The sequence below is a fragment of the Pseudonocardia sp. NPDC049635 genome (assembly GCF_040659795.1).
Taxonomy (GTDB): Bacteria; Actinomycetota; Actinomycetes; order Mycobacteriales; family Pseudonocardiaceae; genus Pseudonocardia.
The window spans coordinates 111386-167475 of record NZ_JBFAON010000003.1; the positions used below are offsets into that span (position 1 = coordinate 111386).

The 56090-nt window shown below is 73.7% G+C and carries 51 protein-coding genes and 1 pseudogene (2 of these 52 running past the window's edge); 18 read left to right on the forward strand and 34 right to left on the reverse strand.

Annotated elements, in window-relative coordinates:
* From AB0J24_RS05320 to AB0J24_RS05330, 3 genes are all read right to left on the reverse strand, one after another.
* Window positions 1-805 carry the start of a vitamin B12-dependent ribonucleotide reductase gene (locus tag AB0J24_RS05320; RefSeq protein WP_358675763.1) on the reverse strand. It extends 2078 nt beyond the left edge of the window, so the window shows 805 of its 2883 coding nt (coding positions 1-805); it begins with the start codon at window positions 803-805; the stop codon falls past the left edge of the window.
* Between the two features lie 160 nt (window positions 806-965).
* Window positions 966-1454 (reverse strand): transcriptional regulator NrdR, encoded by a 489-nt coding sequence (nrdR, locus tag AB0J24_RS05325; protein WP_358675766.1) that lies wholly within the window; start codon window positions 1452-1454, stop codon window positions 966-968.
* Between the two features lie 404 nt (window positions 1455-1858).
* Window positions 1859-2404, reverse strand: coding sequence for a hypothetical protein (locus tag AB0J24_RS05330; protein WP_358675768.1), 546 nt, complete (start codon window positions 2402-2404; stop codon window positions 1859-1861).
* 334 nt (window positions 2405-2738) lie between these two features.
* Between AB0J24_RS05330 and lexA the strand changes: the two genes are divergently transcribed.
* On the forward strand, window positions 2739-3473 hold the full coding sequence (gene lexA, locus AB0J24_RS05335; protein ID WP_358675771.1) for a transcriptional repressor LexA: 735 nt from the start codon (window positions 2739-2741) through the stop codon (window positions 3471-3473).
* A 19-nt stretch (window positions 3474-3492) separates the two neighbouring features.
* On the opposite strand, the gene AB0J24_RS05340 is transcribed toward lexA, so the two are convergent.
* The 5 genes from AB0J24_RS05340 to AB0J24_RS05360 form a co-directional block, all read right to left on the reverse strand.
* Window positions 3493-4611 (reverse strand): hypothetical protein, encoded by a 1119-nt coding sequence (locus AB0J24_RS05340; protein ID WP_358675774.1) that lies wholly within the window; start codon window positions 4609-4611, stop codon window positions 3493-3495.
* 92 nt (window positions 4612-4703) lie between these two features.
* Window positions 4704-6275 (reverse strand): GTPase HflX, encoded by a 1572-nt coding sequence (hflX, locus tag AB0J24_RS05345; RefSeq protein ID WP_358675777.1) that lies wholly within the window; start codon window positions 6273-6275, stop codon window positions 4704-4706.
* A gap of 62 nt (window positions 6276-6337) precedes the next feature.
* Complete coding sequence (dapF, locus tag AB0J24_RS05350; protein ID WP_358675779.1) at window positions 6338-7213, reverse strand: diaminopimelate epimerase; 876 nt, start codon at window positions 7211-7213, stop codon at window positions 6338-6340.
* Window positions 7210-8157 carry a tRNA (adenosine(37)-N6)-dimethylallyltransferase MiaA gene (miaA, locus tag AB0J24_RS05355; RefSeq protein WP_358676435.1) on the reverse strand — a complete coding sequence of 316 codons (948 nt, stop codon included), beginning with the start codon at window positions 8155-8157 and terminating at the stop codon, window positions 7210-7212. Before miaA ends, dapF begins: the two co-directional genes overlap by 4 nt.
* Window positions 8142-8843, reverse strand: coding sequence for a hypothetical protein (locus AB0J24_RS05360; RefSeq protein WP_358675781.1), 702 nt, complete (start codon window positions 8841-8843; stop codon window positions 8142-8144). Before AB0J24_RS05360 ends, miaA begins: the two co-directional genes overlap by 16 nt.
* Before the next feature lie 363 nt (window positions 8844-9206).
* Between AB0J24_RS05360 and AB0J24_RS05365 the strand changes: the two genes are divergently transcribed.
* A complete protein-coding gene (locus tag AB0J24_RS05365; RefSeq protein ID WP_358676438.1) occupies window positions 9207-10460 on the forward strand; it encodes a DUF349 domain-containing protein in 1254 nt (417 codons plus the stop codon).
* A 20-nt stretch (window positions 10461-10480) separates the two neighbouring features.
* Here AB0J24_RS05365 and AB0J24_RS05370 read toward each other — a convergent pair whose 3' ends face one another.
* A complete protein-coding gene (locus AB0J24_RS05370) occupies window positions 10481-10927 on the reverse strand; it encodes a hypothetical protein (RefSeq protein WP_358675783.1) in 447 nt (148 codons plus the stop codon).
* Window positions 10924-12420: a tRNA (N6-isopentenyl adenosine(37)-C2)-methylthiotransferase MiaB gene (miaB, locus tag AB0J24_RS05375; protein ID WP_358675786.1), complete on the reverse strand. Its 1497-nt coding sequence runs from the start codon at window positions 12418-12420 to the stop codon at window positions 10924-10926. The genes AB0J24_RS05370 and miaB overlap by 4 nt, the downstream gene beginning before the upstream one ends.
* Window positions 12421-12483: 63 nt before the next feature.
* Between miaB and AB0J24_RS05380 the strand changes: the two genes are divergently transcribed.
* The gene (locus tag AB0J24_RS05380; RefSeq protein ID WP_358675789.1) at window positions 12484-13452 is read left to right on the forward strand and encodes a TAXI family TRAP transporter solute-binding subunit; all 969 of its coding nucleotides are present in this window, start codon (window positions 12484-12486) and stop codon (window positions 13450-13452) included.
* Window positions 13453-13476: 24 nt separating this feature from the next.
* Here AB0J24_RS05380 and AB0J24_RS05385 read toward each other — a convergent pair whose 3' ends face one another.
* Entirely contained in the window at window positions 13477-14904 is a 1428-nt protein-coding gene (locus AB0J24_RS05385) for a HAMP domain-containing sensor histidine kinase (protein WP_358675792.1), read from the reverse strand.
* A 3-nt stretch (window positions 14905-14907) separates the two neighbouring features.
* The gene (locus AB0J24_RS05390; RefSeq protein WP_358675795.1) at window positions 14908-15591 is read right to left on the reverse strand and encodes a response regulator transcription factor; all 684 of its coding nucleotides are present in this window, start codon (window positions 15589-15591) and stop codon (window positions 14908-14910) included.
* Window positions 15592-15724: 133 nt separating this feature from the next.
* On the opposite strand from AB0J24_RS05390, the gene gluA reads away from it, so the two are divergent.
* The 4 genes from gluA to AB0J24_RS05410 all read left to right on the forward strand — a co-directional run bounded on the left by gluA (window position 15725) and on the right by AB0J24_RS05410 (window position 19085).
* Window positions 15725-16453 (forward strand): glutamate ABC transporter ATP-binding protein GluA, encoded by a 729-nt coding sequence (gene gluA / locus AB0J24_RS05395; protein ID WP_358676440.1) that lies wholly within the window; start codon window positions 15725-15727, stop codon window positions 16451-16453.
* Window positions 16454-16557: 104 nt separating this feature from the next.
* On the forward strand, window positions 16558-17442 hold the full coding sequence (locus AB0J24_RS05400) for a glutamate ABC transporter substrate-binding protein (protein ID WP_358675798.1): 885 nt from the start codon (window positions 16558-16560) through the stop codon (window positions 17440-17442).
* 79 nt (window positions 17443-17521) lie between these two features.
* Entirely contained in the window at window positions 17522-18169 is a 648-nt protein-coding gene (locus tag AB0J24_RS05405; RefSeq protein ID WP_358675801.1) for an amino acid ABC transporter permease, read from the forward strand.
* 55 nt (window positions 18170-18224) lie between these two features.
* On the forward strand, window positions 18225-19085 hold the full coding sequence (locus AB0J24_RS05410) for an amino acid ABC transporter permease (RefSeq protein ID WP_358675804.1): 861 nt from the start codon (window positions 18225-18227) through the stop codon (window positions 19083-19085).
* 38 nt (window positions 19086-19123) lie between these two features.
* Here the strand turns inward: AB0J24_RS05410 and AB0J24_RS05415 are convergent, their stop codons facing one another.
* From AB0J24_RS05415 to AB0J24_RS05430, 4 genes are all read right to left on the reverse strand, one after another.
* A complete protein-coding gene (locus AB0J24_RS05415; RefSeq protein ID WP_358675807.1) occupies window positions 19124-19852 on the reverse strand; it encodes an AAA family ATPase in 729 nt (242 codons plus the stop codon).
* Window positions 19853-19938: 86 nt separating this feature from the next.
* A complete protein-coding gene (locus AB0J24_RS05420; RefSeq protein WP_358675809.1) occupies window positions 19939-21942 on the reverse strand; it encodes a prolyl oligopeptidase family serine peptidase in 2004 nt (667 codons plus the stop codon).
* Between the two features lie 83 nt (window positions 21943-22025).
* Window positions 22026-22352, reverse strand: coding sequence for a hypothetical protein (locus AB0J24_RS05425; RefSeq protein WP_358675812.1), 327 nt, complete (start codon window positions 22350-22352; stop codon window positions 22026-22028).
* 18 nt (window positions 22353-22370) lie between these two features.
* The gene (locus AB0J24_RS05430; RefSeq protein WP_358675815.1) at window positions 22371-23048 is read right to left on the reverse strand and encodes an alpha/beta hydrolase; all 678 of its coding nucleotides are present in this window, start codon (window positions 23046-23048) and stop codon (window positions 22371-22373) included.
* A gap of 90 nt (window positions 23049-23138) precedes the next feature.
* Between AB0J24_RS05430 and AB0J24_RS05435 the strand changes: the two genes are divergently transcribed.
* Window positions 23139-23390: a hypothetical protein gene (locus tag AB0J24_RS05435; protein WP_358675817.1), complete on the forward strand. Its 252-nt coding sequence runs from the start codon at window positions 23139-23141 to the stop codon at window positions 23388-23390.
* Window positions 23391-23460: 70 nt separating this feature from the next.
* On the opposite strand, the gene AB0J24_RS05440 is transcribed toward AB0J24_RS05435, so the two are convergent.
* Genes AB0J24_RS05440 through AB0J24_RS05450 form a run of 3 tightly spaced genes read right to left on the reverse strand, consistent with a single transcriptional unit; the run spans window position 23461 to window position 26971 of the window.
* The gene (locus tag AB0J24_RS05440) at window positions 23461-24237 is read right to left on the reverse strand and encodes a succinate dehydrogenase/fumarate reductase iron-sulfur subunit (protein WP_358675820.1); all 777 of its coding nucleotides are present in this window, start codon (window positions 24235-24237) and stop codon (window positions 23461-23463) included.
* Window positions 24234-26150, reverse strand: coding sequence for a fumarate reductase/succinate dehydrogenase flavoprotein subunit (locus AB0J24_RS05445; RefSeq protein WP_358676441.1), 1917 nt, complete (start codon window positions 26148-26150; stop codon window positions 24234-24236). Before AB0J24_RS05445 ends, AB0J24_RS05440 begins: the two co-directional genes overlap by 4 nt.
* 8 nt (window positions 26151-26158) lie before the next feature.
* On the reverse strand, window positions 26159-26971 hold the full coding sequence (locus AB0J24_RS05450) for a hypothetical protein (RefSeq protein ID WP_358675822.1): 813 nt from the start codon (window positions 26969-26971) through the stop codon (window positions 26159-26161).
* A gap of 287 nt (window positions 26972-27258) precedes the next feature.
* Here AB0J24_RS05450 and gdhA point away from each other — a divergent pair, with 287 nt between their 5' ends.
* On the forward strand, window positions 27259-28596 hold the full coding sequence (gene gdhA, locus AB0J24_RS05455; RefSeq protein WP_358675824.1) for an NADP-specific glutamate dehydrogenase: 1338 nt from the start codon (window positions 27259-27261) through the stop codon (window positions 28594-28596).
* A 108-nt stretch (window positions 28597-28704) separates the two neighbouring features.
* Here the strand turns inward: gdhA and AB0J24_RS05460 are convergent, their stop codons facing one another.
* The 3 genes from AB0J24_RS05460 to AB0J24_RS05470 are packed head-to-tail and all read right to left on the reverse strand — an operon-like array spanning window position 28705 to window position 32187.
* Complete coding sequence (locus AB0J24_RS05460; protein WP_358675826.1) at window positions 28705-29454, reverse strand: succinate dehydrogenase/fumarate reductase iron-sulfur subunit; 750 nt, start codon at window positions 29452-29454, stop codon at window positions 28705-28707.
* A gap of 11 nt (window positions 29455-29465) precedes the next feature.
* Window positions 29466-31472: a fumarate reductase/succinate dehydrogenase flavoprotein subunit gene (locus AB0J24_RS05465; protein WP_358675829.1), complete on the reverse strand. Its 2007-nt coding sequence runs from the start codon at window positions 31470-31472 to the stop codon at window positions 29466-29468.
* Between the two features lie 4 nt (window positions 31473-31476).
* On the reverse strand, window positions 31477-32187 hold the full coding sequence (locus AB0J24_RS05470; RefSeq protein WP_358676443.1) for a succinate dehydrogenase cytochrome b subunit: 711 nt from the start codon (window positions 32185-32187) through the stop codon (window positions 31477-31479).
* An 87-nt stretch (window positions 32188-32274) separates the two neighbouring features.
* Between AB0J24_RS05470 and AB0J24_RS05475 the strand changes: the two genes are divergently transcribed.
* Window positions 32275-33234: a LysR substrate-binding domain-containing protein gene (locus tag AB0J24_RS05475; protein WP_358675832.1), complete on the forward strand. Its 960-nt coding sequence runs from the start codon at window positions 32275-32277 to the stop codon at window positions 33232-33234.
* A 46-nt stretch (window positions 33235-33280) separates the two neighbouring features.
* Here AB0J24_RS05475 and AB0J24_RS05480 read toward each other — a convergent pair whose 3' ends face one another.
* From AB0J24_RS05480 to AB0J24_RS05490, 3 genes are read right to left on the reverse strand one after another with little or no spacing between them, the layout of a single operon-like run.
* Window positions 33281-34591: a glycosyltransferase gene (locus AB0J24_RS05480; RefSeq protein WP_358675835.1), complete on the reverse strand. Its 1311-nt coding sequence runs from the start codon at window positions 34589-34591 to the stop codon at window positions 33281-33283.
* On the reverse strand, window positions 34588-35550 hold the full coding sequence (locus AB0J24_RS05485; RefSeq protein WP_358675837.1) for a hypothetical protein: 963 nt from the start codon (window positions 35548-35550) through the stop codon (window positions 34588-34590). The genes AB0J24_RS05480 and AB0J24_RS05485 overlap by 4 nt, the downstream gene beginning before the upstream one ends.
* Entirely contained in the window at window positions 35547-36557 is a 1011-nt protein-coding gene (locus AB0J24_RS05490; protein ID WP_358675840.1) for a glycosyltransferase family 1 protein, read from the reverse strand. The genes AB0J24_RS05485 and AB0J24_RS05490 overlap by 4 nt, the downstream gene beginning before the upstream one ends.
* A 173-nt stretch (window positions 36558-36730) precedes the next feature.
* Here AB0J24_RS05490 and AB0J24_RS05495 point away from each other — a divergent pair, with 173 nt between their 5' ends.
* Genes AB0J24_RS05495 through AB0J24_RS05505 form a run of 3 tightly spaced genes read left to right on the forward strand, consistent with a single transcriptional unit; the run spans window position 36731 to window position 39782 of the window.
* Window positions 36731-37894 carry a glycosyltransferase gene (locus AB0J24_RS05495; RefSeq protein ID WP_358675843.1) on the forward strand — a complete coding sequence of 388 codons (1164 nt, stop codon included), beginning with the start codon at window positions 36731-36733 and terminating at the stop codon, window positions 37892-37894.
* The gene (locus AB0J24_RS05500) at window positions 37891-38952 is read left to right on the forward strand and encodes a glycosyltransferase (protein WP_358675846.1); all 1062 of its coding nucleotides are present in this window, start codon (window positions 37891-37893) and stop codon (window positions 38950-38952) included. Before AB0J24_RS05495 ends, AB0J24_RS05500 begins: the two co-directional genes overlap by 4 nt.
* On the forward strand, window positions 38949-39782 hold the full coding sequence (locus AB0J24_RS05505; RefSeq protein ID WP_358675849.1) for a glycosyltransferase family 2 protein: 834 nt from the start codon (window positions 38949-38951) through the stop codon (window positions 39780-39782). The genes AB0J24_RS05500 and AB0J24_RS05505 overlap by 4 nt, the downstream gene beginning before the upstream one ends.
* A gap of 167 nt (window positions 39783-39949) precedes the next feature.
* On the opposite strand, the gene AB0J24_RS05510 is transcribed toward AB0J24_RS05505, so the two are convergent.
* From AB0J24_RS05510 to AB0J24_RS05525, 4 genes are all read right to left on the reverse strand, one after another.
* A complete protein-coding gene (locus tag AB0J24_RS05510) occupies window positions 39950-41122 on the reverse strand; it encodes a DUF1990 family protein (RefSeq protein WP_358675852.1) in 1173 nt (390 codons plus the stop codon).
* A 156-nt stretch (window positions 41123-41278) separates the two neighbouring features.
* Window positions 41279-41986 (reverse strand): regulatory protein RecX, encoded by a 708-nt coding sequence (locus AB0J24_RS05515; protein ID WP_358675855.1) that lies wholly within the window; start codon window positions 41984-41986, stop codon window positions 41279-41281.
* A gap of 509 nt (window positions 41987-42495) precedes the next feature.
* A complete protein-coding gene (gene recA / locus AB0J24_RS05520) occupies window positions 42496-43548 on the reverse strand; it encodes a recombinase RecA (protein ID WP_358675858.1) in 1053 nt (350 codons plus the stop codon).
* Between the two features lie 266 nt (window positions 43549-43814).
* Window positions 43815-44009: a DUF3046 domain-containing protein gene (locus AB0J24_RS05525; RefSeq protein WP_358675860.1), complete on the reverse strand. Its 195-nt coding sequence runs from the start codon at window positions 44007-44009 to the stop codon at window positions 43815-43817.
* Window positions 44010-44082: 73 nt separating this feature from the next.
* Here AB0J24_RS05525 and AB0J24_RS05530 point away from each other — a divergent pair, with 73 nt between their 5' ends.
* On the forward strand, window positions 44083-44244 hold the full coding sequence (locus tag AB0J24_RS05530; RefSeq protein ID WP_358675862.1) for a hypothetical protein: 162 nt from the start codon (window positions 44083-44085) through the stop codon (window positions 44242-44244).
* A 42-nt stretch (window positions 44245-44286) separates the two neighbouring features.
* On the opposite strand, the gene AB0J24_RS05535 is transcribed toward AB0J24_RS05530, so the two are convergent.
* A complete protein-coding gene (locus tag AB0J24_RS05535; protein ID WP_358675865.1) occupies window positions 44287-45528 on the reverse strand; it encodes an MFS transporter in 1242 nt (413 codons plus the stop codon).
* Between the two features lie 86 nt (window positions 45529-45614).
* Between AB0J24_RS05535 and AB0J24_RS05540 the strand changes: the two genes are divergently transcribed.
* The 4 genes from AB0J24_RS05540 to AB0J24_RS05555 all read left to right on the forward strand — a co-directional run bounded on the left by AB0J24_RS05540 (window position 45615) and on the right by AB0J24_RS05555 (window position 52667).
* Window positions 45615-46121 carry a hypothetical protein gene (locus AB0J24_RS05540; RefSeq protein WP_358675867.1) on the forward strand — a complete coding sequence of 169 codons (507 nt, stop codon included), beginning with the start codon at window positions 45615-45617 and terminating at the stop codon, window positions 46119-46121.
* Between the two features lie 61 nt (window positions 46122-46182).
* Entirely contained in the window at window positions 46183-51246 is a 5064-nt protein-coding gene (locus AB0J24_RS05545) for an ATP-dependent helicase (protein ID WP_358675869.1), read from the forward strand.
* Between the two features lie 211 nt (window positions 51247-51457).
* Window positions 51458-51853 carry a MauE/DoxX family redox-associated membrane protein gene (locus AB0J24_RS05550; RefSeq protein WP_358675872.1) on the forward strand — a complete coding sequence of 132 codons (396 nt, stop codon included), beginning with the start codon at window positions 51458-51460 and terminating at the stop codon, window positions 51851-51853.
* Window positions 51854-51863: 10 nt separating this feature from the next.
* Complete coding sequence (locus AB0J24_RS05555) at window positions 51864-52667, forward strand: DNA-formamidopyrimidine glycosylase family protein (RefSeq protein WP_358675875.1); 804 nt, start codon at window positions 51864-51866, stop codon at window positions 52665-52667.
* 253 nt (window positions 52668-52920) lie between these two features.
* On the opposite strand, the pseudogene AB0J24_RS05560 reads toward AB0J24_RS05555, so the two are convergent.
* The 4 genes and pseudogenes from AB0J24_RS05560 to AB0J24_RS05575 all read right to left on the reverse strand — a co-directional run.
* Window positions 52921-53634: pseudogene (locus AB0J24_RS05560) on the reverse strand (PspA/IM30 family protein); the annotation flags it as partial.
* Between the two features lie 183 nt (window positions 53635-53817).
* A complete protein-coding gene (locus AB0J24_RS05565) occupies window positions 53818-54186 on the reverse strand; it encodes a helix-turn-helix transcriptional regulator (RefSeq protein WP_358675878.1) in 369 nt (122 codons plus the stop codon).
* 172 nt (window positions 54187-54358) lie between these two features.
* A complete protein-coding gene (gene pgsA / locus AB0J24_RS05570; RefSeq protein WP_358675881.1) occupies window positions 54359-54967 on the reverse strand; it encodes a CDP-diacylglycerol--glycerol-3-phosphate 3-phosphatidyltransferase in 609 nt (202 codons plus the stop codon).
* Window positions 54964-56090: the 3' portion of a radical SAM protein gene (locus AB0J24_RS05575; protein WP_358675883.1), read on the reverse strand. Its footprint extends 397 nt past the window's final position; the window shows 1127 of its 1524 coding nt (coding positions 398-1524); the start codon falls outside the window, past its right edge; it ends in the stop codon at window positions 54964-54966. The genes pgsA and AB0J24_RS05575 overlap by 4 nt, the downstream gene beginning before the upstream one ends.

Genomic DNA, 56090 nt, shown 5'->3' on the forward strand with positions numbered 1-56090 from the left:
CGAACTCCTCGATGTCGGGGTGGTCGACGTCGAGGACGACCATCTTCGCGGCCCGCCGGGTCGCACCGCCCGACTTGATGGTGCCCGCGGAGGCGTCCGCGCCGCGCATGAAGGAGACCGGGCCGGAGGCGGTGCCACCGGAGGACAGCAGCTCCCTCGACGAGCGGATCCGCGACAGGTTCAGGCCGGCACCGGAGCCGCCCTTGAAGATCAGGCCCTCCTCCCGGTACCAGTTCAGGATCGACTCCATGGTGTCGTCGACCGAGAGGATGAAGCAGGCGCTGACCTGCTGCGGGCTCGCGGTGCCCACGTTGAACCAGACCGGCGAGTTGAAGCTGAACACCTGGTGCAGCAGCATCCAGGTCAGTTCGTGGTCGAAGATCTCGGCGTCCGCCTCGGTGGCGAAGTAACCGTGTTCGACGCCGGCCCGCCGGTAGGTCCCGACGACCCGGTCGATGAGCTGGCGCAAGCTGGACTCGCGGGTCTCGCTGCCCACGGCACCGCGGAAGTACTTGCTGGTGACGATGTTCGTGGCGTTCACCGACCAGGACCGCGGGAACTCGACCCCGCGCTGCTCGAAGTTCACCGTGCCGTCCCGCCAGTTCGTCATCACGACGTCCCGGCGCTCCCACTCGACCTGCTCGTAGGGGTGCACACCCTCGGTCGTGAAGACCCGCTGCACGGTCAGGCCGCTGCGCTGCCGGGCACCGGCCTTCCCGCGGCCGCGCGCCTTCCCGGGCGCCGCGCCGCCCTCGGCCGCGCTGCTCCCGGTGCCTGTCGCCGGGCCCCCGACGGTCTCGGTCATGAACTGCCTCCGCATCCGACGTTCTTCTCCCGCGCGCTGGGGTGCGCGGGCACCCGAGGCGGTGCTGGGACACCACCCCCGTACCCGGTCCGGCCGGACCGACCCGGTCGCCGCCCACGGATGCGCCCTGCGCACCCGCACCGGCGGCGCTGGACCGGCGTCAGCCGCCCCGGTTGCCGGCCCCGCCGTCGGCTGCTTCCCCGGCAGCCGTCGACCGGAGGTCGGCGATCTCCTTCTCGAAGTCCTCGATCGAGGAGAAGGATCGGTAGACGCTCGCGAACCGCAGGTACGCGACCTCGTCGAGCTCGCGCAACGGCCCGAGGATCGCCAGCCCCACCTCGTGACTGGGGATCTCGGCCGCGCCGCGGGCCCGCACCGTCTCCTCGACCCGGTGGGCGAGCTGCTGCAGGTCGTCCTCGTCGACCGGCCGGCCCTGACACGCCCGCCGAACCCCGCCGACGACCTTCTGCCGGCTGAAGGGTTCGCTCACCCCACTGCGCTTGACGACGGCGAGCACGGTCTCCTCGACCGTGGTGAACCGACGACCGCAGTCGGTGCAGGACCGGCGGCGGCGGGTACAGGTCCCGTCGTCGGCGGTCCGGGAGTCGATCACCCGTGAATCCGGGTGGCGGCAGAACGGGCAACGCACGTCGGCACTCCCCTTCTCCCGTGACCCCGCGGGAACCCCCCGCTCCGGCACCGCGACCTACCGCGGCACTCGCTCCCCCAACCAGTGGGAGAACGACACCAATGTAACCCCTACATATTGGGGTGCGCCATCCCCGGGTCCGGTACGGCGCCAGGCTTCGCCCGATCGGGAACGAGGGTCGCACACGGCCGCGGCGACGCCAGGAGAGCACGCGGATCACGAACGTGCGCATCCGCCCTGATCAGCGCGCGTGACACGACCCCCGGGCCCGTCCGGCCCCGTGTCGCGGCCGCGACGGACGGCGGCACGGTTCGGGGACACGCCGTCGGGACGCGCCGGGCGGCAAGCTCCCTGTCACGAGCGACGGCCCGACCGGGTGCCGTGGCGGCCCCGCCGGACGACCGTCACCGGCCGGCCGGGACCGCCGCCGGGCCCGGCGGGGGAGCGAGCTCGGAGTTCCATCCGGACGCCGCATCCCCGAGCAGACCCAGGACCACGACCACCGTCGCCGAGCACAGCATGATCGCAGCCCCGGCCAGCAGGCGCTCCCCCCGGGAGCGGGCCCACAGCGCCGGACGCACCCGCCGGACGGGTGCCACGCACCGGCGCCCCGGCGGGCGCACCACCCGTGACGCCGGAGCCCACGTCCGAGCCGGGGACGTCACCGGCACCGCGGGCACCTCGGCGACCACCGTCACCGGGCCGCAGCTCGGGGCGCTCGCGGTGGCGCCGGCGACGGGCAGGGCCCACCGGGCCGCAGCCCGGGCCGCGGCGGATCCGCGGGCCGGACGCCGGACACCGGTGCACGGCACGGCGCGGGCGGGCCCCGGCTGCTCACCCGCCCCGGCCGCCCGGGACCACTGCGCCGCCCCGCCGGGCTCGGCCCGGCCCGACCGGATCGCCCACGGCCGTGGCCGTGGCGCCACCTCGCGCACGTCGAGCTCTCGCATGGCTCCTCCTGCTCATCGCGGACCACCCGCCTGCCCCGGCGGGACGGTCGCCCTCGACCCGACCGCACCCGGCCACGCGCCCTCCTCGCCCCGCCGGTCGAACGGGCGTGCGAGCTGTCTAACACCGGACACCGACAGGAATCCCGGCGATCCCGGACCGCTCCGAGTCGAATCGATGTTCGATCGAACACGTGTGCGATGTTCTACCACTGCCGCCCGCCGGAATCCACGACGGAATCCGCGACACGCGGGGACGAACTTCGAACGCATGTTTGGCGGAGCGACCGAGGACGGCTAGTGTCCGTGCCGGTACATCCTCGAGGAGGCGAATGCGATGGCAGCGGACGAGTCCGGAGGCGGTGCGTCCCCCGGACGGGGTTCCGCCGACGTCCGGGAGTTCCCCGAGCCCCGGGCCGACACGCGCGGTCTGACCCCGCGGCAGCGGAAGGTCCTGGCGGTGATCCGGGACTGGGTGGACCGCCACGGCTACCCGCCGAGCGTGCGGGAGATCGGTGACGCGGTGGGTCTGACCTCCACGTCGTCGGTGCACCACCAGCTACGGACCCTGGAGCGCAAGGGGTTCCTGCGCCGGGACCCGAACCGGACCCGCGCGGTGGACGTGCGCAGCCCCGACCAGGCAGCCGCAGGCGACGGGGCCGACGCCGACACCGACACCGGTCGTCCGGAGCGGCCCGCCCCGGCGTTCGTACCCCTGCTCGGTGACATCGCCGCCGGTGGCCCCATCCTGGCCGAGCAGGCCGTGCAGGACGTGTTCCCGCTTCCCCGCGAGATCGTCGGCGAGGGCACGCTGTTCCTGCTGAACGTCAAGGGCGACTCCATGGTGGACGCGGCGATCACCGACGGGGACTGGGTCGTCGTCCGGCAGCAGCCGGTCGCCGAGCAGGGTGAGGTGGTCGCGGCGATGATCGACGGCGAGGCGACGGTGAAGACCTTCCGACGCCGCGACGGGCACATCTGGCTGATGCCGGCCAACGACGCCTACGATCCGATCCCCGGCGACGAGGCGACGATCCTGGGCCGGGTCGTCGCGGTGCTGCGCCGACTCTGATCCGTCGGCCCGGGCGCGGTCACCGCCTGCGGCGACCGCGCCGTGTCCGGCCGTGCAGTGCCCGGCCGTGCAGTGCCCGGCCGTGCAGTGCCCGGCCGTGCAGTGCCATTGCCCCGATACCGGCGACCAGCACCCCGGCCACGGCCGCGGTACCGGCCGCAGCGGGCAGCCACGGCGGGACGGCGCGGACGTCCGGCGCCTCCGTCGGCTGAGCCACGACCGGAGCCCCCGGCGCCGTCGCGGCGGCGACCGCACCGCGGACCTCCCGGATGCCCGCCGCGGCCGATCCTCGGGCCTCGGTGGCGGAGTGCAACGTCCCACGACCGTCCAGCGCGACCGCCTCCCCCTGCGGTTCACCGGGCAACGGCACCTGCATCGGGGCCCCGCGCAGCGCCTCGACCAGATCGTCCCCGGTGACCGCGCCGTCGGGCAGCGGGAACAGCCAGGCGTCGGTGTATGTCCGCAGGACCGCGGCCCGCCCACCGTGCGCCGCGCGCGGCCCGACCGTGCCTCCGGTGATCGTCCGGGTACCGACCGCGCCCAACGGGCCGCCGCTCGTCGCCGAGTACGGCAGGACGACGTCGGCGACCCGCTCCAGCTCCACCGCGCGTTGCCCGGTGAGCCGGCCCACCGGGCGGTACACCCCGGCCGCCCCGGTGGTCTTGTCCACGATCAGCGGGGTCCCGTCGTCGGCGACGAGCACCGCCTCGGCGTCCCGCGGACCGTCCGGGTAGACGAGGTCGTAGCTGCGGGGCGGTCCACCGAAGGGCAGCACGACCAGGCGTACCGACTCGCGACGAGCCGTGTTGTCACCGATGTCGGCGACCCAGAGATCGCCGTCCGGCGCCGAACCGAGGTCCTCGACGTCGACGACCTGCACCGGCGCGCTCCGCTCCCCCGTCACGGCACAACCGGTCGGGTCCAGTGTGAACACCTGCGCGCGGCCGCCGCCGTCGACGATCGCGTGGTACCGCTGCGGCGCCCCGCCCGGGGCGCCGTCGGCGACCAGCCCGGAGATCTCGGCCAGCCGCGGGTCGGCGATCGTGCAGACCGGTGTCGGCTCCGGCAGCGCCACCGGTCCGGGCGCACCGCGTGGCTGCGCCGCGGCGGGTGCGCCGGCGACCGCGAGGGCGAGCACCGCGGCCAGCAGCGGCGCCGCGGCCCGAGCGGGCGCCGTCCGGCCGCGACCGCCGCCCTGCCCGCTGCGGGATCCGGTCGGGAACGGCCGGGTCAGCGCCCCGCCGCCGTCGCCGGCAGGTCCGGGTCGGCGACCAGGCCGGGACCGGCCGCCGCGTCGGCACCGTCACCGGCACGGACAGCCGCACGGGTGTCGGGACCGGCACCGTCACCGGCACGGAAAGCCGCACGGGTGTCGGCACCGGCACCGGTCGGGCCCCCGGCCACGGCGAACGGCAGCACCGCGGTGCCCAGCTCCGGCCCGATCCGGGCACGGATCCGGGTGCCCTCGGGGATGTGCTCCTCGGTCAGCACCTCGCCCTCGTCGTGCAGGCGGGCGACCAGCGCTCCCTCGGTGTAGGGCAGCAGCACCTCGACGTCGTACTCCGGGCGGGGCAGCAGGCCTGCGATCCGTTCCCGGAGCAGGTCCACGCCCTCACCGCGGTGCGCGGAGACGAACACCGCGTCGGGCTGCGCGTGCCGCAACCGGGCCAGCGCCAGGTCTCCCGCGGCGTCGGTCTTGTTCACCACGAGCAGCTCGGTCGGCATGCTGCCGCCCTGCTCCTCGCCGATCTCCACCAGGACCTTCCGCACCGCGGCGATCTGGTCACCGGGCAGCGGATCGGAACCGTCGACCACGTGCACCAGCAGGTCGGCCTGCGCGGCCTCCTCCAGCGTCGACCGGAACGCCTCGATCAGCTGGTGCGGGAGGTGCCGGACGAAACCGACGGTGTCGGTCAAGGTGTAGACCCGCCCGTCCGGTGTCTCGGTCCGGCGGGTGGTCGGGTCCAGGGTCGCGAACAGTGCGTCCTCGACCAGCACTCCGGCGTCGGTGAGCCGGTTGAGCAGGCTGGACTTGCCGGCGTTGGTGTAACCGACGATCGCGACCGACGGGACCTCGTTGCGCCTGCGGTTGCCACGCTGGGTCCGGCGGACCTGGCGCATCGCGCTGATCTCGCGGCGCAGCTTCGACATGCGCGCGCGGATGCGGCGGCGGTCGAGCTCGATCTTCGTCTCACCGGGGCCGCGGCCGCCGATCCCGACACCGCCCGCGGCGCGACCGCCGACCTGCCGGGACAGTGCCTCACCCCAGCCGCGCAGTCGGGGCAGCAGGTACGACAGCTGGGCCAGCTCGACCTGCGCCTTGCCGTCCCGCGAGCGGGCGTGCTGGGCGAAGATGTCGAGGATGAGCGCGGTCCGGTCGATCACCTTGACCTTGAGCCGCTCCTCGAGCTGGCGGAGCTGGCCGGGCGACAGCTCCCCGTCGCAGATCACCGTGTCGGCCTCCGCTGCGCGCACCGCGAGGCCGAGCTCGTCGACCTTGCCGGAGCCGATGAACGTCGCGGGGTCGGGCGTCGAGCGGCGCTGCACCAGCCCGTCGAGCACCTCCGAGCCCGCCGTCTCGGCGAGCCGGGCCAGCTCGGCGAGCGAGGCTTCCGCCTGCTCGGCGGACCCTTCGGTCCAGACACCGACCAGCACCACCCGTTCGAGGCGCAGGCGACGGTACTCGACCTCGGTGACGTCGGTGAGTTCGGTGGACAGGCCGCTGATCCGGCGGAGCGACGAGCGCTCCTCCAGCTCGAGTTCACCGGTGGACGGGCTGGCGGGCGTGTGAGCTTCAGTCATCTTGCCCTCGAGTGTCCCACGTACCGGGAGTCGCTGTCCGGTCCGTTTCGCCGGGCGGGTCGTCACCCGGCCGGCGAGTCCCACCAGCCGCGGTCCAGCTCACCGCTGGCGAGCAGCACGGCCGGTCCGTGCAGCACGGTGGCACCGGTGCGGGTGTCCGATCCCGCCTCGACGGTGACCCGCAGCTCCCCGCCGGGGGTGTCGACCCGCACGTCACCCGTGGTGTGCCCGGCGGCGCGCAGCGCGGCCACGGCGGCGGCGACCGTCCCGGTCCCGCAGGCCCGGGTCTCCCCCACGCCGCGCTCGTGCACCCGCATCCGGATCCGGCCGCCGTGGGCGGGGCCCGCCAGCGGGGTCAGGAACTCGACGTTGACGCCGTGGGGGAACACGTCCGGGTCGTGCACCGGTGCCCGGGTGAGGTCCAGCGCGTCCGGGTCGGCGGAGACGACGCAGGCCAGGTGCGGGTTACCGACGTCGAGCACCAGCCCGTCGAACCGGGCGGTCCCGCTGGTCGCGACCGACGCCGGCCCGATCGTGACCGGGCCCATCTCCACCGACACCCCGCCGTCGGAGACGGTGGCGGTCCGCACGCCGGCCCGGGTGCCGATCGCGCCGCCGCCGGGCGCCCAGCCGCGCTCGTGCAGGTAGCGCGCGAAGACCCGCACGCCGTTGCCGCACATCTCGGCGATCGAGCCGTCACCGTTGCGGTAGTCCATGAACCACTCGACACCGGGGACCGGCTCCGGGACCGTCTCGTCACCGGCCAACTTCGCCCACCGCACCACCCGCAGCACGCCGTCGGCGCCGAGGCCCCGGTGCCGGTCGCAGATCGCCGCCACCCGCTGCGGGGTGAGGTCGAGCGCGGCATCGGGGTCGGGCAGCACGACGAAGTCGTTCTGCGTGCCGTGCCCCTTGGTGAACGCGATGCCGCCGGTCATGACACCAGCCTACGAGCCAGCACCGACAACGCGTCCGCGGCCGGGTCGGGCCCGGACCCGTCGATCCAGTGGATGCGCCGGTCACGACGGAACCAGGACCGCTGACGGCGCACGAACCTGCGGGTCGCCTGCACGGTCTCCGCCCGGACCCGTTCCCGCTCGTCGGGGCCCAGCTCGGGGCCGGACCGTTCGAACGCCTCGAGGACCTGCCGGTAGCCCAGTGCCCGGGACGCGGTGCGGCCGCGTGCGAGCCCGGCCGGGAGCAGCCCCCGGGTCTCGTCGACGAGGCCGTCGTCGAGCATCCGGTCGACCCGGCGGGCGACCCGCTCGTCGAGCTCGTCGACCCCGCGGTCGACGCCGAGCAGGACGGCGTCGTAGCGCGGTGTGCCGGTGGTGGGCAGCGTCGCCCGGAACGGGCGCCCGGTCAGCGCGATCACCTCCAGCGCCCGGACGATCCGGCGCCCGTTCGACGGCAGCACCTCGGCCGCCGCCGCCGGGTCCACCTCGGCCAGCCGCCGGTGCAGCACGCCGGGTCCGAGCCGGTCCAGCTCGTCCTGCAGCTCGGCGCGCAGGTCGGGATCGGTGCCCGGGAACTCCATCTCGTCGAGCACCGCCTGCACGTACAGCCCGGAGCCGCCGACCAGGACCGGGGTCCGCCCCGCGGCGCGCAACCGCTCGACCACGGCGCGCGCCTCCCGCTGGTAGGCCGCGACCGACGCGGACTCGGTCACGTCGAGCACGTCCAGCTGGTGGTGCGGGACGCCGCGACGCTCGGCGGGCGTCAGCTTCGCGGTGCCGATGTCCATGCCCCGGTAGAGCTGCATGGCGTCGGCGTTGACCACCTCGCCGCCGAGCGCGAGCGCGATCTCCAGCCCGAGATCGGACTTGCCGGTGGCGGTGGGACCGACGACGGCGACCAGGCCCGGTGTCACGCCGGTTCCCAGAACGCCACGTGGTACGCGACGCCGTAGGGCGCGTCGGAGAACCGGTGGCTCGCGGTCCACCCCCGGCCGGCCGCCGCACCTGCCAGCACCTGCCACGGCGCGCGTCCGGCGGCCCACAGCTCGGCGGCGACCACCGGGTCGAGGCCGGCCAGCGCGTCCGGGTCGGCGCGGTCCAGGGCGTCGGCGACGGCGGCGTCGAACGGCTCGGCGCGCTCGTCGAATCCGCCGGGTGCGGTCGCGGTGTGCTTGGCCGACCCGTCGCCGACGATCAGCAGCCCGATGTCCCCGCCGGCCAGTCCGGCGCCCAGGGCCAGGCAGTCGGTCACCGGCGAGTCGGGTGCGACGAGCTCACCGTGCACCGACCGGACACCGGAACCGGCGGCTGCCCAGGCGGCCACCAGCAGCGGCAGCGGCAGCTCGGCGCCCTCGTCCGGGCCCCCCGTACCGGGCAGCTGCACCGGCACGTCGCGTCCGTAGCCGGCGAACGTCCCCCGGGTGCCGGGGGCCACCGAACGCCGCCCGCCCGGGTCGGCACCGACGGCGATCCACTCCGGGGCGGCGGCCGCCAGCGCCGCGACGACCTCGCGGACCGCTGCCCGGACCGCCTCGGCCCCGGCTGCGGCCGCCCCGCTCAGCTCCGGGACGAGCAGCGGCGGCTGAGGGACGAGTGCGATCGCGGCGGGCACGGCGTCCGAGCCTAACGACCCGTCCACCGGGGCCGGCCCCTGGGCGGTGTGATCACCGGGCCGTCACCGGCCGGGGGCTCTGCGGTTCCCCCGGAGGCGGTTCACCTGCTTGAATCGCGTCTCCGACCTCTCTCCGTGGCGAGGAGTTCGGCGCGCGTACGGCCCCGCCCGCACACGGACGGGGCGCCCGCCGGTGATCCGGCAGGCCGAACGAGGAGGACTCAACCGGTGCCCGAGACCAACGCCGCCACACCCGGACGACCGGGACCGCCCCCGGCCGGGCCTGCCCCGAAGCCGGGCCCGCCAGTGGCCGGCCGACCCGGCCCGCCGCCCGGGGCGACCGGGACGCCCGCCGCGGCACCGGTGCCGCCGCCGGCCGCCCTGCCCTCCCCCGTCCCGTCCGCGTCGGCGGATCCGGGCCGGTGGGGCCGCGCCGACGAGGACGGCACCATCCACCTGATCACCCCGGACGGCGAGCGCGTGGTCGGTTCCTACCAGGCCGGGCCGCCGGCCGAGGGCCTGGAGCACTACGCGAAGCGGTTCGACGCCCAGGTCACCGAGACCGAGGTGCTGGCCGCCCGGATCGCCGCCGGCGGGGATCCCAAGGCGTCGCTGACCGCGCTGCGGACGCTGCTCGACGGGCTCGACGACGCCCCGGTGGTCGGTGACGTCGCCGCGCTGCGGTCCCGGCTGGTGGAGCTCGTCGCGCGCGCCGAGCAGGGCGTCGCGGCGGCTCGTGAGGAGCGCGAACGGGCCCGGGCGGACGCGGTGGCCCGCAAGGAGTCGCTGGTCGTCGAGGCGGAGAAGCTCGCCGAGGAGTCCACGCAGTGGAAGCAGGCCGGGGACCGGTTCAAGGCGATCCTCGACGAGTGGCGCACCATCAAGGGAGTCGAGCGCAAGACCGACGAGCAGCTGTGGCGCCGCTACTCCAAGGCGCGCGAGGTGTTCAACCGGCGCCGCGGCTCGCACTTCGCCGACCTGGACCGGCAGCGGGTGAGTGCCAAGAGCCGCAAGGAGGAGCTGGCCGCGCAGGCCGAGGCGCTCGCCGAGTCCGAGGAGTGGGCCTCGACGGCTGCCGCGTACCGGGACCTGATGGCCGAGTGGAAGGCCGCCGGGCGGGCGCACCGTGAGGCCGACGACGCGCTGTGGGCCCGGTTCCGCGGCGCCCAGGACCGGTTCTTCGCCCGGCGCAACGAGTACTTCGCGGCCCGTGACTCCGAGTTCGCCGCGAACGCGGAGGCCAAGAAGGCGCTGCTCGCCGAGGCCGAGAAGATCGACCTGTCGGACCCGGACTCCGCCCGGGCCGCGCTGCGCGCGGTCCAGGAGCGGTGGGAGGAGATCGGCAAGGTCCCGCGCGAGGAGATCCGTTCCCTCGAGGGCAGGCTGCGCGGCATCGAGGAGAAGGTCGCCGAGGCCGCCGACGCGAAGTGGCGCCGGACCGATCCGGAGGCCCAGGCCAGGGTCGAGCAGTTCCGGGTGCGGGTCGAGCAGTTCGAGGCGCAGGCGGAGAAGGCCGAGGTGGCCGGTGACCGCAGGCGCGCCGAGCAGGCCCGCGCGCAGGCCACCCAGTGGCGGGAGTGGCTGGAGGCGGCCGAACGGTCGGTCAACGAACGCTGACCGGCCCGGGCGGGGGCCGCTCACGTGCGCGAGAGCGCCGCCCCGGCCCACACGAAGGTCAGCACCACGATCGCGAGCACACCCAGGACCAGCCCGATCCCGGGCCCCGGCGCCGCACCCGTCTGCAGCGACCAGATCGCCCACAGCCCGGTCACCGAGGTGACACCGCTGCCGAACGCGGCCAGCCAGGCCAGCACCCACAGCCGGGTCAGCAGCGCCGCGGAGGAGACGACGATCGCGAACGTGGTCATCGTGTAGGAGAAGAACGTCGGGAACCCGGCACCGGCGTCGGTGGCCATGACCTGCCAGCCCGATGCTCCCGCCACCCATGGCAACAGCAGCGAGGCGACGGCCGCCACCACGCCCACGGCGATCACCATCGCCCGGCTGCCGGGATCGATCCGGCGCATCGCGGCGCGGCCGATCCCGTCGATCTCGGCACGGGTCTGCGGGGACACGTCGCTCATCGGGAACCTCCGGAGGTGGTGACGGGCACCCCGCAACCGGCGGCCGGCGCAGGTTCCGCGGCCGGCTTCCCGAACACGGGCAGCCCCAACGTGGTGGGCACGCCGGCGGGCCGGGTGCCGGCCTCGGACGCGTCGCCCGCCCGGGTGCGACGGTGGGCCAGCACGCCGCCGTCGGCGACGAGATGGTGCGGCGCCCCGCGGTCGATCACGACGGTGACCACGTCGCCCGGCCGGATCCCGGCCGTCGCACCGGGGGCGAAGTGCACCAGCCGCCCGTCGCGGGCCCGGCCGGTGAGCCGGCTGGTCGCGCCGTCCTTTCGACCTTCGCCGCTGGACACCAGCAGTTCGACCTCGCGACCCTCCTGCGCGCGGTTCTCCGCCCAGGAGATCTCCTCCTGCAGCGCGACGAGCCGCTCGTAGCGCTCCTGGACGACGGCCTTCGGCAGCTGCCCGTCCATGTCGGCGGCCGGGGTGCCGGGCCGCGGCGAGTACTGGAAGGTGAACGCCTGGGCGAACCGGGCCTCCCGCACCACGTCGAGCGTGGCGGCGAAGTCCTGCTCGGTCTCACCGGGGAAGCCCACGATGATGTCGGTGGAGATCGCGGCGTGCGGGATCGACTCGCGCACCTCGGCGAGGATCCGCAGGAACCGCGACGACCGGTAGGAGCGGCGCATCCGGCGGAGCACGTCGTCCGAACCGGACTGCAGCGGCATGTGCAGTTGCGGGCAGACGTTCGGGGTCTGCGCCATCGCCGCGATCACGTCGGAGGTGAAGTCGCGCGGGTGCGGGCTGGTGAACCGGACCCGCTCCAGCCCCTCGACCTCCCCGCAGGCCCGCAGGAGCTTCGAGAACGCCTGCCGGTCCCCCATGTCCGCCCCGTAGGCGTTCACGTTCTGGCCGAGCAGGGTCACCTCGAGGACCCCGTCCGCAGCGAGCGCCTGCACCTCGGCCAGCACGTCGCCGGGGCGCCGGTCGCGCTCCTTGCCACGCAGGGCGGGCACGATGCAGAACGTGCAGGTGTTGTTGCAGCCCACCGAGATGGAGACCCATCCGGCGTAGGCGGACTCGCGCCGCGCCGGCAACGTCGAGGGGAAGACCTCGAGCGCCTCGGCGATCTCGACCTGCGCGGCGTCGTTGTGCCGGGCCCGGTCCAGCAGGGTGGGCAACGCGTGCACGTTGTGCGTGCCGAACACGACGTCCACCCACGGTGCCCGACGGGTGATCGTCTCCCGGTCCTTCTGGGCGAGGCACCCGCCGACCGCGATCTGCATGTCCGGATTCGCCAGCTTGCGCGGTCGCAGGTGCCCGAGGTTGCCGTAGAGCTTGTTGTCCGCGTTCTCCCGGACCGCGCAGGTGTTGAACACGACGACGTCGGCGGCGTCGGGATCCTCGGCCCTGGCGTACCCGGCCCCCTCCAGGAGACCGGCCATCCGCTCGGAGTCGTGCACGTTCATCTGACACCCGTAGGTGCGCACGGTGTAGCTGCGGCTCACCCCTGCGAGGGTATGCCTCACCCCGGCCCACCTGCTGCGCGGGGTTTCGCCGATGATGGACCGGTGCCCCCGGGTCCGGACGTGCTCCCCCGCCGCGCGCTGCTGCGCACGGGGCTGGCCGCGGGCCTCGTGCTGGGTGCCGGCGGAGCCTGCACCGGCGGGCCGCCGTCACCGGAGCTGGTGATCGCCGGCGGGGTGCAGCCGGGTGTCTACATCAACCTGGCCCGGTCGCTCGCCGCGATCTGGCAGGAGCGACTCGGACTCGACCGGCCCCCGCGGGTGCTCGACACGGCGGGCAGCGGGCAGAACATGCAGCTGCTGACCGGTGGTGCCGCGACGGTGGCGATCAGTCAGGTCGACGTGGCGGCCGAGGTCGCCGGCGCGGCGACCGGCCCGGACGAGCCGATGGCGCTGGCCCGGCTCTACGACGACGTCACCCACGTCGTCGTCCGCCGGGACTCCGGCCTGGCCCGGTTGTCCGATCTGCGCGGGCGCCGGGTGTCGATCGGTCCGGACGGCAGCGGTTACCAGCCGATCGCGCTGCGACTGTTGCGGGCGGCCGGGCTCGACCCCTCCGTGCTCGCGGACCCCGTCGAGCTGGGCCTCCCGGACGCCGTCACCGCGCTGCGCGAGGACCGGATCGACGCGTTCTTCTGGTCCGGCGGCGTCCCCACCGACGGCATCCGGGAGCTCGCCGCCCGAACTCCGATCCGGTTGCTGGAACTGGGCGACGCGCTCGACCGCACCCGCGAGGAGTTCCCGGTGTACTCGCTGGCGACCGTTCCGGCGAACACCTACGGCCTGCCCGGCCCGGTGGCCTGCCTGTCGGTCCGCAACGCTCTTCTGGTGCGGGCCGCGATGCCCGACGACCTGGCGGAGTCGCTGATCCGGGCGGCGTTCGACGCCCAGCCACGGGTCGCCGAGGCCAGTCCGGCCGCGGTCACGATCGACTCCCGGTCGGCGATCGGTACCCAGCCGGTCCCGCTGCACCCCGGCGCCGTGCGGTTCTACCGCTCCACCAAGGGCTACTGAGCAGCCCTGCGCCGCCCGGCCGCCCTAGTGGTCCGGTGGCGGCTCCGGCGGATCCAGCCACAACGTCACCCGCAGTCCACCGCCGCGCGCCGGATCGAGCACCAGCACCCCGCCCGCCGCGGCCGCGGTGCGGGCGGCGATCGCCAGGCCCAGGCCGCTGCCCTCCAGGTTGACCTGGCCGGGGGCCCGCCAGAACCGGTCGGTGGCCCGGGCCCGGTCCTCGGCGGACATGCCCGGGCCGCCGTCGACGACGCTCACCCCGACCCGCCCGTCCGACCGCCGGGTCGCCACCCGCACCCGTCCGCCGGACGGGGTGTACTTGAGCGCGTTGTCGAGCACCGCATCCAGGATCGTCTCCAGGCCCGCCGGGTCGATCCGGGCGCGCAGCCCGTGCGGCCCGCTGCGGCGCAGCTCGACGCCGGTGTGGTCGGCCAGCGGCCGCCAGTTCTCCACCCGGTCGTCGACGACGGCGTCGAGCTCGGTGACCGCGTCCGGGTCCCCGGTCTCGGCCGCCCGTTCCGCCCTGGCCAGTGCGAGCAGGCCGTCCAGCACCCGGGACAGGCGCTCGGCCTCCTCCATCGCCGCCAGGTGGTCGTCGGCCGCCCCCGGCGCCACCTGGCCGTCCAGGTTGGACAGCCGCAGACGCAGCGCGGTGAGCGGGTTGCGGAGCTGGTGCGAGGCGTCGGCGACGAACGCACGCTGCCCGGCGATCGCCTCCCGCACGGTGGTCGACATCCGGTCGAACGAGCCGGCCAGCGATCGCAGCTCGGGCGGCCCGGTCCGCCGGGTCGGCTGCTCGGGGGGCCCGCCGGCCAGGACCGCGGTGCCGATCCGGTCCATCGCCTCGTCCAGCCTGCGGACCGGGCGCAGCACCCACGCGGTGAGCGGCAGCGCCACCAGCGTCCCGGCGAGCAGTGCCAGCACGGCGGCGCCCGCGACCACCGACCAGGTACCGACCTGCCCGGCGCGCAGCGCGTCGGTCGGCGACACCGTCATCACGGCGCCGACCACCTCGCCGTCGACGAGCACCGGTTCGGCGAGCACGATCGGCGTGTCGTTCCAGGGCATGAGCAGCGGGTAGGGCGCCGAGCGTCGACCGGCCAGCGCCACCGTCAGCCGCTCGGCCGGCTCCCCGGTCAGCTCCGGCAGGCGCTGCGTCGGCCGGGAGGCCGCGAGGAGCTCACCGGACCGGTCGAACGCGAGCACGGCGACGCCGTACACCTCGTCGTAGCGGGTGATCTCGGCGGCGAACGCCGTCGTGGCCGACCGGCCCTCCGGGGACTCGATCAGCGGTCGCTGCGCGGCGGAGGCGAACGAGATGGTGTCGGTGAGCCGGTCGGTGAAGACCTCCTCCTGGCTGCGCTGCGAGTCGGTGAGCGCCAGCGGCACCCCGAGCCCGACGGCGAGCAGGCCGACCAGCACCAGGACGACCAGCAGCAACCTGCTCCGCACGGATCAGTCCTCGGTGGCCGCGAACCGGTAGCCGACCCCGCGCACGGTCCGGATCAGCTCCGGGCGGCCGAGCTTGGTGCGCAGGGTGGCGACGTGCACGTCGAGGGTCCGGTTCGCCCCGGCCCAGCCGCGCCCCCACACCTCGGAGACGATCTGTGCCCGGGTGCAGACCGCGCCGTCGGCGCGCGCGAGCAGCGCGAGCACCTGGAACTCCTTGCGGGTGAGCACGACCTCCTGCCCGGCCACGGTGACCTCGTGCCGTTCCGGGTCGAGGTGGACGTCCCCGACCGTCACCGGGGCGGCCCCGGCCGGGGACACGCTGCCGTCGGCGCCGACCTTGCGACGGCGCTGCACTGCGTGCACCCGGGCGACGAGCTCACCGATGTCGTAGGGCTTGACCAGGTAGTCGTCGGCACCGGTGTGCAGGCCGGCGATCCGGTCCGACACCTCACCGCGGGCCGTCACCATCAGCACCGGGACCTCGCTGACCGCGCGGATCGCCCGGCACACGTCGAGCCCGTCGGCGTCGGGCAGACCCAGGTCGAGCAGCACGACGTCCACCCCGTCGAGGTGCTCGACGACGCCGCGGCCGTGGTCGAGCCGGGTCGTGGTCATGCCGTGCCGGTGCAGGGCGGGGCGCAGGGCCGCGGCCACCCGGTCGTCGTCCTCGATCAGCAGGATGTGCACCCGCGACACCCCTTCCGTTACGTGGCCGAGACCCTAAAGCTTCCTCAAGCTGGTGGACTCACCTGTCCGTTCCGTCCAGGCTCTCGCCATGTCCGGAGGCAGCATGAGCAGCACGCCCGCGTCCAGCACCCCGATGGTCCGGATGACCGGGGTGCAGAAGCACTTCGGCGACCTCCACGTGCTCCGCGACATCGAGCTGGAGGTCGCGCGGGGTGAGGTCGTGGTCGTGCTCGGCCCCTCCGGGTCCGGCAAGTCCACACTCTGCCGGACGATCAACCGGCTGGAGCCGATCGACACCGGAACGATCGAGATCGACGGCACCGCACTGCCGGCGGAGGGCAAGGCGCTGGCCGGTCTGCGGGCCGACGTCGGCATGGTGTTCCAGTCGTTCAACCTGTTCGCCCACAAGACGATCCTCGACAACGTCACGCTCGGCCCACTGAAGGTCCGGAAGGTGTCGAAGGCCGAGGCGGAAAAGACGGCGCTGGCCCTGCTGGAGCGGGTCGGGATCGCCAACCAACGCGACAAGTACCCGGCCCAGCTCTCCGGTGGCCAGCAGCAGCGCGCGGCGATCGCCCGGGCGCTGGCGATGAAGCCGAAGGTGATGCTCTTCGACGAGCCCACCTCGGCGCTCGACCCGGAGATGGTCAACGAGGTGCTGGACACGATGACCTCGCTGGCCAAGGAGGGGATGACGATGGTCGTCGTCACCCACGAGATGGGCTTCGCCCGCCGGGCCGCGCACCGTGTGGTGTTCATGAGCGACGGCCAGATCGTCGAGGACTCCACCCCGGACGACTTCTTCTCCAATCCACGCAGCGACCGCGCGAAGGACTTCCTGGGCAAGATCCTCAGCCACTGAGGAACCGGCCACCGAGAATCGGCCGACCGAGATCGGCAACTGACGTACGCACCGTCGCGCGAGGCGCGGCACCCGGACCGTTCCCGAACGACTGGAGATCCACCATGAAGAGAACCCGCATGCTGGTGGCGGCCGCCCTGGCCACCGCCCTGGCGCTGGCCGGTTGCGGCCAGGAGGGCGCCCCGGGCGCCCAGGGATCCGGTTTCGAGCCGACCGTCGCCGAGAACGTCACGGTCGAGGGTTCACCGACCTTCGACGCGATGCAGCAGCGCGGTCGCGTCGTCATCGGGGTCCGCGACGACCAGCCCGGCCTCGGTTTCCAGGACGCCACCACCGGCGACTTCTCCGGTTTCGACATCGACATCGCCCGCATGGTCGCGGGTGGCCTCGGCTTCTCGCCGGACCAGATCGACTACCGGGTGGTGCCGTCCGCGGCGCGCGAGGACGTCATCGAGCGCGGCGAGATCGACTACATGGTCGGCACCTACACGATCAACGACAACCGCAAGCAGCGCGTCGGGTTCGCCGGCCCGTACTACGTCGCCGGACAGAGCCTGCTGGTGCGCGCCGACGACACCGAGATCACCGGGCCGGACACGCTCCAGGGCAAGATCGTCTGCTCGGTCACCGGCTCGACCCCGATCCAGCGCGTGCGCGACGAGGGCCTGACCGACCGGATCGTCGAGTTCCAGACCTACTCGCAGTGCGTGGACCAGCTCAACAACAACCAGGTCGACGCCGTCACCACCGACGACGCGATCCTGCTCGGCTTCGCCTCGCAGAACCCGGAGCAGCTGAAGGTCGTCGGCGAGACGTTCTCCGACGAGCCCTACGGCATCGGCCTCCCGCGTGACGACGAGGCGTTCCGCAACAAGGTCAACGACCTGCTCCAGGCCTCGTTCGACGACGGCACCTGGCAGACCATCTACGACGGCACGCTGGGCGCCTCGGGCACCCCGGGCACCCCGCCGGCTCTCGACCGGTACTGACCCGTCCGCCTGGTCCGGCCGCGGCGCATCCTCGCCGCGGCCGGGCCGTGCTCGCCGCTGAGGGAAGGAGCGCACCGCGATGAACGTCCTGCTGGACAACCTGGATCTCTACATCCGTGGGTTCGGGGGCACACTCGCGTTGTTCGTGGTGGCCGCGATCGGGTCGCTGATCCTGGGCACCCTTCTCGCAGCGATGCGGGTCAGCCCGGTGCCCGCGCTGCGCGGGTTCGGCACCGCCTACGTCACGGTCCTGCGGAACACGCCGCTGACGTTGGTGCTGTTCTTCTTCGCCTTCGCCTATCCGCGACTGGAACTGGTGGAGCTGTCGTTCTTCACACTGGCGTCGATCGGGCTGACCCTCTACACCGCCGCGTTCGTCTGCGAGGTCGTGCGGTCGGGCGTGAACACGGTGCCGGTCGGCCAGGCCGAGGCCTCGCGTGCGCTCGGCTTCACCTTCGCCCAGACCCTCGGCCACGTCGTCCTCCCGCAGGCGATGCGCGCCGTCGTCCCGCCGATGACGAACGTCCAGATCGCGTTGCTCAAGAACACCACGATCGCCTCCGGATTCGCGGTGTTCCAGGCGGGCAGCATCTACGCCAACCTGTCCGAGCGGGGCTACAACGTGCTGGTCGGGCTGCTGTGGGTGGCGCTGTTCTTCGTCGTCCTGGTGGTCCCGCTGACGATCCTGCAGCGCCGTCTCGACGAGCGCTGGAGCCCGTCGCGATGACCTCCGTCCGACCGCACCGTCCCGCCTCGCCCGCCCGGTTCCCGGAGGTGCTCCGATGAGCTCGGTCCTCTACGACGTCCCCGGCCCGGCCGCCCGGGCCCGCAACCGCACGATCGGGATCGTCGGTGTCGCGGCGCTGGTCGCACTGCTCGGGTTCGTCCTGTGGCGCTTCTACGACTCCGGAGCGTTCGCGCCCCGGATGTGGGAGTGGATCACCTACATCAACATCCAGTACCTGCTGCTCGAGGCGCTCTGGAACACCATCCGCGCCTTCCTGGTGGCGGCGGTCCTCTCGCTGCTCTTCGGAGCGGTGTTCGCCGCCGGGCGGTTGTCCGACCACACGCTCGTCAGCGTCCCGGCGACGGCGGTCGTGGAGTTCTTCCGGGCCGTCCCACTGCTGATCCTGATCTTCATCCTGTACTTCGGGATGTCGCAGGGACTGGGCATCGACATCTCCGCGTTCTGGGCGGTCGTCATCGGCCTGATGCTCTACAACGGCTCGGTGCTCGCCGAGGTGTTCCGGGCCGGCGTCAACGCGGTGCCCCGCGGCCAGCGGGAGGCCGCCTACGCGCTGGGTCTGCGCAAGACCCAGGTGATGACGAACGTGCTGCTCCCGCAGGCCGTCCGCTCGATGCTGCCGACGATCCTGTCCCAGCTCGTGGTGGTCCTGAAGGACACCGCGCTCGGGTTCATCATCCTGTACCCGGAGCTGCTCTACCAGGCGCGCTTCCTGGGCAGCCAGAACCAGCTGGGCGCACCGATCCTGCAGGTCGCGATCGTGATCGCGGTCATCTACATCGGGCTGTGCCTGATCCTGTCCGGGATCTCCCGGCTGGTCGAGAAGCGGCTCACGAAGGGCCCGGCGGCCCGGACCACCGACACCGGACAGGTCGGGGCGACCGCCGGGGCGCTCTGAGACCGGTGGCCGGTGTGCCGGCCGGACGGACCCGGCCCTCAGCCCAGGTGGCGCAGGAAGGCCTGCGGGTCGTCCAGGAACGCCCGGGTGAGACTGACCGGGGTGGCGTCGTCGTAGGAGACGGCACGGAGGCCGTCATCGGTGAGTTCCAGGATCCTCGCGCCGGGCAGCGCCAGCAGCACCGGTGAGTGGGTGGCGACGACGAACTGGCTGCCCTGCGCGGTCAGGTCGGCGATCCGCTGCAGTACCGCCAGGGCGCCGGTCAGCGACAGCGCGGCCTCCGGTTCGTCGAGCAGGTAGAGCCCGCGCGGCCCGAACCGGTGGGTCAGCAGCGCGAGGAACGACTCGCCGTGGCTGCGCTCGTGCCCGGACCCGCCGTAGGCCGGCAACAGCGGCTGGATCTTGTCGAGCCGTTCCACCTCGGACGCCACGTTGTAGTAGGACTCGGCGCGCAGGAAGAAGCTGGTCCTCTCCCGGCCCGGGCGCCGGGTCACCCGCAGGTACCGCCCGAGATCGGACTCGCTGGCCCGGGTCGCGAAGGCGAAGGACTTCGAGCCGCCCTCCGGGTTGAGGCCCAGCGCCACCGCCAGGCCCTCGACCAGCGTCGACTTGCCGGATCCGTTCTCGCCGACCAGGAACGTGACGCCGGGACGCAGCACCATGCCGTGCTCGCGCAGCCACCGGACCACCGGCAGGCCGAACGGGTACTCCTCGACCGGTGCCTCCGGGTCCAGCCCGACCCGGGCGACGAAGTGCCCTGCCCCCACCGGTCCGCCTCCCCGCCCGCCGAGATGCAGCTCAGCGGGCCGTGAAGATCAGCAATTCCCGCTGAGCTGCATCTCGGCGCGACCGGTCAGAGGTTCTCGATCCGGACGGGTTCGATGTGCTCGTCCGGCGGAAGGGTGAAACCGAAGATCCTGGCGTAGAACGCCAGCTCCGCGTCGAGCGCCCGGCGGATGTTCTCCGCCTTCCGGAAGCCGTGCTGCTCGCCGGCGAACAACAGGTAGGCGACCGGGACCCCGCGGGAGCGCAGCGCCTCGACGATCATCTCGGACTGGTTGGGCGGGACGATCGCATCCTCGTCGCCCTGCAGCACGATCAGCGGCGTGGAGAACTTCTCGACGTGGGTGAGCGGCGACCGCTCGGTGTAGACGTCGCGGGCCTGCGGGTAGGGCCCGACCAGACCGTCGAGGTAGCGGGACTCGAACTTGTGCGTCTCCCGGGCCAGCGCCTCCAGGTCGGCAACGCCGAAATGGTCGGCGCCCGCGGCGAACGGGGTGTCGTCCCGGGCCAGCGCCGCGAGAGTGGTGAAGCCGCCCGCCGAGCCGCCGCGGATCGCGAGCCGGTCCGGGTCGACCCGGCCGGCCTCGGCGAGGGAGCGGGCCGCGGCCAGGCAGTCGGCGACGTCGACGATCCCCCAGGCCCCCTTGAGCTCCTCCCGGTAGGCGCGGCCGTAACCGGTGGAGCCGCCGTAGTCGACGTCGACGACACCGAAACCGCGGCTCGTCCAGTACTGGACGCCGACGTTCAGCACCGGCGCCGCCGAACCGGTCGGGCCGCCGTGGATCACCACCAGCAGCGGCGGCAGCTCCCCCTCCGGCGCGTCGTGCGCGCCGAGCGGCGGGTAGTAGAGCCCGTAGCCGGTGCGCGGCTCACCCGCCCGGTCGACCGAGCGGAACCGGATCGACTCGGGCACCGAGATCGTCTCCGGGTGCAGTCCGAGGTCACGCGGCGCCCGCAGGACCTGCATCCCCACCGCACCGGGCTCACCGGCCGCCGCGGGTGCCGGGACGACCCGGTGCACCCCGGGCTCGGCGGTCGGGCTCCCGGCGACGCACACCACGGCGTGCGGGCCGTCGGCGCGCACCGAGCCGATCACCGAGAACGGCGTCTCCAGCTCGGTGATCGTGCCGCTGGTCTCGCGCACGGCGAGCGCGTCGAAGCCGTTCGACGACCGCGCGAAGACGATGCGGCCGTCGTCGAGGACGGCGTAGCGGGACCCGCCGAGCACCCAGCCGGGGACGCCGATCTCGGCGTCGATCCTGATCACCGACTCGATGTCGGTGCCGGGCAGCCAGCGGTAGAGGTTCCACCACCCGGTGCGGTCGGACAGGAACGTCAGCGAACCGTCGGACTGCCACTGCGGCTCGGTGACCGACTCCCCCGGCCCACCGGCCACGACCGTGTCGGTGCCGGTGGTCAGATCGCGGACGGTGAGCTCGACGTCGTCCCAGGGCATCGACGGGTGGTTCCACGACAGCCATGCCAGGGTCGATCCGTCCGGTGAGATCCGCGGCGCCGCGACGAAGTCCGGGCCGGTGACCAGCACCTCCGGCACCGACATCGAGCGTGCGTCCAGGCGGACGATCTCGTTGACGACGTCGGTCGCCGGGCACCCTTCCGACGGGTGGTGCTCGCGGACCGCGACCATCCAGGAGCCGTCCGGGGCGACGTCGCCGTCGGCGTAGCGGTCCCCGCGCGGCACCGCAGGATCCGGGGTCAACGGCACCGGCTCAGCACCGCGCTCCAGGCGGTACAGCCGCTGGTCGGCCCACTCGACGTAGAAGACCGTTCCGGGGCTGCCCTCGTGCAACCACCACGCGCCACCGCCGTACTCGTGCACGGCGGTGCGGGCGTTGGCCCCGGCGGGCAGCAGGTCCGTGCGGGTGCCGTCGTCGGAGCGACGCACCAGCTGCACCCGGCCGCCCTCGGCCGCCCGGCCCTCCGCCCAGATCACACCGGTCCCCTCGGCTCCCGGCGCGCCGTCCGGCCGGACCTCGCCGAGCCGCACCGCGGCCGTCACCACCAGTTCGGACGTGACCGGTGTCGGCCACGACCCGTACCCCGAGATCGTCACGGCCCCACGCTAGTACCTCGTCGCGGAACGCCCGAGGCGGACGAGCGAGCGGGACCGGACGCGACGCGCCGTCCGTCCGCGGGTCAGCGGCCGGCCGCCGCGTCGCGCAGCAGCCGGGCGGCCGTCGGCAGCGATCCGGGCCGCAACACCGGGAACAGCCCCAGCGCCCCGCGCATCCCGACCCACCACCGGACCTGCCCGTCGACCCGCAGGACGCCGACCGCCGGTGCCCGGCAGTCGGCGACCGCGGCGGGCAGGTTCGGGTAGATCTCGGCGAGGCGCGGTTCGCGGCAGGACCGGGCGCGCACCCGCACGGTCAGGCAACCGGGCAGCTCGCGGGCGATCCGTGAGCACGGGGCGCAGGCCGCGTCGTGCACGAGCACGATCTCCCGGATCCGCGTGCGGGCCATCCGGACATCATCGCGCCCTCAGCCCGCAGTCAGCGCGGCGGCCAGCTCCACCGGGTGCGACAGCATCGGATGGTGCGCCCCGGGCACCATCTCCGGGACGACCCCGCGCAGTCGGCGGGCGACGACGGTCCGCATCAACGACGGTGGGAGGAACCGGTCCTCGCGGCACAGCAGGAAACGCGTGCGGACCTCGGGCCAGCGCACCCGTGGCCACGGCTGCTCGAAGGCCGCCACCGACTGCGGGCGCTCGTGCCGCAGCGCCTCGTTCGCGGTCCGTTCGGCGACGTCGTGGTAGAAGAGCGCGATCACGTCGTCGGGGTCCAGGCCGAATCGCGCGGTGTGCTCGGCGAGCGCGGTGTCGTGGCCGGTCGCCGTCCACCATCCGGCGCCGGACTCACCCGGAACCGGCACCATCGCCGTGACCAGCACCAGCTCACGGACGTCGAGGCGGTCGCACACCAGCGGCGCGGTGAACCCGCCGAACGAGTGTCCGACGACGACCAGGTCGTCCACCGGCCCGTCCGCCTGCACCGCGTCGGCGACGGCGTCGGCGTAGTCGTCCAGGCCCGCCCCGTCGTCGTCGCACGGCAGGTCGACCGGGAGGGCGCGGTGCCCGAGCACGGCGAGCCTGCGGGCCACCGGGCCCCAGTACCAGCTGTCGGTTCCGGCGCCGGGTACCAACGCGTAGGTGGTCATGCCCCTCCGACCGCTCGTCGCCCACGTTCTCATCGGTGCCGTCCACCGGACACCCCGGTACCGTCGGAGCCCCGCCACCGAGGAGGTCCGATGCACGACCCCGCTCAACCGCCCCCGCTGCCGGAGAACCGCGAGCCCGCCGTGACCGACTACACCGACGACGGCGTCCCGACCTTCGAGTTCGTCCGCGACCGGATCGAGGGCCGGGCCGCCACCGCCGCCGCGGCGGAAGAGCTCGCCGGTGGCGACGAGAAGGCCCGCGAGGCGGAGGACGCGTTCGCCGACCGGGAGCGCAGGGCTGCCGACCGGCTGGCCGAGATCCGCCGGTCGATGGGCCGCTGACCGGTCGCGCGCTCCACCTGCCGGGTTGGCGCCCCGGAGGCGCGCCGCGGCGCACCCCCGGGGCTCGTGCTCAGCTACCGGACCGGCGGAAGATCTTGTCCCCCAGCCAGACCAGCGGGTCGTACTTGCGGTCGACCGCGCGCTCCTTCATCGGGATCAACGCGTTGTCGGTGATCTTGATGTGCTCCGGACACACCTCGGTGCAGCACTTGGTGATGTTGCAGTAGCCCAGCCCGTGCTCCTCCTGTGCCTCGGCGGCCCGGTTGCCGTGCGCGTCGAGCGGGTGCATGTCGAGCTCGGCGGTCCGCATCAGGTACCGCGGCCCGGCGAACACCTCCTTGTTCTCCTCGTGGTCGCGGACCACGTGGCAGGTGTTCTGGCACAGGTAGCACTCGATGCACTTGCGGAACTCCTGGCTCCGCTCCACGTCGACCTGCTGCATCCGGTACTCCCCCGGCTCCAGCCCCTCCGGCGGGGCGAACGAGGGGATCTCCCGGGCCTTCGTGTAGTTGAACGACACGTCGGTCACCAGGTCGCGGACCACCGGGAACGCACGCAGCGGGGTGACCGTGACGATCTCGCTCTCGTCGAAGGTGTTCATCCTGGTCATGCAGAGCAGCCGCGGCCGCCCGTTGATCTCCGCGGAGCAGGAGCCGCACTTGCCGGCCTTGCAGTTCCAGCGGACGGCGAGGTCGTTCGCCTCGGTGGCCTGCAGCCGGTGGATGATGTCGAGCACGACCTCGCCCTCGTTGACCTCCACCGGGTAGTCGACGAGCCCGCCGCCGGTGTCGTCACCGCGCCAGACCCGGAAGTGCTGGAGGTGGGTGCTCTTCTCCGTGCTGGTCATGCCTGGTCCTCCCCGGCTCGGTGCCCGCCCAGCTCGTCGCCGGTGTAGTACTTCTTCAGCTCGTCGAGCTCGAACAGGTCGAACAGGTCCGGCCGCATCGGGACCTGCTCCTTGCGGGTGAGCTCGATCGGCGTGTCACTGCCCTCGCCGCCCTCGGTCATCGAGCAGACCAGCAGCACCCGCCGCCAGTCCGAGTCCATCACCGGGAAGTCGTCACGGGTGTGCCCGCCGCGCGACTCCTGTCGTTCCAGGGCCGCCTTCCCGACGCACAGCGACACCAGCAGCATGTTCCGCAGGTCCAGCGCGAGGTGCCAGCCCGGGTTGAACCGCCGGTGCCCCTCCACCGAGACGGTGCGGGTCCGGGTGGCGATGTCCTCCAGCTTCGTGAGGGCGAGCTCCATCTCCTCGCCCTTGCGGATGATGCCGACCAGCTCGTGCATCGTCTTCTGCAGCTCCTGCTGCACCACGAACGGGTTCTCCCCGCCGTCGGTGGAGGTGGAGAAGGGCAGCAGCGCGCGCTCGAGGGCCTCCTCGACGTCGGACTCCCGCACCGCCGGACGGCCGCGGTCGGCGTGCCGGGCGGCGTGCAGCCCGGCCCGGCGGCCGAACACCAGCAGGTCGGACAGCGAGTTCCCGCCGAGCCGGTTGGAGCCGTGCATCCCGCCGGCGACCTCGCCGGCAGCGAACAACCCCGGTACCCGCGACATCGCGGTGTCCGGCTCGACCTCGACCCCGCCCATCACGTAGTGGCAGGTCGGGCCGACCTCCATCGGCTCGGACGTGATGTCGACGTCGGCCAGCTCCTTGAACTGGTGGTGCATCGACGGCAGCCGCTTGAGGATCTCCTCGGGCTTGAGCCGGGTGGAGACGTCGAGGTAGACACCGCCGTGCGGGGTGCCCCGGCCGGCCTTCACCTCGGAGTTGATCGCACGGGCCACCTCGTCGCGGGGCAGCAGCTCGGGCGGTCGCCGGTTGTTGTCCGGATCGGTGTACCAGCGGTCGCCCTCCTCCTCCGAGGTCGCGTACTGGTCCTTGAACACGTCCGGGATGTAGTCGAACATGAACCGGGTGCCCTCGGAGTTGCGCAGCACGCCGCCGTCACCGCGGACCGACTCGGTGACCAGGATCCCCTTCACCGACGGCGGCCAGACCATCCCGGTCGGGTGGAACTGCAGGAACTCCATGTTGATCAGCGTCGCGCCCGCGCGGAGCGCCAGCGCGTGACCGTCACCGGTGTACTCCCAGGAGTTCGAGGTGACCGAGTAGCTCTTCCCGACCCCGCCGGTGGCGAGCACGATCGCCGGGGCGTCGAACCGGACGAACCGGCCGTCGTTGCGGAAGTAGCCGAAGCACCCCGAGATGGAACCGTCGGTGGTGAACAGCTCGGTGATCGTGCACTCGTGGAACACCCGGATCCGGGACTCGTGGTCGCCGGTCTCGGCGAAGTCCTCCTGCTGCAGCGAGACCACCTTCTGCTGCAGGGTGCGGATCAGTTCCAGCCCGGTGCGGTCACCGACGTGCGCCAGCCGCGGGTAGGTGTGCCCGCCGAAGTTGCGCTGGCTGATCTTCCCGTCCGCGGTGCGGTCGAACAGCGCACCGTAGGTCTCCAGCTCCCAGACCCGGTCCGGTGCCTCGGTCGCGTGCAGCTCGGCCATCCGCCAGTTGTTGAGGAACTTGCCGCCGCGCATGGTGTCGCGGAAGTGCACCGCCCAGTTGTCGTTCGGGTTGGCGTTGCCCATCGACGCCGCGCAGCCGCCCTCGGCCATCACGGTGTGCGCCTTGCCGAACAGCGACTTGGAGATGATCGCGGTGCGCTTGCCCTGCAGGCGGGCCTCGATGGCGGCCCGCAGGCCCGCCCCGCCCGCCCCGATGACGACGACGTCGTAGTCGTGCCGCTCGATCTGCTCGTCCATGTGCGTGCTCACCCCACGATCCGCAGGTCGGAGATCCAGCCGGCGGAGACGGCCATGACGTAGAAGTCGGTCACCGCGAGGCTGATCAGGGTCGCCCAGGCGTAGGCCATGTGCCGCGTGTTCAGCTTGGAGACCCAGCCCCACAGCCTGTAGCGGACCGGATGCTTCGAGAAGTGGTTGAGCCGGCCGCCGACGACACTGCGACAGGAGTGGCAGGACAGCGTGTAACCGAACAGCAGGATCACGTTCGCGACCAGAATGATGTTGCCCAGGCCGATCCCGAACCCGCCGTCCGGCTTGACGAACGCGATCACCGCGTCATAGGCGTTGATCAGTGTGATCAGTGCCGCGATGTAGAAGAAGTAGCGGTGCGCGTTCTGCAGCAGCAGCGGGAAGCGGGTCTCACCGGTGTAGCGACGGTGCGGTTCGGCGACCGCGCAGGCCGGCGGGGACAGCCAGAACGCCCGGTAGTAGGCCTTGCGGTAGTAGTAGCAGGTCAGCCGGAACAGCAGCAGGAACGGCAGCGAGACCGCGGCGTAGGGCAGCCACCACACGTCCGGTGTGAACTGCCCGAAGTGCGAGGCCTCCGGGATGCAGCCGACCGAGACGCACGGCGAGTAGAACGGCGTCAGGTAGCCGTACTCCTCCACGTAGTAGTACTGCTGCATGAACGCCCGGACGGTCGCGTAGGCGACCCACGCCACGAAGGCGACGAACGTCGCGAGCGGTGGCAGCCACCAACGGTCGGTGCGCAGCGTGCGCGCGGCGATCGTGGCCCGGCCTGCACCGGTGCTGCCGCTGGTGTCAGTGGTGGATGACACGCGCGGGGACTCCTGTCGTCTCGCGGCACCGCGGCCCGATCGGGTCCCGGACACGGCGCCGTGTCCTCTGTCGTCGTCGCGCAAGGACGCGACCCGCCAGAGACTACGACGCAGATCACATGTGATCTACGTCGACCTGGGTATCGGCCCTGTATCGAGACGTGCCTCACAGTGACACGGCGCAGCTCGACTGTGACCGAGTCCGTGCCGCGTTACAACCTCGTGAATGTTCTGATGGCGACGGGGACCGCGGCGGGCGCGGGCCGGGAGGAGCGCAGGGTACACCGATGCACGCCACACTGGAGTCGATCCACCAGCGGGTCCTGGACCGCAACCCCGGGGAGTCGGAGTTCCACCAGGCCGTCCGGGAGGTGCTCGAGAGCATCGGCCCGGCTGTCGACAAGCACCCGGAGTACGCCCAGGCGCGGATCGTCGAACGGATCTGCGAGCCCGAGCGGCAGGTCATCTTCCGGGTCCCGTGGGAGGACGACGAGGGCGACATCCACATCAACCGCGGTTTCCGGGTCGAGTTCAACAGCGCGCTCGGGCCTTTCAAGGGCGGTCTGCGTTTCCATCCGACCGTGCTGCTCGGGACCGTGAAGTTCCTCGGCTTCGAGCAGGTCTTCAAGAACGCGCTGACCGGGCTGCCCATCGGTGGCGCCAAGGGTGGCTCGGACTTCGACCCGCGGGGCCGTTCGGACCGCGAGGTCATGCGGTTCTGCCAGAGCTTCATGACCGAGCTGCACCGCCACCTCGGCGAACACACCGACGTCCCGGCCGGCGACATGGGGGTCGGCGCCCGGGAGCTGGGCTACCTGTTCGGTCAGTACAAGCGGATCACCAACCGCTACGAGTCCGGCGTGCTCACCGGGAAGTCGCTCTCCTTCGGTGGCGCACAGGTCCGGCGCGAGGCCACCGGCTACGGCTGCACCTATTTCGCGCAGCGCGCGCTGGAGCTGCGCGGGGACTCGATCGAGGGCAAGGACGTCGTCGTCTCCGGCTCCGGGAACGTGGCGGTGTACGCGGTGGAGAAGGTGCACCAGCTCGGCGGCCGGGTGGTCGCGGTCTCCGACTCCAGCGGGATCGTGCACGACCCGAAGGGCATCGACCTGGAGCTGCTCAAGGACGTGAAGGAGGTCCGCCGGGAGCGGCTCAGCGCCTACACCGACACCGTCGGGCATGCGGAGTTCTCTGCGGACCGCTCGATCTGGGAGGTGCCCTGTCAGGTCGCGCTGCCCTCGGCCACCCAGAACGAGCTGGACGCCGACGGCGCCAGGGCACTCGCCCGCTCCGGCTGCCTGATCGTCGCCGAGGGGGCGAACATGCCGACAACCCCGGAGGCGGTCCGGGTGCTGCGCGACGCCGGCGTCGTCTTCGCACCGGGCAAGGCCGCGAACGCCGGCGGGGTCGCCGCGTCCGCGCTGGAGATGCAGCAGAACGCCTCGCGCGACTCGTGGAGCTTCGAGTACTCGGAGAACCGGCTGCGCGAGATCATGATCGACGTGCACGACCGCTGCCACGCCACGGCCGCCGAGTACGGCCGCCCCGGTGACTACGTGGCCGGGGCGAACATCGCCGGTTACGCCCGGGTCGCCGAGGCGATGCTGGCGCTGGGTCTCATCTGACCCGAGCTGAGCCGGCCCGGTACGGGGCGATCCGGAAGCGAACGACCCGGTACACCTCCGCCGGAGGTGTACCGGGTCGCACCGGACGGGCGGACTACCCGGCCGTGCTCACTTCTTGCGGCCGCCCACCGTCGCGGCGAGGTAGTCGCGGTTGAGCTGCGAGATCACGTCGAGCGGGATCTCCTTCGGGCAGGCCACGGCGCAGGCACCGGTGTTGGTGCAACCGCCGAAACCGGCGTCCTCGTGCATCTCGACCATGTTGACGACCCGGTCGTAACGCTCCGGCTGGCCCTGCGGCAGCTCCCCCAGGTGGGTCAGCTTGGCACCCAGGAACAGCGACGCCGACCCGTTCGGGCAGGCCGCGACGCAGGCACCGCACCCGATGCAGTTCGCCGCCGCGAACGCACGGTCGGCGTGCGCCTTCGGCACCGCGTTCGCGTTCGCCTCCGGCGCCGAGCCGGTGTTGACGGAGACGTACCCACCGGCCTGGATGATCTTGTCGAACGCACCGCGGTCGACGACCAGGTCCTTGATCACCGGGAACGAACCGGAACGGAACGGCTCGATGACGATCGTGTCACCGTCGTTGTAGTGGCGCATGTGCAGCTGGCAGGTGGTGGTCGCCCGCTGCGGGCCGTGCGGCTGACCGTCGATGACCATGCTGCACGTACCGCAGATGCCCTCGCGGCAGTCGTGGTCGAACGCGACCGGCTCCTCACCGGAGAGGATCAGCTTCTCGTTCAGGACGTCGAGCATCTCCAGGAAGGACATGTCCGGGTCGGCCTCGACGTCGTAGGTGGCCAGGCGCCCCTTGTCGACCGCGTCGCGCTGGCGCCACACCTTCAGAGTCAGTTTCACGTCTGCTCGCCTTACTTGTAGCTGCGCTGGGTGGGGTGCACGTACTCGAAGACGAGCTCCTCCTTGTGCAGGACCGGTGCCTGCCCGCGGCCGGTGTACTCCCAGGCCGAGGTGAAGGAGAAGTTCTCGTCGTCGCGCTCCGCCTCGCCGTCCTCGGTCTGGCTCTCCGCACGGAAGTGGCCGCCGCAGGACTCGCGACGCACCAGCGCGTCCAGACACATGAGCTCGCCGAGCTCGAGGAAGTCGGCCACCCGGCCGGCCTTCTCCAGGCTCTGGTTCAGCTCGGCGCCGGTGCCGGGCACCTTGACGTTGCTCCAGAACTCGCGGCGCAGCTCGGGGATCCGGTCCAGCGCCTTGCGCAGGCCCTCCTCGGTCCGCTCCATACCGCAGTAGTCCCACATGATCTGGCCCAGCTCGCGGTGGAACGAGTCCACCGTGCGGGTGCCGTTGATCGACAGGAGCTTCTCGACCCGGTCGTTCACCGACTTCACGGCCTCGACGACCTCGGGGGCGTCGTCGGGCACCGGGTCCAGGTTGTGCTTGGCGATGTAGTCGCCGATCGTCACCGGGAGCACGAAGTAGCCGTCGGCCAGGCCCTGCATCAGCGCCGAGGCGCCGAGCCGGTTCGCGCCGTGGTCGGAGAAGTTGGCCTCGCCGCCGACGTAGAGCCCCGGGATGGTGGACTGCAGGTCGTAGTCGACCCAGAGGCCGCCCATCGTGTAGTGCACGGCGGGGTAGATCCGCATCGGGACCTCGTACGGGTTCTCCCCCGTGATCCGCTCGTACATCTCGAACAGGTTGCCGTACTTGGCCTCGACCGCCTTGCGGCCGAGCCGGTTGATCGCGTCGGCGAAGTCCAGGTAGACGCCGAGCCCGCCCGGCCCGACGCCGCGCTTCTCGTCGCAGACCTCCTTGGCCGCGCGGGACGCGATGTCGCGCGGGACCAGGTTGCCGAACGCCGGGTACTTGCGCTCCAGGAAGTAGTCGCGCTCCGACTCCGGGATCTCGTTCGGCCCGCGGTCGTCACCGAGTCGCTTCGGGACCCACACCCGGCCGTCGTTGCGCAGCGACTCCGACATCAGGGTCAGCTTCGACTGGTGGTCACCCGACACCGGGATGCAGGTCGGGTGGATCTGGGTGAAGCAGGGGTTCGCGAACAGCGCACCCTTGCGGTGCGCCCGCCAGGACGCGGTCACGTTGCAGCCCTTGGCGTTCGTCGACAGGTAGAAGACGTTGCCGTAGCCGCCGGAGGCGAGCACCACCGCGTCGGCCGTGTGCACCCCGATCTCACCGGAGATCATGTCCCGGGCGACGATGCCGCGCGCGCGGCCGTCGACGACGATCAGTTCCAGCATCTCGTGCCGGGCGAACATCTCGACGGTGCCGGCGTTGATCTGCCGCTCCAGCGCCTGGTAGGCGCCGAGCAGCAACTGCTGGCCCGTCTGGCCGCGGGCGTAGAACGTCCGGGAGACCTGCACGCCGCCGAACGAGCGGGTGTCGAGCAGGCCGCCGTAGTCGCGGGCGAACGGCACGCCCTGCGCGACGCACTGGTCGATGATCTGGCGGCTGATCTCGGCGAGCCGGTGCACGTTCGACTCGCGGGCGCGGAAGTCCCCGCCCTTGACGGTGTCGTAGAACAACCGGTAGACGCTGTCGCCGTCGTTGCGGTAGTTCTTCGCCGCGTTGATGCCGCCCTGGGCCGCGATCGAGTGCGCGCGCCGCGGGCTGTCCTGGTAGCAGAACGTCTTGACCTGGTAGCCGGCCTCGCCGAGCGTCGCGCTCGCCGCGCCACCGGCCAGCCCGGAGCCGACGACGATGATCTTCTTCGAGCGCTTGTTGGCCGGGTTGACGAGCTTCACACCGAAGCGGCGGCGCTCCCAGCGGGTCTCGATCGGGCCCGACGGCACGGCCTTGTCGACGACCGGCTCACCGATCGTGTAGTCGGCATAGGGGCCCGGGCCGTTCTCGGTGCTCTCCCCGGGGCTGTGGTGGTGGGTGGTGGCGTCAGTGTTGTCCATGGACTCAGACCAATCCGAACGTGACGGCGAGGGGCACCGAGATGAACCCCAGGGTGAGCACGGCGGCGAACACCGTGGCCACCGTCTTGATGGTGCGCTCCCGGCTGTTCGAGGACCACCCGAGGGTCTGGATGCCGGAGAAGATGCCGTGCCGCACGTGCAGGCCCAGCGCGACGACGGCGAGCACGTAGAACAGGGTGACGTACCAGCGCTCCGGGGCGAAGCCCGCGGAGATGTTGTTGTAGGCCTCCAGGTGCACGCCGTTCGGGTTGGCGACACCGATCGTGAGGTCGAGGATGTGGTAGATGACGAACAGCACGATGATCACGCCGCCCCAGCGCATGGTGCGGGCCGCGTAGCTGCCCTTCACCTTGTGCGAGCCGCCCGCGTACTTGATCGGCCGGGCCCGCCGCGCGCGCAGGGTCAGCACGGTGGCCGCCCAGATGTGCGCGATCACCGACACCAGCAGCACGATGCGGACGATCCACAGCAGGCCCCCGTGGGGCAGTGCGGGCTCGAGCACCGTGCGGAGCCAGGCCGCGTACTCGTCGATGGACTCGGGACCGAAGAAGATCTTCAGGTTGCCGATCATGTGCAGGACGACGTAGAGCAGCAGGAGTATCCCGCTCACCGCCATCACGAACTTCAGGAACGCGCTCGGCGTTCTCGGGCGCCGGGGCTCGGCTGCGCCGCCCGCCCGGGACTTGTCGGACATCGTGACCACGACGTCCAGTGGACATAGCAACACCCATGGCCGTCCAATGCATCGAGCGGCCATCTGTCATAGCCGTAAGCTATTACGGTGACACTTCAGCAGCTCATGTACTTCGTCGCCCTGGCGGACGTGCGCAGCTTCACTCGTGCGGCCGACCAGGTCGGTGTTGCGCAGCCCACTCTCAGCAGGTCGCTGCGCGCGTTGGAGCAGGAGCTGGGCGCCCCGCTGATCAACCGGGGGTCGGCGGTGACGCTGACCCCGGCCGGTGAGCTGGTGCTGCCGCTGGCCCGGCGGATGCTGGCCGACTCCGACATGGTGCGCACCACGGTGGCCGAGCTGGTCGGCCTGCGCAGCGGCCGGGTCCGGGTGGGTGCGACGCCGTCGCTGTGCATCGGCGTGCTGTCGGACGTGCTGCGGGTGTTCCACTCCCGGCACCCGGAGATCCGCGTCGAGCTGGCCGAGGACGGCTCGCAGCCGCTGGAGAGCTCGCTGGTCCGCAACGAGCTCGACATCGCACTGGTGATCGTCCCCCCGGACGGGGTGGACCCGGCGCTGCACAGTGCCCCGCTGCTGCGCGAGCGGCTGTCGGTGGCCTCCCCGCGCGCCCGGCGCCCGCTGACCGCCCGCGGGACGATCTCGGTCCCCGAGCTGGCCAGGCACGACCTGGTGATGGTGCGGAAGGGCTACGACCTGCGGGAGGTGACACTGCGGGCGTACGCGGTCGCCGGGGTGACCCCGCGGATCGCGGTGGAGGGCGGTCAGATGGACGCCGTGCTCCGGATGGTCGAGGCGGGGACGGGGGTCGCGGTGGTGCCCGATCTGGTGTTCATCGGGCGGCCGCGGCTGCGCAGGACGGTGCTGACCCCGGCCCTGCACCGGACCGTGGCGCTGGCCCGGCGCGCGGACGTCGCGCCGACCCCCGCCGTGACCGCGTTCGCGGACACCCTGCTGGAGCACATGTCGGACACCTCCGCAGCGCTGCGGTCGGGCACGAACGACGTCCAGGTCCTGCACCGGCACCGCACCGGCCGGGAGCTGCTGGGGTGAGCGCGGGCCGGTCCGGGCTCCGGATCGCTCACCGGGCGGGCCGCGGTCACGGGGCCACAGCGCTCGACGGACGGTGCGGAGGATGCACCGGCAGCGTCGCCACCCCCTCCCGTTCCTGGGCGACGGCGAGCCCGCAGCCGTGCCGCCGGGCGCGCCCGGCGGCCCGGGTCGAGCCCAGCTCGGCCCACGGCTCGGCACCGGGGCCGACGAGCTCCACCCGTCCCAGGTCGGACCCCACCAGCAGCGCGACGGCCCGGGCGAGCGCGTCCGGCGGCAACGGCGCCCGGATCGTCAACCGGGCACGGGCCCGCCGCAGCTGGTCGTCGCTCCACGGTGCGGCGTCGGCGACACCGCGGTAGAGCTCGTCGAGCCGAGGGTCCCGGCCGGGCAACCGCACCCGCACGTCCCGGTGGGTCTGGACGAGCAGCGAGTCCACCAGCTCGACCGGTGTCCGGCCGGCGGCCGGCTCGACGTCGGCGAGCACGTCGGGCACCGCACCCGGCAGCGGCACCGCGCGGGCACCCGGTTCCGGGACGAGCGCGGCGATCCGGAGGCGTTCACCGTCCTTGCCGGCGCGGGCCCCGGGCCGTCCCGCCCAGTCCGGGCCGTCGTGCCAGGCCACCGCTGCGGGCTCGTGCACGAGCAGCGCACCGTTGTTCCACGCCCGGTAGGCGAGATCCCAGTCCTCCCCGCCGTAGCCGACGTACCGCTCGTCGAACCCGCCGAGATCGTCGAACAGGCCGCGGTGCATCCCGAGCACGGCGCTGATCACCAACCGCCAGTCGCCCGGCCGGGCGTCGAGCAGGTTGCGGGTCCGCCGGTACCCCTCGGTCAGCCACGCCGGTTCCGGCAGCCGCGGCGCCACCGCGGGATCCTCGCCCGGGGCGGTGCCGCTCAGGTCCGCGTGCCGGCGGCGCCCCACCGCCAGCACGTCGGGGCCCGCGGCGAGCCGGGTGGCCATCGCGGCGAGGAAGCCGGGCCCCGGGACGGTGTCGGCGTCGAGCATGACCAGCACGTCACCGTCCACCGCGGCGACACCACGGTTTCGAGCGGCGGCGGCCCGGAAACCGCGATCGGGTTGGGTGACCACCCGCACCGGGACCGGACCGGTGAGCGCGGACACCTCCGGGGCGTGGGGCGACCCGTCGTCGGCGACGACGATCGACACCGGACGGAGCGTCTGGCGGTGCAGCGCGGCGACGGTGCGGACCAGGGCCGCTTGCTGACGGTAGTGGCAGACGACGACACCGATCCGCGGCGGCGGCCCGGTCGGCGCCTCCAGCAGGTCCCAGCGGTTCCCGGGGACCCAGGGCGGCGGCGTCGCACCGGCCACCGGGTCGGACGCGCGGCGGTTCACCGGCCGAGGACCCGCCGGTACAGCGCCGCGTGTCCGGCGCCGGGATCGGGCCAGGGCGGGACCGGGCCGTGGGTGCCCTCCGGACGGGCGAGCGCCTCGGCGACCAGCTCGTCGCGCTCCCGGAACCCGTCGTAGAGGCGGACCGACCCCGGTGCGGCGGCGGCGACCTCCCGGGCGTGCGGATTCGCCGCGGACAGCGGCACCCGGCCGTGCGCGGGCCACGCCAGCAGCGAACCGCTGGCGCTGACCGTGCGGCTCGGAGCCACCGCGACGGTGATCGCCGCAGCCGCGGCGGCCAACTCCGCGGGATCCAGTGCCCCGGTGAGGATCCAGTCCACACCGGACCGACGAGCGTGGCGGGCGAGCGAACGAGCGAGGTCGTCGTGCCCGTCGGCGACCGCCCCCGCCGCCACGACAGCGGGCCGATCCGGCTGCGCGGCGGCCGCGTCGATCACCTCGACGTGCCCCTTGCCGGGATGGACGAACCCCAGCACGCCCAGCGTGCTGGTCGAGGACCAGGCCGGTGGCGGCCCGGGCGGGACCGCGATCGGCAGCGGAAGGGGCAGCGTCACCACCCGTGACGCGCCGAGTGCGACGGCCTTGTCCGCCTCGTGCGCCGCGGACACCACGACCACGTCCGCGACCGCGACCACCTGCCGGTACCCGGCGCTGCGGCGGGCGTCGCGGGCCGGATCGGGGTCGGCGCCGGGCAGGTCGTGCAGGGTCACCACCAGCGGCCGCGGCACCGTGCGGACCGCGGCACCGAACGCACGGGCGGCGGACGCCACGTCCGCCCCCCACAGGGCGTCGGTGAACTGGGCGTGGGTCAGGTCGGCAGCACCCGCGGCGACCACATGGATGCCTCGGGCGGTGACCGCACCGGCGATCGCCCCGGCGTGGCGGACCACCCCGTGTCCGGGCGACCCCGGGGCCAGCCACCGGGCCACCACCCGGGTCATCGCCCGACTCCGGCGAGGACGTACCGGTACAGCTCGGCGTGCGCGGTGGCCACCCGGGCGCGGGCGCGCTCCCGCTCCTGCGGATCGGCCCGCCACGCCGGGCGGGCCCGGTGGGCCAGCGCGAGTGCGGCCCGCAGTGATCCGCGGTCCGGGCCGTCCGGGCGCAACCGGTAGGTCAGGCAGGGCGCCTGCTCGCGAAAGTGCCCCACGTCCGGGACGAGCGCGGTGGTGCCCAGGTCGTGGCAGGCCTCCAACCAGCCCGAGTGGGTCCCCCACCGGTACGCGAGCACCGACACGTCGAGTTCCTGCAGATAGGAGTGGAAGGCGTCGTCGTCGAACGGCGGATGCACCCGCACGTCCAACGCGGGTTCGTCGGCCAGCGCCGCGGCGACGGCACGCCCGCCCGGGTCGTCGTGCGCGTCGATGCGCACCGTCACCCCGTCCGGTGCCACCGCGGCCAGTGCCCGGGCCACGCCGACCGGGTCGGCGTTCACCCGGTGGCTCTTCGCGTGCACCCCGACCACGAACCCGTCGCGGGGCGGGCGGGGCCGCCGCGCCCAGCCGGGGCCGACCACCGCCGGATGCGCCAGCACCCGGGCCTCGACACCCCACCGCTCGGCGATCCGGGCCGCCGCCCCGGGGGTCAGCGTCACCACCGCCGCCGCAGCGGGGACCAGCACGTCCAGTGCGGCGGTGTGCGGCGCGGGATCGGCGTGGTGCGGATTGCGCAGATCGTGCACGGTCAGCACCAGCGGCCGGCCGGCCGTGCGCAGCGCGCCGAGCAGGTCGCGCAGCTGCGCGGGGGTGCGGTCGTCGAACCCGAAGTGGACGTGCAGCAGGTCGAACTCCGCCGCCCGGGCGCGCACCTGCTCGGGCTCCAACCACGGCGACGGCCACCACCGCCCGGCGGGAGCCCCGGGTACCGGAGGGTCGGGCAGCCGGACCACCGCGTCGTGGTGCAGCGCCCGCACGTAGGGATGGGCGGTGGGTACCGATGCCACACGCACGGGGTGGCTCCTCTCGCTCGACACACCCTCGATTCCCCGGCCCGCGCCGGGTCAACCGCGCGGGGTGCACCGCACCCCGTCCGGTGCCGGGAGAGCCCGGCGCCGGACGCTCCGTGACCGACGCCGTCGGGAGGACCCGAGGCCCCGAGTTGTGGTAGGTCGTTGCACCACGCATGATCAGGGTGCCGTACGGGTTCAGCAGACTGCTCGAGGCGGTGTCCCGCACCCGACCCCAGGAGCATGAGCCCGATGAGCATCTCCGCCGTACCCCGTTGACCGCGCGGATCGCCCTGATCGCCTCCGCCCGCTATCCCATCCGGGAACCCTTCCCCGGTGGGCTGGAGGCACACACCGCAGGCCTCGCCGATCGACTGCGTCGCCGCGGCCACGACGTCACCGTGTTCGGTGCACCCGGTTCCGACCCGCGCCTGCGGGTACGCGAGATGGCGGAGCTGCCACCCATCACCGAGGCCGCCCGCAGCGACGTCGGTATGCCGGCCGACTGGTTCCTCGCCGAGCACCACGCCTACCTGGCGCTGCTGCTGGGGATCGCCCGCGAGCGCGGCCGCTACGACGTGGTGCACAACAACTCGCTGCACTACCTGCCGCTCGCGCTCGCCGACACACTCGACGCGCCGGTGCTCACCACGCTGCACACCCCGCCCACGCCGTGGATGGAGTCGGCGATCCGGCTCGGCGACCCGGTCCGGTTGCCGTTCGCCGCGGTCAGCGCACACACCGCCCGCGCCTGGGAACCCACCGGCGCGCGGGCCACCGTGGTGCGCAACGGTGTCGACACCGTCGCCTGGCCCGCCGGGGCGGGCGGCGGGACCCCGGTGTGGTCGGGCCGGGTCGTCCCGGAGAAGGGGCCGGTGGAGGCCATCCGCGCCGCCCGCCTGGCGGACACCGGTCTGCGCCTGGCCGGGCCGTGCCCGGACCGCCGCTACTTCCGGGACGAGGTCGCCCCGCTCCTCGGGGACGGCGTCGAGTACCTCGGGCACCTCGACCACGGTGCGCTGGCCCGGCTGGTCGGTGCCGCGACGGTCGCCGTGGTGTCACCGTGCTGGGACGAACCGTACGGCCTGGTCGTCGCCGAGGCACTGGCCTGCGGCACCCCGATCGCCGGGTTCGCCCGGGGCGCGCTGCCCGAGATCGTCGCCCCGGGCTGCGGGGTGCTCGCCGAGCCCGGGGACGTCGCGGGCCTGGCCGAGGCCATCCACCTCGCCTCCCGGTTGTGCCGCGGGGCCGCCCGCCGGCACGCCGAGACGGCCTGCTCGGCGGAGACCATGGTCGACGGTTACGAGCGGCTCTACGACCGGCTCACGGCGGCCGCATGAGCGCCGCCGCACCGGGCACGGTCGTCTACTACGTCCACCACCACGGCAGCGGGCACGCCCACCGGGCGAGCGCGATCGCCGCCCGCTGCCGGTCCACCGTCGTGGGGGTCGGCAGCAGGCCGGCCCCCGCCGGCTGGCCGGGTGCATGGCACGAGCTGCCCCTGGACACCGACGGGGTCGACGGCCCCGCCACCCGCGCCCTGGACGTGACCGCGGGTGGGACGCTGCACTGGGCGCCCCGCGATCACCCCGGGCTGCGGGCCCGCGCCGCCGCGGTGTCCGGTCTGCTGGCAGCCGGCCCGGCCCGGCTGCTGGTCGCCGACGTGTCGGTGGAGATGGCGTTGCTGGCCCGGTTGCACGGCGTGCCGGTCGCCGTCGTGCTCCAGCCCGGCGACCGTCGCGACCGCCCGCACCGGATGGCGCACGACCTGGCCGAGGTGCTGCTGGCCCCGTGGCCGGCCCGGCCGGCGCGCCCGGACCTGGCCGGGCGCATCGTGCACCTGGGCGGGTTGTCCCGCTACGACGACAGGGCCCCCGTCCCGCCACCCGGTGGGCGCCGGGTGCTGGTCCTGACCGGCAGCGGCGATGCCGGCGTCGATCCGGCCGCGGTCGCTTCGGCGGCCGCCGCCACCCCGGACTGGACGTGGGCCGTCGCCGGGTCGATCGCCGGGGCACTGCCGTCCGACGCGCCGCCGAACCTGGAGCCTGGCGGATGGACCGGGGACGTGTGGGCCGCGCTCTGCGCGGCCGACGTGGTCGTCGGGCACGCCGGCCAGAACGTCGTCGCCGAGATCGCTGCCGCCCGCCGGCCGGCCGTGATCATCCCCGCCGACCGCCCGTACGGCGAGCAGGTCGAGACCGGGGGCGTGCTCGACGACGCGGGACTGGCGACCGTGCGGACCCGCTGGCCCGAGCCGCGGCAGTGGCCACGGCTGCTCGCCGAGGCGTGCGCCCGAGGTGGGCAGGGATGGGTCCGATGGTCCGACGGCCGGGCGGCGGAGCGGGCCGCCGACGTGCTCGACCGCATCGCCGCCGGCGGCGCGGAGCCCGGCCCGTGACGCCCGGGGGTGCCGCCGCACGACAGGACGGCCCGGGTCCGGCGGCCGGGGTCGCCGTGGTCACGACGGTGCGGGGGCGGGCCGAGCACCTCGCCCGCCAACGCCGGCTGCTGGCCACCGGGCCGGCGGTGCGCCACGTCGTCGTCGGGATGGGCGAGCGGCCCGCCACGGGCGGGGTCGGGCCACCGACCCGGGTGCTGACCGTTCCCGCCCCCGGCCCGCTTCCCCTGGCCACCGCCCGCAACGCCGGGGCCCGGGCCGCCCTGGACGACGGCGCCGGCCTGCTGGTGTTCCTCGACGTCGACTGCCTGCCGGGGCCCGAGCTGATCGCCCGCTACGCGGCGGCCGCGGCGCGCGAGCCGGGTGGTCTGCTCTGCGGCCCGGTCACCTTCCTGCCGGAGGGGGTCCGACCGGAGCAGGACCTGCCCCGCCACACCGATCCCCACCCGGCACGACCGGCGCCGCCCGACGGTGCCCTGCTGGTCGAACCGCGCCGCGAGCTGTTCTGGTCGCTGTCGTTCGCGGTCACCGCCGCGGCGTGGGACGGCACCGGCGGGTTCTGCGAGGACTACGCCGGCTACGGCGCCGAGGACACCGACTTCGCGCTGTCCTGCGGACTCCGGCTGTACTGGGTCGGCGGCGCGCACGCCTACCACCAGCATCACCGGCCGGCCCGGACCGACCCGGCCCGGGTGGCCGAGATCGTCGGCAACGCCCACCGGTTCCGCGACCGGTGGGGGTGGTGGCCGATGGCGGACTGGCTCCGGGAGCTGCACGGCCGCGGAGCGGTCGAGTTCGCCCCGGACCGCGGTGTGCTGCGGAGGCGGTGAACCACCGCCCGTCCCGCGCGCGGCGGTCGCACCGGACGGATCACCGCCCGCACGCCCGCGTCGATCGGCCCGGCGGGCCGTGGCGAGATCCCGGGCGGACGGTCGGACGGGCGTGATGCCGGCCGGCCGGAGCCTTCGCCGGAGGGGGCCGCAGCGGGGCCCCGACGCTATGCCGGGGTGTTGCCGCCCGCCGACGGCCCCGGGCGCTCGGGGGCAGGCCAACCGCAGCGACGTGTGTGCACCCGGATCGGACCGTCCATCCGCCCGCCCGCCACCTCACAGGCGGCGACACAGAACTGTGTCCACATGTGGAGCTGGATCTCCTTGCCGACCCCGATGGTGTCCAGCACCACCGCCGCTGCCCGGCTCCCCGGCCGGCACCACGCCTCGATCCCGAATTCCAGCCCGCCCTCGACGTCGTGCGCCGCGAACTCGATCTGGCCCGCCTCCAGATGGTCGGCCAGCGTGGCGAACCGGAACGACGTCCGGTCCCGGCGCAGTACCCGCACCGGCCCGCTCCAGGGGGCCGGCATCCGGACGACGTACTCGTCACCCGGGCGAAGCTCACCGAGCCGGCCACGCAGCTTGCGGAACGAGGTGACCTCGGAGGGCGCGGCGCGGTCGAGGTCGGCGCAGATCCGGTCCATCAGCGCCTCGGCGCCGAGGTCGGCGTCGCGGATCCGGACCCGGAACGTGCGGTGCAGCAGCGGCCCGGCGCCCTCGTCGATCACCTTCAGGTGGGCGTCGAGAGCCTCGCGCGGAAGCGCGGGCGGCAGGTCGGTGGCGTCCCCCACCTCTTCGGTCCGCCGTACCCGACGTGAGCAGCGCAGATAGCGGGCGGTGCTGAGGGCGAGACCTGCCGGGTAGCGCATGATCGCGCAGGCCCGCCGGACCCGTCCCGGCTGCGGCGTCGGGTCGGCCCGGCGGTTCGTGGTCCGCCGGGTCCGCTCGGCGTGCTCCTCGACGGCCGCCGCGAGCAGCTCCGGATCGCGCACGGTGACGGTGACACCGGGGTGGCGCAGCAGCCCCAGCGGCTCCAGCCCGGGCACCGGCCGGTGGAAGCGGATGCACACGCCGCGCCGGGTGTTGGTGCCGAACGTCACTCCGCGGTCGGCCAGCGACAGGTGCGGACCGATCACCTTCGGGGCGCTGAACGGCCCGGCGAGCTGCGCCCCGGCCAGGTTGCGGACCGGCGTCGACACGCTCCAGGCGCCGAAGCGCACCAGCAACCGGTGCTCGTCGAGCTCGACACGGGCCCCCGAGGTCTCGGTGACACCGAGCGGGGCGAGCACCGGGAGGAAGCGTGGGTCGAACGCGAACGGCAGCCGGAGCGGCTTCACGGGAACGCTGCTGGTGTCGGTCACCTGACGGACTACCCGTTCCGGAGGCGGCCACGCCGGCGCCGGGACCAGACTTTCGTCACGCATCCCGGCACGGCGCCGCGCGGCACGCCCCGGCCGACGAGCACACGGCCGCCCGGGTCCGAGGGTGCCCGTTCAGTCGTCGGGCGGGGCGTCGCCGAGCTCGTCGGGGTCCGCGCCGGCAGCGGCGATCTCCTCCTTCACGACGCCGTACGCCACTCCCGGGCCGTACCCCTTGCGGGCGAGCATCCCGACCAGCTTCCGCGCGGCGGACCGGCGTTGCTCCGGGGATCCGACGGGCAGGCTGCGCAGGCGGCGCGCGACCAGCTCGCGCGCGCGGTCCCGCTCGGAGTCGTCGTCGATCCCGGTGAGTGCCTCGTCGGCGGTGTCCCGGTCGATGCCCTTGCGGTGCAGCTCGAGCGCGATCGCCCGCTTGCCGAGCCCGCGGTGCCGGTGCCGGGACCGGACCCACTGGTCGGCGAACGCCTTGTCGTCGACGAGCCCGACCTCGTCGAAGCGTTCGAGGACACGACGGGCGACCTGGTCGGGGATCTCCTTGCGGCGTAGTGCGTCTCCGAGCTCCTTGACCGAACGGGCCCGGTCGGTGAGCAGACGGAGGCAGATCTCTTTCGCTCGTGTCTCCTGCTCGGCGGGGCTCTCCGGCCCCGCGGACGGTGCTCGGTCACCCGATCCGCCCGAGCGGCGACCCCGGGCACCGGGGCGGCCGGCACGGGAGGGCCGTGCGCCACCGGCACCGGCCCGGCGGCCGGGCCCGTCGTCGACGGGCGCGATCCGGGGCGCGTCCGGCCCGGCCGTGGCGGCGCTCAGCTCCTCGAACGACACGACCCGCCCGGTCCGGTGGGTATCCGCCGGATGCCCCGGCCGGTCGCCCGCGAAGCCGGCCACATCGGCGGCAGCGCCTGGGGCCGCACCCGGGCCCGGGCCTGTGCCCAGGGCCGCATCTGCCCCCGGGCCTGCGTCTGGACCCGGGCCTGCATCTGCCCCCGGGCCCGGGTCTGCGCCCAGGGCTGCATCTGCGCCCGGGCCTGCGCCGTCGTCTGCCCCTGGGACCGGGTCGGCGACCGAGACCGGGGGTGGGCCGACGCCGGGCCCCGCCGCCGGGCCCGGCTCCAGGGTCGGGTCGACGAGCCGTACGGCGACACCCTGGTCCGCGTCGTCGTTCGAGCCGTGGCCCGACGAGTCGGCGCCCGAGACGTGATCGGGTCGGCCTGCTGCCACCGGGCCCGCACCGAACAACTCGTCGAGCGAGAGGGTGCGGGCCCGGTCGGACCCGGCACCGCCGGAGGCGGGTGGGTCGCCGTGAGCAGACCCGGTGCGCTCGCCGGGCACGCTCAGAAGTCGACCGGGGCCGGCAACGGCTCGACCGGCGTGGCCTGCTCGGCATCCAGCACGGGACCGATACCGAGCTTCTCCTTGATCCGCTTCTCGACCTCGGCCGCGACGTCCGGGTTCTCCTTGAGGAACTTCCGGGCGTTCTCCTTGCCCTGCCCCATCTGGTCGCCCTCGTAGGTGTACCAGGCGCCGGACTTTCGGATGATGCCCTGCTCGACGCCCACGTCGATCAGCGAACCCTCCTTGCTGATCCCGATGCCGTAGAGCACGTCGAACTCCGCCTGCTTGAAGGGCGGGGCCACCTTGTTCTTCACGACCTTGACCCTGGTCCGGCTGCCGACCATGTCGGTGCCGTCCTTCAGGGTCTCGATCCGCCGGATGTCCATCCGGACCGAGGCGTAGAACTTCAGTGCCTTGCCGCCGGTCGTGGTCTCCGGGGATCCGAACATCACGCCGATCTTCTCGCGCAGCTGGTTGATGAAGATCATCGTGGTGCCCGAGCTGTTCAGCGCGCCGGTGATCTTCCGCAGCGCCTGGCTCATCAACCGGGCCTGCAGACCGACGTGGCTGTCGCCCATCTCGCCCTCGATCTCGGCACGTGGCACGAGCGCCGCCACCGAGTCGATGACGATGAGATCCAGCGCACCGGAGCGGATCAGCATGTCCGCGATCTCCAGCGCCTGCTCGCCGGTGTCCGGCTGGGAGACGAGCAGCTCGTCGGTGTTCACCCCGAGCGCCTTGGCGTACTCCGGGTCGAGCGCGTGCTCGGCGTCGATGAACGCCGCCACACCACCCGCGGCCTGCGCGTTCGCCACCGCGTGCAGTGCGACCGTGGTCTTGCCGCTGGACTCCGGGCCGTAGATCTCGATCACGCGGCCGCGTGGGATCCCGCCGACCCCGAGCGCCACGTCGAGCGCGATGGAGCCGGTGGAGATGGCGCTGACCGGCGCGCGCGTCTGGTCGCCCAGGCGCATCACCGATCCCTTGCCGTGGTTCTTCTCGATCTGGGCGAGGGCGAGTTCGAGCGCCTTCTCGCGGTCCGGAGCGGACATCTCTTGACTCCTCGCTGATGTGCGATCGGGGCCTGCTGCTGTCTTTCGGGGAGGCACTCCGCAACGGTATGGGGTGCCCCCGACAGTTTCGGCGGCCGGATCGGCACCTGTGGACAACTCGCCGGGGACCGCTGGCGTCTCCCGCCGGGAACAGTAGCCGAACACGCGTTCGATCCGCCGCCGCGACACGCCGACCGGGCACCCCCGGGAGCCGAACGGTCGCCCGGGGCCCCGACCGGCCGGTGCACCCGCTCCGCGACGCCCGCTCAGCGACGCGCGGGCGGGACCTCGTAGGCCTCACAGACCGCGCGCCACACCCGGCGCAGGTCGACCCCCGACTCGATCGCCTGCTCCACGGTCTGCCCGTCGAGCTCGGCGAACACGTGGTCCCGGGACAGCGACGCCGCCCGCACCGCCCCGAACTCGCCCTCCATCAGTTCCCGGAAGTGGCTCATCCGCACACCGGCGAGGGTAGCTCGCAGCACGAGCGCGGTTCCCACCCGTGAGCGGTGGACCGCCGGTAGGATGGGAGTTATGTCCGAACTGCTTGCCGCCGCACCCGTCGACGTCGCCGACGAGGTCCTCGCGACGACCGGCATCGGATCGCCGCTGGCCTGGCAGATCGTCTCGCTGCTGGCGCTGCTCTCCGCACTGGTCCTGCTGCTGCGCTGGTGGAACCAGCAGCGCAAGCGCTGATCCGCGGCCGACCGGCCACCGACGGCCGGTTGCCCGGCCTGTTCAGGCCGTGGCCGGCGACCGCCCCGCCCGCACCACCAGCAGCAGGTAGGGCACGGTCAGCACCGCCGCGACGATCCCGAGCACCGCGTAGGACCCGATGGCCACCACCACCCCGGCTCCCAGACCGGCGGCCGCGCCGGCCAGATTCATCGCCACGTCGACCGCACCCTGGACCCTGGGCCGCTCGGTGACCGCCACGGCGGAGGTCAGCAACGCGGACCCACCGACCAGGGCCGCCGACCAGCCCAGCCCCAGCAGCACCAGTCCGGCGGTCAGCAACCCGGTCGCCGTCGGCGCGGCCGCGGCACAGAGCACCGCCGCCGCCACCAGCGTCACCGTCGCGCCGGTCAGCACCGGGACCGCACCGAACCGGTCGGCCAGCCACCCGAAGACCGGGCTCAACGCGTACATCCCGGCGATGTGCATGCTGATCACGAAACCGACCACGGTCAGCGCGGCGCCGCCGTGGTCCATGTGCACCGGCGTCATCGACATCAGGCCGACCATCACCGCGTGTGCCAGCACGATCCCGGCCGCCCCGACCAGTGCCGGAGGGGAACCGCGCAACACTGTCCAGGTCGGCGTCCCGGACCGGCGGGGGCCCGCTCCCGGGGCCCCGGCCCGTTTGCGTGCCCGGGCCAGCGGATCGGGACGCAGGCCGGCCCAGCTCACGAGCAGGGCGGCGCCGAACGCCGCCGCGCAGAGCAGGTACGGGCCCACCGTGGGTTCCAGCCCCGACCCGGCCGCCACGCCCTGCAACGGGCCCAGCAGGTTCGGCCCGGCGACGGCGCCGACCGTCGTCGCCCAGACGACCATGGCGAGCGCCCGCCCGGCCCGGTCCGGTGCCGCCAGGTCGGTCGCGGCGTAGCGGGCCGCCAGGCCGACCGCCGTCCCGGACCCCATCAGCACCAGTGCCACCAGCAGCACCGGCGCCGAACCCGCCGCCGTCCCGAGCGCCGCACCGGCCGCACCCACGAAGGCGGTCAGGTAACCCCAGGTCAACGCGGGGCGGCGACCGCGCCGCTGAGCGATCCGCGCCACCACCGCCGCAGCGCCCGCGGCGCCGAGCACGATCGCGGTCGACGCCAGCCCGCCCACCGTCGGCGAGCCCGTCAACCGGGCCGCGACCAGCGGGCTCACCGCGATCGAGGTCGCCACCGCCGTCCCGCCGAGCACCTGGCCGGTGGCGAGCACCGCCAGCAACCGGGGTTGCGCAGGGTCCTGCAGATGTGGCGTCGTCATCACGCGGGGATGCTGCCCCGCGGCCGGCTCCGGCACCAGCCCGATACGCTTCGCGCCCGACCGGCACGAGGGAGAGGACGGCACCGATGGCGCGGACGAGGCGCGAGGCCGGCATCGAGGACGCCTACCGCCTGGTGTCGGACGTGCTCGAGGGAGCGGTCCGCGAGACCCTCGCCGAACCGGGTCCGGAGCCCGCCCGGTTCGCCGTCCGCCAGCTGACGTCGGTGGACGACGAACTGCCCGACGAGGCGACGCCGCCGGGCTGGTCACTGGCCTTCCTCGTGCTCGCCGACTGGTACGAGGCGGCGCGCACGGCCCTCGCCGACGACGAGCAGCGCGCCGAACGCGCGCTGGGCTGGGTCGCCGAGCACCTCGGCCGCCGGTTCGCCGCACGTGCCCGGTACACGGTCGCCCCGCTGGTCGACCTCGCGAACGCGCGCGAGACCTCGCTCTACGTCGAGGCACTCGGTGAGGACTTCCTCCCGACCATGGTCTGGACGGTGGCCGGGCTGGTCGCCGAGTACCCCGGCCGGGCGACCGACGACGAGCGGATCTGGCCCCGGTCCCGCGCCGACGACGCCCGCGACGGCTGAGCGCTCCCGCCCGGACCGGGTCCGGCAGGAAACTGTCGGTGCCCGACCGCATGATGGTCGGGTGAGCGCACTCGACGGCTTCTCCCCCGCCACCCGCCAGTGGTTCGAGGGGGCGTTCGCCGCGCCCACCGCCGCCCAGGAGGGCGCCTGGGCCGCCGCACAGCACGGGCGTGACGCGCTGGTCGTCGCCCCGACCGGGTCCGGCAAGACCCTCGCCGCCTTCCTCTGGGCACTCGACCGGCTGGCCGCCGAGCCACCGCCGCCGGAGCGCAGGCTCCGCTGCCGGGTGCTCTACGTGTCACCGCTCAAGGCACTCGCGGTGGACGTGCAGCGCAACCTGCGCTCGCCGCTCACCGGCATCCGGCAGGCCGCACAGCGGCTCGGTGCCCCGGTTCCCGACATCACGGTCGGAATGCGTACCGGCGACACCCCCGCCGACGAGCGGCGGCAGTTCGCGCGCACCCCACCGGACGTGCTGGTCACCACGCCCGAGTCGCTGTTCCTGCTGCTCACCTCCGCGGCCAGGGAGTCGCTGCGCGGGATCTCGACGGTGATCCTGGACGAGGTGCACGCCGTCGCGGGGACCAAGCGCGGCGCGCACCTGGCGCTGTCCCTGGAGCGGCTGGAGGCGATCACCGCGGGTTCCCCGCAGCGGATCGGGCTGTCCGCGACCGTCCGGCCGGTGGACGAGGTCTCGACGTTCCTGTCGGGGGCCCGGCCGGTGCAGGTCGTCCAGCCGAGCACCCCCAAGACGATCACGGTCGAGGTCCAGGTTCCCGTCCCCGATCTCGCCGCGCTCGACGAGCGGCCGGCGCCGGGCAGCACCGACGAGGAGGTCGTCGGCTCCGCGGCCGGCACCGCGCAGCGGCCGTCGATCTGGCCGGCGGTCGAGGAGCGGTTGCTCGGCCTGGTCCGCGCGCACCGCTCGACGATCGTGTTCAGCAACTCGCGCCGGCTCGCCGAGCGGTTGACCTCGCGACTCAACGAGCTGGCGGCCGAGCAGGCGGAGCGGGCCGCGGCGGAGGCCGACGATCCGGACGGTGAGCAGCGTCATCCGTTCCCCGCCGAGGCGATCGGCCAGTCCGGCGTGGGCGGTGGTGCGGCCCCGACCGTCGCCAAGGCCCATCACGGTTCGATGTCCCGCGACCAGCGCACCCTGGTCGAGGAGGAGCTCAAGTCCGGTCTGCTGCCCTGCGTGGTCGCCACGTCCAGCCTCGAGCTCGGGATCGACATGGGCGCCGTCGATCTGGTCGTGCAGGTCGAGGCACCGCCGTCGGTCGCGTCCGGTCTGCAGCGGGTCGGCCGGGCCGGCCACCAGGTGGGGGCCGTCTCCGAGGGCGTGGTGTTCCCGAAGTTCCGTGGCGACCTGGTGTCGTGCGCCGTCGTCGCCGAGCGGATGACCACCGGGGCGATCGAGTCGACGCGCTACCCGCGCAACCCGCTCGACGTGCTGGCCCAGCAGATCGTGGCGATGGTGGCGATGGATCCCTGGTCACTGCCCGACCTGGCCGCCACCGTGCGCCGGGCGGCGCCGTTCGCGGCGTTGCCCGACTCGGCACTGCACTCGGTGCTGGACATGCTCGCCGGGCGCTACCCGTCCGAGGAGTTCGGGGAGCTGCGCGCCCGGATCACCTGGGACCGGGTCACCGACGAGCTGCGCGGCCGCCCCGGCGCGCAGCGGCTCGCGGTGACCTCGGGGGGCACCATCCCCGACCGCGGGCTGTTCACCGTGATGACACCGGGCGGCGCCGACGGGGCGGGTTCGCGGGTCGGTGAGCTGGACGAGGAGATGGTCTACGAGTCGCGGGTCGGGGACACGTTCCTGCTGGGCACCTCGTCGTGGCGGGTGGAGGACATCACCCACGACCGGGTGGTCGTCACCCCGGCGCCCGGGGTGCCCGCCCGGATGCCGTTCTGGAAAGGCGAGTCGATCGGCAGGCCGCTGGAGCTGGGGCGGGCCGTCGGTGCGTTCGTCCGGGAGATGACCGGGTTGTCCGAGGAGGCCGCCCGCGAGCGGGCTGCCATCGCAGGCCTGGACGAGTGGGCGCAGGACAACCTGCTCTCCTACCTGCGCGAGCAGCGGGAGGCGACCCGGCACGTCCCGAGCGACCGGACGATCCTGGTCGAACGGTTCCGCGACGAGCTGGGCGACTGGCGCCTCGTCGTGCACTCCCCGTTCGGCGCCCAGGTGAACGGCCCGTGGGCGCTGGCGATCGCAGCCCGGATGCGCGAGCGGCGGGGCGTCGAGGTGAGCGCCTCCGGCGCCGACGACGGGATCGTGCTCCGCCTGCCCGACGCGGTCGACGAGTCCGGGTCCGAGGTGGTACCCGGCGCGGAGGACGTGCTGCTCGAACCGGGTGAGATCGAGCAGATCGTGGTGGCGGAGCTCGGCGGCTCGGCACTGTACGCCTCCCGGTTCCGGGAGTGCGCGGCGCGGGCGCTGCTGCTCCCCCGCCGGGACCCCAGGCGGCGCAGCCCGCTGTGGCAGCAGCGGCAGCGCTCGGCCCAGCTGCTGTCGGTCGCCGGGAAGTTCGAGCAGTTCCCGATCACCCTCGAGGCGATGCGGGAGTGCGTGCAGGACGTCTACGACCTCCCCGGCCTGCGCGAGCTGATGGGTGACATCGGCGCCCGGAAGGTGAAGGTCGCCGAGATCGAGACGGCCCAGCCCTCCCCGTTCGCGCGCAGCCTGCTCTTCGGCTACGTCGGGATGTTCCTCTACGAGGCCGACGCCCCGCTGGCCGAGCGGCGGGCCGCCGCGCTGTCACTGGACTCGACCCTGCTCTCCGAGCTGCTCGGCTCGGAGGCGATCCGTGAGCTGCTCGACCCGGAGGTGCTGGCCGAGGTCGAGGCGGGGCTCCAGCGCACCGCCGCGGACCGGCACGCCCGCGACGTCGAGGGCGCCGCCGACCTGCTGCGCTTCGTCGGGGACCTGTCCGTCGCCGACGGGCGGGCCCGCGGTGTCGACCCCGCCTGGTTCGCGGAGCTGGAGGGTGAGCGGCGGGCACTGCGGGTGCGCATCGCCGGTGAGGAGCGGTTCGTCGCGATCGAGGACGCCGGCCGGATCCGCGACGCGCTCGGCGCGGCGCTGCCGGTCGGGGTGCCGGAAGCGTTCACCGAACCGGTCGCCGATCCGCTGGGCGACCTGGTGCTGCGGTACGCCCGTACGCACGGCCCGTTCACGGCGGGTGAGTGCGCTGCGCGCTTCGGGCTGGGTGTCGCCGTGGTCGCCGGGGTGCTGGACCGGTTGACCGGGACCGGACGGCTGGTCAGGGGGGAGCTGCGGCCGCAGGCGTCCGTGCCGGCGGGGGTGCGCAGCGAGACCGAGTACTGCGACGCCGAGGTGCTGCGGCGGTTGCGCCGCGCCTCGCTGGCGAAGCTCCGGCACGAGGTCGAACCGGTCGAGCAGCGCGCGCTCGGCCGTTTCCTGCCGGCCTGGCAGGGCGTGCAGGTCCGGTCCGGGTCCGAGCGCCGCGGCCGGGTCCGCCGGGCCCCCGCCGCCGAGGACGTGCTCGGTGTCGTCGAGCAGCTGGCCGGCGCACCGCTCCCGGCGAGCGCGGTGGAGTCGCTGATCCTGCCCGCCCGGTTGCCGGGGTACACCCCGGCGCTGCTCGACGAGCTGACCGCGGCGGGTGAGGTGACCTGGGCGGGATGCGGGGCGCTGGCCGGGCAGGACGGCTGGCTGGCGCTGGCCCCGTCCGATGTCGCGGACCTGCTGCTCCCCGCCCCGGACCTGGACACCGCGGGCACGCCGCTGCACACCGCGGTGCTCACCGCGCTCGGGCTGTCCGATCCGGCCGCGCTGACCGACCCGGACCGCGCCGCGGAGCAGGCCGGCGGGGCGCTGTTCTTCCGTGAGCTCGCCACCCGGGCCGGTCTGGTCCTCACCGAGCAGGGGGAACCCGCCCCGTCCGACGACGACGTGGTCGCCGCCGTGTGGGACCTGGTCTGGGCCGGTGCACTGACCAACGACACCCTCAGCCCGCTGCGGGCCCGGTTGTCCGGCAGCGGGAGCAGGCGGGGGGCGGCCGGACGGTCCGGTGGGGCGCACCGCACCGCACGCCGGGCGCCCCGCGGCCGGTACGCGCAGCTGCGGGCCGGGAGGCCGTCGATGCCGAGCCGGACCGGGCCACCGTCGGTCGGTGGCCGCTGGTCGGTTGCGGTCGCCCGGGAGGCGGACCCGACCCGGCGGGCGCACGCGGCGGCCGAGGCGTTCCTGGAACGACACGGGGTGCTGACCCGGGGTGCGCTCGGCACCGAACGGGTCACCGGCGGGTTCGCCGGGGTCTACAAGGTGCTGCGGGCGATGGAGGAGTCGGGCCGGTGCCGGCGCGGTTACATCGTCGAGGGGCTGGGCGCCGCACAGTTCGCGGTGCCCGGGGCGATCGACCGGGTGCGGGCGCTCGCCGCGGCCGGCGGTCCGCCGGCCGGCAGGGGCACCGGGAGCGGTGCGGCGGCCGGCAGGGGCACCGGGAGCGGTGCGGCGCCCGGCAGGGGCACCGGGAGCGGTGCGGCGCCCGGTGGAGTTCCCGGTGACGGGGCCGCCCCACCGGAGCCCGGGCCGGCGCCGCCTCCCGCCCGGCGCGGTGGAACCGGTGCCACCGACCCGAACCCCGTGTGGGCTCCGGAGGACGGCTCGCCCGGCGAGGTCCCGGAGGATCTGCTGCGGTCCGGCGCCTTCTCCGGGGCCGGGCGGTACGACGAGTTCGACGGTGGCGCCGGCCGTCGCCCCGCCCCGGTGCAGGACGCCTGGCGGTCGCTGTCCCGGGTCGTGCTGGCGGCCGCTGACCCGGCGCAGCCCTACGGCGCCGCGCTGCCGTGGCCGGAGACCGCCGGGGACACCCGGCACCGTCCGGGTCGCAAGGCCGGCGCGCTGGTCGCGCTGGTCGACGGGGCCCCGGTGCTCTACGTGGAGCGCGGTGGCCGGTCGCTGCTGTCGTTCACCACCGAGCGCGACGAGCTGCGCGCCGCCGCCGAGGTGCTGGCCGGTGCGGTGCACGAGGGCTGGCTCGGGTCACTCGCGGTGGAGCGCGCCGACGGGCAGGACTCGCTGGCGTCCGAGCTGTCGGAGGTGCTCACCGAGGCGGGGTTCCGGGTCACACCGAAGGGCCTGCGGCTGCGAGCCTGAGGCGCCCGACCTGCCGCCCCGCGAGCCTGAGGCGCCCGACTGCCGCTCCCGCGAGCCCCGGGGCGCCCGGCCCGCCACGCCGCGAGCCTCAGGCACCCGGCCCACGGGCGGGAGCACCGGGAGCACCGGGAGCGGCCGGACGGCACCGGGAGCGACCCTGCGCCGGGCGTCCCGGGCTGCCCCGTCGTCGCAGCCCTGCGACGATCACCGGATGACCCGTCACCGTCCCGAGCGCACCGCGTACGCACTGGCCGGGCTGCTCGGCACCGCCGCGGTCCTGCATGCCGTGCGGCCCGAGCCGTTCGACTCGATCGTGCCGGAGCGGCTGCCCGGCACGCCCCGGTTCTGGACCTATGCCTCCGGCGTCGCCGAAGGAGCGGTGGCGGTGGCGCTCGCCCACCCCCGGACCCGCCGGATCGGCGGGTACGCGGCGGCGGGCCTGTTCACCGCAGTCTTCCCGGCGAACATCTCGATGGCGCTGCGCTGGCGCCGCGAACCGCCGCTGTACCGGGCGATCGCCTGGGCCCGGCTCCCGCTGCAGATTCCACTGGTGCGGTGGGCACTGCGGGTCGCCCGGTCCGGGTCACCGATCCCGACTGCCGCGTAGCGTCGTCCCGGTGCCCGAGGGAGACACCGTGTACCTGGCCGGGAAGCGGATGCACGCCGCGCTGGCCGGGCACGAGCTCGTCCGCGGGGAGCTCCGGCATCCACGCCTGGTGGAGCACGATCTCGCCGGCCTGACGGTCACCGGCGTCGTCCCGGTCGGCAAGCACCTGTTCACCCGGTTCGCCGACGGCCGCAGCCTGCACAGCCACTTCCGGATGGACGGCGCCTGGCACCTCTACCGACCCGGGATGCGGTGGCAGCGTGCGGCGCACCAGGCGCGTGCGGTGCTGGAGACCGCTGACCGGGTCGCCGTCGGGTTCGCCCTGCACGACCTGGAACTGCTGCCGACCGCCGACGAGCACACCCTGGTCGGGCACCTCGGGCCGGACCTGCTCGATCCCACCTGGGGTGAGCGGCACCACGCCGAAGCGCTGCACCGGCTCACTGCCCGGGGGGACCACGAGCTGGGCCTCGTGCTGCTGGAACAGCGGGTGATGGCCGGGCTGGGCAACCTCTACCGCAACGAGATCTGCTTCCTGCTCGGTGTGACACCGTGGGTGCCGGTGCGCGAGGTGCCCGACCCGGCCCGGGTGATCGCGCTGTCCCGGCGGCTCCTGTCGTCCAACAAGGACCGCCCGGAGCAGACGACCACCGGCTCGCTGGCGGCGGGCGAGGCGCACTGGGTGTTCGAGCGGCCGGGCCGTCCGTGCCGCCGGTGCCGGTCCCGGATCCGGACCGCGGATCAGGGCCGGCCGCCCTACGCCCGGGTCACCTACTGGTGCCCGCGCTGCCAGCGGGGCCCCGCCCCCCGCTGATCCGCGGCGCCACCGGCCCCGTGCCGCACACCCCTTCCCTTCGCCACACACCTGTCGCAGCAGGTGTGCGGCGAGGCGGAAGGGTGTGTCGTGGCCCTACCAGGTTCGGTGCTGCGGCTCAGGCCGTGCCGGGCTGGTTCTGCTGGGTGGGGTCGGACTGCTGCGCCGGGGCGGGCGACGACGGCAGCTGCTGGGTGCGCTGCTCCCCCTGCCCGACCTGCGGTGCCTGCTGACCCGCGATCGGTGCGCCGGACATCGAGGCCCGGATCTGCTCCAACCGGGACGCGCCCGCCATGTCGGTGGTCGACTGCTGGACCTCCAGCATCCGGCCCTGCACCGAGTTCTGGGCCAGCTCCGCGGAACCGAGCGCGTTGGCGTAGCGCTTCTCGATCTTGTCGCGGACCTCGTCCAGGGACGGCGCGTTGCGCGGAGCGGACAGCTCGCTCATCTGGCGCAGCGAGTTCGCCGCCTGCTCCTGCATCTTCGCCTGCTCGAGCTGGCTGAGCAGCTTGGTCCGCTCGGCGATCTTCTGCTGCAGCACCATCGAGTTCCGCTCGACGGCCTGCTTGGCCTGCTCGGCGGCACCGATCGACTGGTCGTGCAGGGTCTTGAGGTCCTCCACGCCCTGCTCGGCCGTCACCAGCTGGGTCGCGAACGTCTGCGCGGACTGCTCGTACTGCTGGGCCTTCTGCTCGTCGCCCTGGGCGCGGGCCTGGTCGGCCAGCACCAGCGCCTGCCTGGCCGAGGACTGCAGCTTCTCGATCTCCCCCAGCTGCCGGTTCAGCTTCATCTCCAGCTGACGCTGGTTGCCGATGACCGCCGCCGCCTGCTGGGACAGCTGCTGGTGCTGCCGCTGGGCGTCCTCGATGGCCTGCTGGATCTGCACCTTCGGGTCCGCGTACTCGTCGACCTTCGACGAGAACAGGGCCATCAGATAGCTCCATGCCTTGGTGAATCCGTTGGCCATCTCTTCGCCTACCTCCGGGTGGGGCTCGCTCACGACCGTGCCCGCTCCGCGGCGGGCGCACCGGACCGCGCCGACCCCGCGTTCCCCCCGGTGGTCGGCACTGGCGCTCCGGCCCTCTCCATCCTGGCACCGCTGCCAGTACGCGCGCACCCTACCGTGACGAGCCGGAGGTCACGCGGCGCATCACGCCGCCGACGCCACCGGCCCGCCGGACGACGCCGGGACCGCCGCACCCGCGCCGGGGCGCCCGGCCAGCCGCAGCTCGGCGTGTCGCTGCCCGATCGGCACCAGCACCTCGTCGGCGGTGCGGTCGTGCGCCGCCGGATCGGTGCTCATCTCGCGCACGACCGAGGTCAGCAGGTCGGCGACGGTGATCCCGAGCGCCTCGCAGATCGCGGCCAGCAGTTCGCTGGAGGGTTCCTTGCGGCCCCGCTCGACCTCGGACAGGTAACCGAGGCTGACCCGAGCGCCCCGGGAGATGTCGCGCAGCGTGCGCCGGCGCGCGGTCCGCGCACGTCGCAGGCCGCTGCCGATCGCTTCCCGCAGCAGCATGTGCCCTCCTCGAATCGGCCCGGGCCGCACCGCGGTACCGGAGCCCGATGCGCATCACCGTACCGACTCACCGGCCCGACCGGCGCGGTCGAACCCGGGTGGCCGTGTCCGCCCACGGCGAACACGCGCCCTCCTGCACAACGCCGCGGCCCCCGCCGGTAGTCCCGTCCGGTCAGGTCGCCGCTCGGACCGCCTTCACCACGTAGTCGATCCCGGTCACCACGGTGAGCACCAGCGCCACCACCAGCACCGTCCACTGCACCACCAGCACGGCGGTGAGTGCATCAGGGAACAACAACGGCAGCGGCAGCAGCAGCAGCCCGATCGCGAACGTCTGCGCGACCGTCTTCGCCTTGCCGCCCCGGCTCGCCGGGATGACCCCGCGCCGGATCACCAGGAACCGCAGCACCGTGATGCCGGCCTCCCGGCCGAGGATCACGATCGTCACCCACCACGGGACGATGCCGAGCACCGACAGCCCGATCAGGGCGGCCCCGATGAGCGCCTTGTCCGCGATCGGGTCGGCGAGCGCCCCGAACCAGGTGACCAGTCCGCGGCTGCGCGCCAGCTGGCCGTCCAACCGGTCGGTGAGCGCGGCCACGACGAAGACGGTGAACGCCGTCGTCCGCCAGAACGTGTCCTCGCCGCCCTCGGCCAACAGGGCCGCCACGAACACCGGGACCAGCAGCAGGCGCAGGCAGGTCAGCGCGTTGGCGATGTTCAGCAGCGGCGCCTGGCCGCCGACCGGGACGGTCCCCCCGGTCGGCTGCGGGGAGCTCATCCGGTCCCTGCCGCGAGGGCCGCGACGTCGGCGGGGGCACCGGCGGGGAGCAGCTCCACCGCCTCGACGAGCAGGTCGACCCCGTCGGTGTCGACCACCCGGCACCGCACCAGGTCACCCGGGCGCAGCGAGCCGGGCTCCGGAGCGCCGTCGGCGGCGGCCACCACGTAGGACTCGCCGTCGGCGTCCGGTCCCTGGTGGGCAGCCCGCCCGGCGATCTCCGGCTCGGCGCCCACCGTCTCCTCGGGCTCGGACGACCGTTCGATCAGCAGCACGACCTCGGAACCGATCCGTTCCTCGGCCCGCTGCACCATCAGCTCGTCGACCAGCTCGGAGATCCGGGCGACCCGGGCCTGCACCTGCGCCGGGTCGAGCTTGCCGTCGTAGCCCTCGGCCTCGGTGCCGTCCTCGTCGGAGTAGCCGAACACACCCACCGCGTCCAGCCGGGCCCCGATCAGGAACGCCTCCAGCTCGGCCAGGTCCTCCTCGGTCTCACCGGGGAACCCGACGATCACGTTGGACCGGATCCCCGCCTCCGGTGCGAGCGCCCGGATCCGCTCGCACAGGTCCAGGAAATCGGTGCGCGAGCCGAACCGGCGCATCCGGCGCAGCACCGGCGCGCTCGCGTGCTGGAACGAGAGGTCGAAGTACGGTGCGACTCCCGGCGTCGTCGCGATCGCGGCGAGCAGATCCGGCCGCAGCTCGGCCGGCTGCAGGTACGACACCCGGACCCGGCTGATCCCGTCGATCGCGCCCAGCCGCGGCAGCAGGTCGACCAGCGCGCGGGTGCCGCCGGGCAGGTCCTTGCCGTAGGACGTCGAGTTCTCGCTGACCAGCACCAGCTCACGGACGCCGTCGGTCGCCAGCCACGCGGCCTCGCCGAGCACGTCGGCCGGTGGGCGGGAGACGAAGCTGCCGCGGAACGCCGGGATCGCGCAGAAGGCACAGCGCCGGTCGCAACCCGACGCGAGCTTGAGCGAGGCGACCGGGCCGCCGGTCAGCCGGGTACGGCCGGGCACGGCGATGTCGGGAACCCAGTCGTGGCCGGGCACCGACACGTCGGCGGTGGCGGCCGGCCGCTCCACCGGGGAGATCGGCAACAGGGTGCGCCGGTCCACCGGGA

What these genes read in the sequence shown, in the direction of transcription:
- lexA (WP_358675771.1), top strand. Translation starts at nt 2,739, where the DNA reads ATGGCAGCGGACGAGTCCGGAGGCGGTGCGTCCCCCGGACGGGGTTCC.
- AB0J24_RS05530 (WP_358675862.1), top strand. Translation starts at nt 44,083, where the DNA reads ATGTCCGAACTGCTTGCCGCCGCACCCGTCGACGTCGCCGACGAGGTC.
- AB0J24_RS05485 (WP_358675837.1), bottom strand. Translation starts at nt 35,550, where the DNA reads ATGACCCGGGTGGTGGCCCGGTGGCTGGCCCCGGGGTCGCCCGGACAC.
- AB0J24_RS05410 (WP_358675804.1), top strand. Translation starts at nt 18,225, where the DNA reads ATGAGCTCGGTCCTCTACGACGTCCCCGGCCCGGCCGCCCGGGCCCGC.
- AB0J24_RS05500 (WP_358675846.1), top strand. Translation starts at nt 37,891, where the DNA reads ATGAGCGCCGCCGCACCGGGCACGGTCGTCTACTACGTCCACCACCAC.
- AB0J24_RS05445 (WP_358676441.1), bottom strand. Translation starts at nt 26,150, where the DNA reads ATGGACGAGCAGATCGAGCGGCACGACTACGACGTCGTCGTCATCGGG.
- recA (WP_358675858.1), bottom strand. Translation starts at nt 43,548, where the DNA reads ATGTCCGCTCCGGACCGCGAGAAGGCGCTCGAACTCGCCCTCGCCCAG.
- AB0J24_RS05565 (WP_358675878.1), bottom strand. Translation starts at nt 54,186, where the DNA reads ATGCTGCTGCGGGAAGCGATCGGCAGCGGCCTGCGACGTGCGCGGACC.
- gdhA (WP_358675824.1), top strand. Translation starts at nt 27,259, where the DNA reads ATGCACGCCACACTGGAGTCGATCCACCAGCGGGTCCTGGACCGCAAC.
- pgsA (WP_358675881.1), bottom strand. Translation starts at nt 54,967, where the DNA reads ATGAGCTCCCCGCAGCCGACCGGGGGGACCGTCCCGGTCGGCGGCCAG.
- AB0J24_RS05440 (WP_358675820.1), bottom strand. Translation starts at nt 24,237, where the DNA reads ATGACCAGCACGGAGAAGAGCACCCACCTCCAGCACTTCCGGGTCTGG.
- hflX (WP_358675777.1), bottom strand. Translation starts at nt 6,275, where the DNA reads ATGACTGAAGCTCACACGCCCGCCAGCCCGTCCACCGGTGAACTCGAG.
- gluA (WP_358676440.1), top strand. Translation starts at nt 15,725, where the DNA reads ATGGTCCGGATGACCGGGGTGCAGAAGCACTTCGGCGACCTCCACGTG.
- AB0J24_RS05465 (WP_358675829.1), bottom strand. Translation starts at nt 31,472, where the DNA reads ATGGACAACACTGACGCCACCACCCACCACCACAGCCCCGGGGAGAGC.
- AB0J24_RS05405 (WP_358675801.1), top strand. Translation starts at nt 17,522, where the DNA reads ATGAACGTCCTGCTGGACAACCTGGATCTCTACATCCGTGGGTTCGGG.
- AB0J24_RS05435 (WP_358675817.1), top strand. Translation starts at nt 23,139, where the DNA reads ATGCACGACCCCGCTCAACCGCCCCCGCTGCCGGAGAACCGCGAGCCC.
- AB0J24_RS05470 (WP_358676443.1), bottom strand. Translation starts at nt 32,187, where the DNA reads ATGTCCGACAAGTCCCGGGCGGGCGGCGCAGCCGAGCCCCGGCGCCCG.
- AB0J24_RS05540 (WP_358675867.1), top strand. Translation starts at nt 45,615, where the DNA reads ATGGCGCGGACGAGGCGCGAGGCCGGCATCGAGGACGCCTACCGCCTG.
- AB0J24_RS05430 (WP_358675815.1), bottom strand. Translation starts at nt 23,048, where the DNA reads ATGACCACCTACGCGTTGGTACCCGGCGCCGGAACCGACAGCTGGTAC.
- AB0J24_RS05425 (WP_358675812.1), bottom strand. Translation starts at nt 22,352, where the DNA reads ATGGCCCGCACGCGGATCCGGGAGATCGTGCTCGTGCACGACGCGGCC.
- AB0J24_RS05370 (WP_358675783.1), bottom strand. Translation starts at nt 10,927, where the DNA reads ATGAGCGACGTGTCCCCGCAGACCCGTGCCGAGATCGACGGGATCGGC.
- AB0J24_RS05535 (WP_358675865.1), bottom strand. Translation starts at nt 45,528, where the DNA reads ATGACGACGCCACATCTGCAGGACCCTGCGCAACCCCGGTTGCTGGCG.
- dapF (WP_358675779.1), bottom strand. Translation starts at nt 7,213, where the DNA reads ATGACCGGCGGCATCGCGTTCACCAAGGGGCACGGCACGCAGAACGAC.
- AB0J24_RS05550 (WP_358675872.1), top strand. Translation starts at nt 51,458, where the DNA reads ATGACCCGTCACCGTCCCGAGCGCACCGCGTACGCACTGGCCGGGCTG.
- AB0J24_RS05330 (WP_358675768.1), bottom strand. Translation starts at nt 2,404, where the DNA reads ATGCGAGAGCTCGACGTGCGCGAGGTGGCGCCACGGCCACGGCCGTGG.
- AB0J24_RS05400 (WP_358675798.1), top strand. Translation starts at nt 16,558, where the DNA reads ATGAAGAGAACCCGCATGCTGGTGGCGGCCGCCCTGGCCACCGCCCTG.
- AB0J24_RS05495 (WP_358675843.1), top strand. Translation starts at nt 36,731, where the DNA reads ATGATCAGGGTGCCGTACGGGTTCAGCAGACTGCTCGAGGCGGTGTCC.